The following is a 44,402-nucleotide window of genomic DNA, read 5'->3' on the forward strand; positions in this document are numbered from 1 at the left end:
CAGCCGAAGTCGAACTCGCCGCGCTTCACGCCGTCGGCGAAGATCGCCCATTCCTGCGCCGTGAAGCGCAAGGGGCCGGTGCCCGGCTCTTTCGAGTCCCGGACCAGATAGTCGTTCCCCACCCTGGCGACCTCCACGCAGGTGCTCGTCCCACAGCGGCCGGCCCTGCGCCAGACGATCGACTGCTCCGCCCTGTCTGCCATGTTTCGCTCCTCCGTATCAGCTCCCAAGGAACCACGGTAGGGGTCACGAGCACGGCGTCATATGAGAGCAACAGTGAGTGAACCCCTGCCGGAGGTTCAGTCACGGCTTATCTCCGCATATGTCGGCTACTTTGTCCGCCTCGCGCACGATTTGAGACAATAACCATGCGCAAGGCGGCTAACACAGGGTCAGAACTGGAACTCTCCGTCGCGGACGCCGTCCACGAACGCGACCCACTCCTCCTTGGTGAAGGACAGGGCGGGCGCCTCCGGCTGCTTCGAGTCACGGATCAGGTAGGTGTCCTCGCCGACGCGGGCCACCTCCACGCACGTGGCATTGCCGCACTTGCTGCTCTTCCGCCATGCGGGCATGCTGACGCTGTTCATCTTTTCGCCTTTCAGCCCGCGACCGAGGGTCACGGGCCCTCGGTTAAGGAAGATATGTGGGCCGTGGCCCCTGCGCTTCCAATTCATCGATACGCTTACGAACGAATTCGATCGTGTCAGCTTCGTTCAGTGCCTCGTGCCAGACCCGATCAAATCGAGCACGATGCCGTTCGGTCGTCGACTTGGTTTCGATCGCCTCGTCGGTGAGACCGTTCTCGTGATACAGCAACATGCCCTCGGAATCGTTTTCCCCGAGCGAGAGCAGGTCAAAGGTGGCGTTGTTGGTGACCGGGGCGTTCAGCGCGTACGGGATCATCCGCAGATTGATCCTGCCCTCGCTCGCCAAACGGTGCATCTCGCGCATCTGCTCGGTGAAGACCTCGGCCCCACCGATCGGGCGCATGAGCACCGACTCGTCCAACAGCACGAACAACTCAACGAGCCCGCCGCGATTCAGAAGTGCCTGCCGGCGTCGCTGTCGCGCGTCGAGCTTCAACCGGGCGAGCTCGTCCGGGAAATCGTCGCCGTACAGCTTCATGAGGGCATCGGCATAGCTGGGAATCTGGAGCGTGCCCGGGATGAAATAGATCGACCAATAGCGGATCCGGCTCGCCTCGGACTCGTATTCGATCAATTTGCGCAGCGACTCGCTGAGCACTTCCCGGAAGGCCGGGGTCTGCCACCAGACCTGGCGCTGCCGGGTGCGGGCGATCCGCGCGTCGATCAGCAACGCGCTCACCACGGACTTGTCCTTGACGCCCAGGTAGCCCAGCAGCGGCCGCAGATCGTTCGGCGCGATCGTGACCTCGCCGTTCTCAATCCGGATCACCTTGCTGAGCGACCACTCCATCTCGTCGGCGACCTGCTGCTGCGTGAGGCCGGCAGCCTCCCGCGCCTCACGCAGCGCCACTCGCACGCGTCTGCGCGCGACAGTGGGCGTGGCAGCCTCAGCCATCAGTCCTTCATCGTCGAAGTCAGGTGGGCGGTGCACCGGATGCGACCTCGCAATGTGCCATGAAGCACCCTGCGAGGTCGCGGGTCACTCTATACCCGACTAGTACCAGACCGGGAAGGCGCCTACCCATGGTTTCGGAAAAGATATCTGTTGTTTTGTAGTCACATGACGTGACGGTCACGCCGCCGCGAGCCCGTAGCCCTCACGGTCCGCGACCCGGTCCTCGAGGTTGCGGCGCACGGCCCGCTTGACCTGGTTGAACGCGGTGATGTCGGCACTCGAGTAGACGACGGTCCAGGTGCCGGCGTAGTCGGCTTCGAGACTCCACGTGCGCGCGGCCCGGCGACGCACTGTGGTCAGCACGAGAAGCCAGAAGAGGGCCGCCGCCGCGGTCGCGGCCAGGCCGATCGAGCGCCCCGCGTAGGCGTACGTGACGCCCGCGAGAGTGACAAGGCCGGCCGTCCCGGCGAGCAGAATGCCGATTGCCTGAGCCGCGGGCTCACCCCGGACCACGCGAACCTCCCGGACCGCATCGAAGTGGAAGACCTGAGTCGGAGCGGCAAGCCAGACGAAGTGGCGACCGGTGACGATCGCGTCGGGGCCTCGATAGTAGGTACGCACCGTACGAGCTCCTTCCGTGCAGGCCGGCGAGGAAGGTACGGGCCGCCGTTGCGACTCGGAGAGAATTCCCACCTCGCGTCGTTCGTGCCGTCGTGTCGAAGGGCCGGGGTGACAACGGCACCCGGTTGCCGCCGGGTGCCGTCCCTGCACTTCGAACTCCGCCCTGTGTTGCTGACTCAGGAGACCACGGCCACAAGTCTGATCGCCACTGTTCAGAGTGCCATATGGCAGATAGCGACAAGCAAGATTGAGGGGTACGCCGCTGACCTGCGCAGACATCGATGAACGCCCTTGCGCCGGTGTGCTGCGCGGGTAGCCCGTTCGGCGTAAAGGGCCAGCTGGCGCCGGGCTCCTCCCGCGTTGTCAGCCTCGCGCACGGCTCGGCTTCATGGGGCCCGGCCTCGCGCGGCATGCGCTCGCGACTTGACGATGCGCGTCGCCGAATCGATCCGTGCCTTCGGTTGGAGCGATGCGGGCGCACCGGCGGAATCTCGGACGTGGTGCCGGGACGAGGTGCGCGCGGGTCCGGCGCTCTCGCGGCCGGGCGCGGATGTGCACCCTCGGTCTTCCTTGCGAGCCGCGCTGGACCCGCACCTCCGGCGCCCTCGACTCAAACGCCGGCGGGATGAGCGAAGGCCCGGCGACTCTGGGAGTCTTCCCAGGTCACCGGGCCTTTGCCGGATGGAGCCGCCTGTCGGAATCGAACCGACGACCTACGCATTACGAGTGCGTCGCTCTAGCCGACTGAGCTAAGGCGGCAACGGTGACCAAGTGTACGGCATAGCCCGGCCCCACTCCCGCAGGAGGGGTGCACCCGCGAGAAAGATCGACAAGCCTCTCGTCGTACCCCCGGACTAGGGTGCTCCCGTGACCGATCATCAGCCGCCGCCGCGCCCCCGGGAGCCGTCCGCCGAGGGCGAGCCGTCGCGTGCCCGGCGACCGGAGAGCATGGACCCGCGGCAGCTCGGCTTCACGCCGCAGCGGCCGGTCGGGTGGCTCGCGCCGTTGCTGCTGCTCAACACGGGGCTGCGCACGCTGCTGGCGATCCTCTTCGGCGCGTTCCTCGACAAGCGCGAGCTGCAGAACGCCCTGTCCGCCGAGTCCTTCGAGGAGCCGGGCGACGACGGGGAGCTGTGGTTCGACTATGTGGCCGACCTCGGCGACGGCTTCGACGCGACCTATTCGGTGGCCTACCTGCTGGCGCAGCCCGAGCTGGCGGTCGGCGGCGAGCGGCTGCTTCGGGGCCGCATGCTGCTCATGGGCGGTGACCAGGTCTATCCGGTGGCCAGCGGCGACGGCTACGAGAATCGCACGAAGGGCCCCTACCGCGCCGCGCTCCCGGAGGCGCCGGCCGAGGCTGCCCAACCGACGCTGTACGCACTGCCCGGCAACCACGACTGGTATGACGGGCTCACGGCCTTCCTACGCCTGTTCGCGCGTCGCCGCGACGGGCACATCGGCGGCTGGCGCACCGGTCAGCGCCGCTCCTACTTCGCGGTGCGGCTCCCGTCGAACTGGTGGCTCTTCGCGATCGACGAGCAGTTCGGCGCCTACATCGACGATCCGCAGCTGCTCTATTTCGCCGAGGTCGCCCGGCAGCTGGGCCCGCAGGACCGCGTGATTCTCATGACCCCCTCCCCCACGTGGGTGAAGGCCGCGCAGAAGCCCGAGGCGTACGACGCCGTCGACTACTTCCTGCGCACGATCCTGGCGCCGACCGGGGCCGAGGTGCGCCTCCTGCTCTCCGGAGACCTGCACCATTACGCCCGCTACTCCGGCCCCGACCGGGAGCTGATCACGTGCGGGGGCGGCGGCGCCTACCTCGTGGCGACGCACAATCTGCCGCAGACCCTGACCGTGCCGCCGCGCGAGACGCTCACCCGCAGCGCCAGCCGCAGCCGCGACTACGAGCTGGCCGAGGCCTTCCCCAGCAAGGCCGAGTCACGCCGCCTCAGCTGGGGAGTCTTCCGCAACGTGCCGATCCGCAACCCCGGCTTCGCGACGATGCTCGGCATCCTCCACACCCTCACCATGCTCGCCATGGCGGGCGCCGCCGGCGAGGGCGACATCTTCCGGCGCCTCTTCAGCATCCCGCTACTGATCATGCTGGCCCTGATCATGACCGGCACGGTGCTCTTCGCCCAGCCCCCGGACGCGGCCGAGCCCCACCACGCCCGCCACTGGATCCTCGGCCTGCTGCACGGCTTCGCCCACATCGCCCTCGCCGCCGGCGGCACCTGGCTCTGGCTCCACCTACCGTTCCACGACTGGTCCTGGCCGGGCCCGTTCGTGGTCGCCGCGGTCCTCTACGGCCCGGTGATCGCCTTCGTGGCGACGCAGCTCCTCGCGTTCTACCTCCTGGTCGCCGGCCTGTTCTTCGACGTCAACACCAACGAGCTGTTCGCGGGGCAGAGCATCGAGGACGCCAAGAGCTTCCTGCGCCTGCACATCGCCCCGGACGGCACCCTCACGGTGTGGGCCATCGGCATCAACCGCATCTGCCGCAAGTGGACCGCCGCCCCGGAGGCCGAGCCGCACGACTCCTGGCTCCGACCCGCCGAGCCCCTCGTCCCCCACCTCATCGAGCCGCCGATCACGGTCGACGGCCCGACCACCCCGGAGCCGCCGATCGCCGTGCCGAGCGAGCCCGCCACGACCTAGCAACCCGCCCTGGTCTCGCCGCCCACGGACGTCACATCGGCGCTGGCGGCCCGGCGCCGGGCCCACCAACACTGAACCGACCGCCGCCGGACCGACCGACGCTGGGCCAACCGGCGCCGGGCCGACCAGCACTGGCCCAACTGGCGCTGGGCCGACCGGCACTGGGGCGGGCCGACCGGCGCTTATGCCTGCGCGGCTTCGCGATCGTGCCCGTCGCGGACCCCGTCTCGGACCCGGACGCGTCGGTCAGTCGAAGGTCTCGTCGCGGGCCGCGAGGCGCCGGTCCGCCAAGGTCTCGTCGCGTGCTGGGAGCCGCCGGTCCGCCAAGGTCTCGTCGCGTGCTGGGGGCGTGGGTCAGCCGGAGGTCTAGCCGGGGGGCTGGGGGCGTGGGTCAGCCGTAGGTCTCGTCGTGGGCCTGGCGGGGGGCGCAGACCGAGGCGCGGCTGCAGGAGCAGCGGGAGCCGTCGGCGTCCATGCGGACCACGACCGAGTCCTTCGGGACGCTGTGAGCCACGACACGGCCGTCGCCCTCGGGGGTTGAGACGCGGGAGCCGACGGCCGGGGCCGAGGCTTGGAACTTCTGGTAGAGCGGGTGCTCGTACTTGAGGCAGCACATGAGGCGGCCGCAGGCGCCGGAGATGCGGAGCGGGTTGAGGGGTAGGTCCTGGTCCTTGGCCATTCGGATGGTGACCGGCTCGAAGTCCGTGAGGAAGGTCGCACAGCACAGGTCGCGGCCGCAGGAGCCGATGCCGCCCTGGACGCGGGCGGAGTCGCGGGCCGAGAGCTGGCGGAGCTCGACGCGGCAGTGCAGGGTGGCGCCCAGGTCGCGGACCAGGGAGCGGAAGTCGACCCGGTGCGGCGCCGTGAAGTAGATCGTGGTGCGGGGGCCGCCCGAGACCGCCTGGTCGAGGACGTGGTCGACCGCGACGACCTTCATCGGCAGCTCGTGGGCCTTGATCAGCTTCTTGGCCGCGACCTTCGCCTCGGCCTTTCGTTTTCTGAGCAGGTCGTCGCGGCGCAGGTCCTGGTCGTCGGCGAGGCCGGCCACCTTAGAGAAGCCACCCGTGTCCTCGCTGACCCATTGCGCCGCCCAGACGCACTCCGCCACCTCGGGCCCGTCGTCGGTGGGGACCAGCACCCGGTCGCCCACCTGCGGCGAGAACTCGCCCGGATCGAGGTAGTAGAGGCGGCCGTACCGGTTGAAGCTGACCGCGCACAGCATGCCCATGCATCCACCCTACGGCGACGCACCGTGCGTGCGAAATGGTCCAGAACTACATAGATCCCCGCAACCCCCTGCATCGAACCTCGTTGGGCAGTCCCGTAGACGCCGCCCACGCGGCGGCTTTCCTTGGGGGAGGACATTTTCATGATGCCCGTCGGGCCCGCACGAAATGATCATGGTCGACCTGTCGGTGCGACCGGCCATCTGACAGAACGGGACGATCGGGTGCACCTTGCCCGTACGCCGGCAATCATCGCCTTCGCCCGCGGCCGGCGCCGGGCTCTCGCCACGCCGTCCGTTGCGTTGGCCGGCAGCCAGTCGCCGCGACGGCCGTCGACGCGGGTGCGCCGGGGCCTGGTGAGCGCGGGCGCCTTCGGGGCGATCAGCGCCCTGCTGCTGCCGTTGCCCGCCCATGCCGCGCCGGCGACGTGCGGGAACGCTCAGCGGTACTCGGCGCAGTCCGGCAGTCAGATCATGCGGATCACCGAGCTCGACCTCGACGGCAAGCGCACCGAGGAGAAGACCGGCCCGGCGGTGCATCTCGGCGACGCCAAGTCGGCGATGGTCGCGCAGGCGCCGGTGAGTTCGGCAGCCGTGGCGCGCATACTCGACGCCAAGGACGACGCCACGCCGGAGTCGGTGACGCAGCTGCTCACCCAGCAGGCGCCGCCGACCAACAAGACCGCGGCGAAGCTGCCGACCCGTTCGGCGGACATCGGACCGCTCAGCCTCGGCGACGGGAAGCTGAGCACTCACGCGCGCTGGGTGGACGGCATGGCCTGCGGCACCAGGTACGGCGAGGTGACTCGCGCCACGGCTCGGCTTCGTACGGCAGCCATCGCCGACGGGGACGAGCAGCTGGCGGCCGTACCAGCAAAGGCGGAAAGCGTGAGCACGACGGCGCTGGAGCGCAACGGCTCCGCGGCGACCACCGTGGCGGCCGCCACGTTGAACGGCGGGAACCTGGAGCTGCTCGACGGGGCGGTCCGCATCACCGTCAAGAAGGCGCCGCGTCTCGAAGCGCGGATGTCCACGAAGGACGGCGGGGAGGTGCGCTACGTCCCGGCCATTGTGGAGGTGTCCGGGGAGGGCGTGCGCCGCGCCCGCCTGGACGAGGCCGGCGACGAGGTGGAAGTCACCGTCAAGGGAGCGTCTTCCCCTGACGCCCGGGCCATGGATGAGGCCGACGCCGAGGACGGGACGGAGAAGGTCGAGGAGAGCACGAGGCAGCGCGCCGAGCAGCCCGCCGCCGAGGACTCCGGCGAGGAGAAGCCGGCCGGCGACTCGGACGGGTCGCGGCTGGGTCCGCTGGGGCGGTTGCCGATCATCGGCGGGCTGCTGAGCGGCGGGAAGAACACGCCGTTGCCCGAGATGCCGGATGTGCCCGAGGTCAGCGAGCCGGAGTCCGCGCCCGCTCGCGGATCGGACGCCGGCTCTGGCAGCGACGCGGACGAAGGTTCGGACGGCGACGCGGGCTCCAGCGATGAGGGCTCCGAATCGGGCGCCGAGACGAAGGTCACCGTGTCGCTCGGCGAGGTCCGGCAGGCCACCAACAACCACGCCATCGCGGCGCGGGCGGCGGCGCTTTCGGTGCGCATCGCCGAGGGTACGGCTGGCAAGCGCACCAAGCCCGGCTACGCCGAGGCCCGTACCGTCAGCTTCGACGTCGGCGTCCTCGAAGCAGCCGCCGTCTCCCCCGAGCCTGCGAACGCCGCCACCGGCACCGCGGCCGGCGGGGTCTCCGGCGGCACCGCGGGCATGGCGGGAGGCGCCGCGACCCTGCCCATCACCGGCCCGAAGGTGACCGTCGTCGCCTTCACCGGCGTGGGTCTGCTCCTCGCCGGCGTAGCGGCCGTCGTCGCGAGCACCCGAGGCCGCCGCCGTTCCCGCTCCTGACCGCCCGGCTGCGGCGCCGACCCAGTGAGCGGCGCCGCGGCCGATCACCCCTGCGACATGTGCCGCTATGGCAGCTGAGCCTGGTGAGCTTGTCATGGGCGTCAGAGGGTCAGCGGCCGCTTGAGCTTGGTCGTTTCGAACAGCAGGTCCTGGCCGGCGTCGTACGCATCCGCGACGGCTCGGAGCACCACCGTTGCCGCCGCCGCGGCTGCCAGCGTGTCGGGCAGGGACTCCGGATCGGGCTCCTCGCCGGAGAGCCTGACAGACTCGACCGAGGTCAGCACCTCGACGAGGGCTGCGGCGGTGGCGCTCCGGGCGGTGGACATCCACGCGGCCAGGCGCTCGGCGAGCGTGGCGGAGGCGGCGAGGCGCTCGTCGAGGCTCTGGTCGGTGCCGCTGAGGTGGTTGGCCAGGCGTTGCCTGGTGCGGTCGTACGCCTCGGCGGCCGGACCGGACCAGGAGCCGGAACCGGGCAGGGAGCCCGCGATGCCCGCATAGTCGCGGGACTCGCGCCGCAGCCGTTGGGCCGCCTCCTGCAGCTCGGCGGGGCGGAGCGCCGCGACCGCTTGCACCGCGTCGCCGGGCAGCAGCCGCACGCGACGAATCTGGCGCCACACCTCGTGTCCGGACGGCGCGCCGCCCCACTCAAGCATCGCGTCGACGCGGCGCAACAGGGCATCCGTCAGGGGCAGGAGGCGGTCGAGGCTGTCCATCAGAATCCCCGGCGGAAGCGATGCGCCACGGCCTCGTCGGTCGCCGCGTATTCCTCGTCGGTGACACGCACGTCCGTGGCCAGATTGCGCAGACGGGTCGCGGCGTCGGCCGCCTCGAACGATCGGGCGGCGAGAACGGCGGCGAAGTGCTCACGCATCTCCCGCGCCACTCGCCCCGGCAGGCCTTCGCCCGCCCCGAAGCGCGAGTCACCCGCGCCGAAGGATGCGCGCGTCATCTCGTACGCCGGAAGCTCCCGCTCGACGGCCGCCAGCTCGCCGACGACATGCTCCAGCTTGTCCAGGATCGACTCCAGCATCACTGCTCACCGAGCACCCGGAAGCCGTTGAACACCTCGTCGTGCAGCTTCCGCCGGGCCCACTCGGCCGCCTGTGCCGCGTTCGTGACCACTGCCTGCATCTCCCTCGCCACCTCCGGGCCGGTCCGGTTGTGCAACGAGCCCCGGATCCGCACCTCGGTGATGGTGCCCGTCGCACTGACCAGCAGCTCGATCGAGCCGTCCGGCGACTGCACCGACACGACGTGGGCGGCGACCGCCCGTTCGTACTCAGCCCGCAGGGCATCGAGCCGATGGTGCCGCTCGATCGCCTCTTCGATCCACGCCTCGTCGATCTCACGGGGCATGCGCAGGCTCCTTACCTAGCGTGTCGCAGTTGTTGCGTTACGCAGGGGACGCTACTCGGTCCGATCGCCTCGGCGCATCTCATGTGGACGGAAGCTGTGGATAACCCGCGCCTGTGGATAACTCGATTCGGCGGCTGCGGATCGGGCTAGGGTTTGCGCCACCTCGGCTTCCACAGCGAGGCGCCCGACGACTACGACAGCACGACGACACCGCTGCGAGCCGGGCGGCGACGGCTTCGACAAGCGGATCGTGCGGGACGAGCAAGCAGGCAGAGAGGGAGGTCGACTGTGGAATCAGCCGCGCCAGAGGCTCAGCATCATGGCCTCCACGGCGATCTTGGGTTTGACGTTCTGGTCGATGGCTTCGCGGCAGGCGAGCACGGCCTCGAGCCGGCGGAGCGTGCTTTCCGGGGTCCACTTCCCGGCGGCGGCCGAGCTCTGGGAGGCGGTGTCGGTGTGCACCACGCCGACCGGGGCGCGCATCGAGGTGACCAGCACGTCGCGGTAGAAGGCGGCCAGGTCGACGAGGGCCCTGTCGAGGGCGTCCCGCTGGGCACGCGTGAGCCGGGACTTCTGCCGCTTCTCCAGCTCCTTGAGCTGGCCGGCGGCGCCGCGCATGGCTCCGGCGGCGCCACGGCCGGTGCCGCCCGCGCCGAGGGCCTGCTCGAGGGCGGCGCGCTCGGAGGTGACGGTGTCGGCCGATGCGGCGGCGGCCTCGGCCTCGGCGGCCTCGATCAGCGCGGAGGCGGCGTCGAAGCAGGCGCCCACACCGGTGAGCCGGCGCGGGACGGTGAGGACCGCTTCGCGGCGGGCACGGGCGTCGGGGTCGTTGGCGAGCCGCTTGGCCCGGCCGACGTGGCCCTGCGCGGCCGCGGCGGCCCACGCGGCGAGGTCGGGCGCGATGCCGTCGCGGCGGACGAGCACTTCGGCGACGGCCTCGGCCGGAGGCTGCCGCAGGGCGACCACCCGGCAGCGCGAGCGGATGGTCACCGAGATGTCGTCGGGGTGCGTCGACGGGGTGCAGAGCAGGAAGACCGTGCGGGGCGGGGGCTCCTCGATCGCCTTGAGCAGGGCATTGCCCGCGGCCTCGGTGAGCCGGTCGGCGTCCTCGATCACGACGGCCTGCCAGCGGCCGCCGGACGGGGCGCTGGCCGCCCGCAGCACCAGGGCGCGCATCTCGCTGACGCTGATGGACAGGCCCTCGGGCACCACGAAGCGCACATCGGCGTGGGTGCCGCCCAGGGCCGTGCGGCAGCCGTGGCACTCGCCGCATCCCGCGCCGTCGCGCTCGCACTGCAGGGCGGCGGCGAAGGCCCGCGCCGCCACCGAGCGACCGGAGCCGGGCGGGCCCGTGAAGATCCACGCGTGGGTCATCGCCCCGCTGCCGGCGACGTCACCGGCCACGATGCGGGCGGCGGCCGCGGCGGCCCGGCTCAGCGTCGCGACGGCCTCGTCCTGCCCGACCAGCTCGGCGAAGACACTCATGCGGTCAATTCTCGCTCGCTCACCGGCGCTCGCCCACCGGGCCCTCGCCGGCGGACCCGTCGTCCCCATCGGCCCGGGCGCGGTTGCCGGTCAGGTCTTCGAGCACTTCGAGCGGCGCCTCCTCCTCGGCTGCCTTGCCCGGGTGCGCAGCCCGCTCCTTCGCCGCAGCCTGGTCCGGCTCGGCCGACGTGGCCGGGATCACCTGCGTGGCATCGGCGCGCGGCAACGCGACGGTCGCGTCGGCGGGCTCCGGCAGCCTCGTCGTGGCATCGACCGAGGAGCGCGCCAGCGAGCCCGTGGCATCAGCCGAGGGCGGCAAAGAGACCGTGGCATCAGCCGAAGGAGGCAACGACACCGTGGCATCAGCCGAGGGCGGCAACGCAACCGTGGCATCAACCGTCGGCGGCAACGCGATCGTGGCGTCAGGAGAGGAAGGCTGCGCGGACCGAGGGGGCCGTGTCCCGGCGGGCAGGATCACCGCAGTCTCATCGGGCGCACGACCGGCCCGCACCACCACGGTCTCATCGGGCGAAGCAGAACCCGGCGCGGCGGGCGACGTGAGGTCCGGCGCGGTCAGGTCGGGGCCGGGCGGCAGATCCGTCGAGGCCGGCGCCGGGTGGCTGTCGTCGCCCGCCGTCAGCAGGCCGTTGACCCGGGCGGCCACGACCTCGGCGATCTCGCCCATCGGCCGGGCCGCGTCCAGGACCAGGTACCGCTTGGGGTCGGCCGAGGCGAGGTCGAGGAAGGCGTACCGGACCCGCTCGTGGAACGACCGGGACTCGCTCTCCAGCCGGTCCTGCCCTTCGCCGCGGTCGTCGACGCGGCCCAGGCCCACGGTCGGGTCGACGTCGAGCAGCACGACGAGGTCGGGCTTGAGGCCGCCGGTCGCCCACGACGACAGCCAGGAGATCTCCTGGACCGGCAGGGTGCGGCCGGCGCCCTGGTACGCCAGCGAGGAGTCCACGTACCGGTCGCTGATGACGACGGCGCCGCGGGCGAGGGCCGGGCGGACGACGGTGGCGACGTGGTGAGCGCGGTCGGCGGCGTACAAGAGCGCTTCCGCCCGTGGGGAGGGGGCGCCGTCGGCGGAGTGGGAGAGGACGAGGCTGCGGATGCGGGCGCCGACGTCGGTGGCTCCGGGCTCGCGCGTGACGACGACGTCGTTGCCGGCGGCGATCAGGCTTTCGGAGAGGCGGGTGACCTGGGTCGACTTGCCGGCGCCCTCGCCTCCTTCGAAGACGACGAAGATGCCCGTACGGGTGAAGGGCTCGGCCGCCGACAGCGGGCGGCCGCGGACTGCTCCCCACAGGTCGGCGAGGACCGGGACGCCCTTTTTGTCGTCCATCTGGCGGAAGGCGGCGATGCCGGACCAGATGCCGACGGCACCGGCGACGAGCAGCAGGACGCGCGTAGACGAGAGGTCGAAGGAGAGGGCGCCGGAGCCGATGCGGCGGGAGCCGCCGAGGCCGGTCAGGACGCCGGCGATCGAGATGGCGGCGAGCAGGACGAGACGGGCGCCGATCTGGACGACGGCGAAGACCCGGCCGCGCACCTCGTCGTCGACCTGGCCGCCGAGCAGCGTGACGCCCGCGAGGAACGCCATGCCGGCGCCCATGCCGACGAAGACCGCGCCGAAGAGCGCCATCGAGAGGTGGAAGGCGACGGACAGGAAGGCGACGGCGCCGCTGGCCAGGACGAGGCTGATGCCGAACCAGCGCCGGCGCGACAGCTCCTTGACGATCGTGGGGCCGAGGCCGATGCCGATCGCGAGCCCGATGAAGAGGGTGCCGAAGAGCAGGTAGAAGGCCGCGTCGCCGGCGCCGAGCGAGCTGGTGAAGAAGCGCGCCGTGCCGATGACCACGCCGGCGCCGGCAAAGGCTCCGAAGATGCCGAGGACGAGGCCGCGGACGAACGGGGTGCGGCCGATGTACTGCCAACCCTCGCGGAACTGCCGCCAGATGCTCTGCTCGGCGTTGCGCTCCTTGCGCTCCCGGCTGCCCTCGCTGATCTCCTTGATGCCGAAGAAGACGACGGCTGCCGTGGCGGCACGGGAGAAGGCGTTGATCCACAGGGCCAGCTGGACGGGCTCGGCCCAGTCGGGCAGGCCCCCGATGGGGCCGCGGACCACGCCGTCGAGGGCGGCGAGCACGAGGGCCGCCAGGATAGGCGTGATGCCGTATGTCGAGATCAGGCTGAGCTGGTTGGACGCCTCGAGCCGGCCGCGCGGGATGAGGTTGGGCACCGCCGCTTCCTTGGCGGGGATCCACATCATGGTGATCGTCTCGCCGAGGAAGGTGGCGATGACCGCCCACGTGACGGTGAGGCCGCCGGAGTCGCTGATCAGGGCGACGAGCGGGATGGACCCGTACACCAGGAAGCGCAGGATGTCGCAGATGACCATGGTGTAGCGGCGGTCCCAGCGGTCCGCCATGACGCCGGCGACGGGGCCGAGGAGCAACCCCGGCAGCAGGCGGATGGCGATTGTGCTGCTGAACGCGCTGCCCTGCGCGACGCTGCCGCTGACCTGCTGCGACGCGAAGAGCGCGGTGGCCAGGGTGCCGATCCAGTCGCCGAACGACGCCGCGCTGAGCACCAGCCACAGCCGCCGGAAGGGCCGGATGCGCAGCACTGCCCGCAGGGCCGCGATCCCCGAAAGGTCCACCGGCCCGGCGTCCTGCCGCGCCGAGCTCGTCTCGGTGTCGATGACCGTACCTCCCGCTGCGCGAAGCGCGTTGTCGCTGCCCGAAGCACTCTAACGGGCCTGCGCAGCAAGCCGGGTCGCGCACGATCGGGTGGTGCCCAAGATGAAGGTGTTTCGTCTTTGTCGATATGCCGATAGGTTGCAGTCGTGATCGCCGAACGTATGGCACTGCGCCAGCGCCTCGACCGTGCCACCGAGAAGCTCGAGAGCCCGGTGGCAGTGGTCGACCTGACCGCGTTCGACGCCAATGCCGCCGCGCTGACGGCCCGGGCGGCCGGCAAGCCGATCCGGGTGGCCAGCAAGTCCGTCCGCGTCCGGGCCCTGCTGGAACGGGTGCTGCGCCGCGACGGCTGGTCCGGCGTCATGGCCTACACGCTGCCCGAGGCGATCTGGCTCGTCCGGCAAGGGGTGAGCGACGACGTCCTGGTCGGCTATCCGACCGCGGACCGCACCGCCCTCGCCGAGCTGGCCGCCGACCCGGCCCTGGCGGCCGCCGTGACGCTGATGGTGGACAGCGTCGACCATCTCGACTTCATCGACTCCGCCATCGCCCCCCAGCACCGCCCCGAGCTGCGCGTCTGCCTGGAGCTGGACGCGTCCTGGCGACCCGTGGGCCCGTTGCACGTGGGCGTGCGGCGCTCACCCGTCCACACCGCGCGGGAGGCCGGGGAGATCGCCCGGCAGCTGGTCGCGCGTCCGGGATTCACGCTCGCCGGGATGATGGCGTACGAGGCGCACATCGCCGGCGTCGGCGACCTGCCCCCGGGTCAGGCCCTGCGCGGCAGGGTGATCCGGCAGATGCAGCGCATGTCGTACCCGGAGCTGCTCGAACGCCGGGCAGCAGCGGTCCGCGCGGTGCGCGAGCACGCCGAGCTCGAGTTCGTGAACGGCGGCGGCACCGGCAGCGTCGCGGCCACGGCGGCCGACGGCTCCGTCACCGAGGTCGCCGCGGGATCCGGCCTGTTCGGGCCGACGCTGTTCGACGCCTACCGGGCGTGGCGGCCCACCCCGGCGGCGTTCTTCGGCCTGTCGGTGGTCCGGCGGCCCGCGCCCGGCATCGCCACGGTGCTCGGCGGCGGCTGGATCGCCTCCGGGCAGACCGGTCCGTCCCGGCAGCCGATGCCCTGGCTGCCCGAGGGCCTCAGGTTCAAGGCCGACGAGGGCGCCGGCGAGGTGCAGACGCCCCTCATCGGCCCGGCAGCCGAGCAACTGCGCCCCGGCGACCGGGTCTGGTTCCGTCACGCCAAGGCCGGCGAGCTGTGCGAGCACGTCAACGAGGTGCACCTCGTCGACGGCGACACAGCGGCGCCGACCCCGACCTACCGCGGAGAGGGGTATGCGTTCCTCGGCTAGAAGAGCGTCACGCCGGCACGTGCCGGTGCAGATACTCGCGGATCAGCGCCTTGGCCTCGGTGAGGACGGCCTCGTCGCCGGTGACGTCGCGGCGGAACGCGAGCTTGATCAGCGCGTCCGCCGACTCGACCGCGATCAGCAGCGCGAAGCGCAGCCGCTCCGGCTCCGCCAGCTGGAACTGCTCGACCAGCAGCTCGGCCAGCCGGTCGCCGATGACCGCGTTGTTGTCGCGCTCGGCGTCGAGCAGGTGCAGGTCGACGACGTCACCGAAGTGCAGCGTGCGGAAGCCCGGCACGCTGCGGTGCATGTGAATGTAGGCGTCGATCGCCGCGTCGACGCCGTCCCACCAGTGGGCGAAGGTCTCGTTGGCGAAGCGCGCGGACAGGCTCTGCAGATACGCATCCATGTTGCGCATCGCGAGGGCCTGGACGATGGCCCGCTTGTCCGGGAAGAACTGGTACACGGAGCCGATGGCTACCTCGGCCCGCTCGGCCAGCAGGGTGGTGGTCAGGCCCTCGTACCCGACCTCGTCCACCAGCTCGGCGCAGGCGTCGAGCATGCGCTGGACCCGGGCAACGCTTCTGCCCTGCACCGGAACCCGCCGCAGCGGACCGGTGGTGACGGTTGGTGTCGACACGCGTCGCCACTCCCTCTCAGCAGTGATAATCGGAACGTTACTCGGATCAACGAGCGAGAAGCATCGACGGGACGCCGTGGACGGCGAGCTTTCCCGGTTTTGTGCGACTGTGCGCTCCGCGGGAGGACAAGGCGGAAATGACCACTGACTTCGCACCCCCCGCCGCCGCGCGCCGCTGGCGCAACTGGGGACTCAACCAGGAGTCCCTGGCGATCGACGTTCTCACCCCTGGCACGGTGACCGAGGTGGCCGCCCAGGTCAAGGCGGCCGCGACGGCCGGACGCCGGGTCAAGGTGGTCGGAAGCGGACATTCGTTCACCGCCATCGCCGTCGCGGACGACCAGCGCATGCTCCTGCACCGGCTGGCCGGGCTGGTGTCCGTTGACGGCACGCTCGTCACCGTTCAGGCCGGAATGCCGATTCACCGGCTCAATCCGGTGCTCGCCGAGCACGGCCTGGCCATGCCCAATCTGGGCGATATCGACCAGCAGACCGTCGCCGGCGCCATCTCCACGGGTACCCACGGCTGCGGCGCGACGCACGCCACGCTGGCCTCCTGCGTCGAGGCGGTGACCATGGTCACGGCGTCGGGTGAGGTTCTGCACATTGACTCGTCCTCGGAGCTTTTCCCGGCCGCCCGCCTCGGCCTCGGCGCCCTCGGCATCCTCGTCGAGGTGACCCTGCGCTGCGTGCCGGCCTTCGTGCTGCTGGCCGACGAACGCCCGATGCCGCTCGCCGAGGTGCTCGCCGGCCTCGACGAGGGCATCGCCACCAACGACCACTTCGAGTTCTACTGGTACCCGTACACCGATCGGGCCCAGCTCAAGCGCAACAACAAGGTGGAGGTCTCCGACCGCCCGCTCGCCGCGTCGCGACGCTGGCTCGACGAGGAGTTCCTCTCCAACACGGTCTGGCAGGGCGCGTGCAGGATCGGTCAGAAGATCCCGGCCATGGTGCCGTCGATCAGTGCGGTCGCCGCCCGTGCCCTGACCGCCAGGACCTACACCGAGCGGTCGGACCGGGTTTTCTGCACGTCACGCCGGGTGCGCTTCACCGAGATGGAGTACGAGATCCCGCGCGAGCACGTCGCCGAAGCGCTCGCCGCCCTCCCCCGGATCATCGAGCGGCTCCCGTTCAAGGTGCAGTTCCCGGTCGAGGTGCGCTTCACCGGCCCCGACGACGTCTGGCTGTCCCACGGCTACGGGCGTGACTCGGCGTACATCGCGATCCACCAGTTCTCGGGCAGCCCGTACGAGCCGTACTTCCGCGCCTTTGAAGCGGTCTGCGAGCCGCTCGGCGGCCGGCCGCACTGGGGCAAGCTGCACTATCGCGACGCGGAGTCGCTGCGCCGGGCGTACCCGAAATTCGACGACTTCCTGGCCGTGCGCGACCGCCTGGACCCGGACCGGGTCTTTGCCAACCCCTACCTCGAGCAGGTGCTGGGCAGCTAGACCCGGTTGTCCACAGCGTTATCCACAGGCCGTCACTCGGCGGCGGCAGTGGCCTTCTTCGGGGCTGCCTTCTTCGCCGGCGCAGCCTTCTTCGCGGGAGTGGCCTTCTTCGCTGCGGTCTTCTTCGCTGCGGTCTTCTTCGCGGCGGGCTGGGCTCCGTCGGCTGCGGCCTTCTTGGCCGGGGCCTTCTTCGCCGCCGCCTTCTTCTTCGGCGCCGGGCCCTTCGCGCGCTTCTCCGCCAGCATCTCGGAGGCCTGCTCGACGGTCAGCTCCTCGGGCGTCTGCCCGCGCCGCAGGGACGCGTTGAACTCGCCGTCGGTCACGTAGGGCCCGAAGCGGCCCTCCTTGATGACCATGGGCTTCTCGGTCTTCGGGTCCGGGCCCATCTCGCGCAGCGGCGGCTTGGGCGCCCCGCGCTGACCCCGCTGCTTCGGGGCGTTGAGCAGGGCGAGCGCCTCGTCGAGCGTGACCGTGAAGAGCTGGTCCTCGGAGGCGAGCGAGCGGGAGTCCTTGTCGCGCTGCACGTACGGGCCGTACCGCCCGTTCTTCGCGACGATCTCGTTGCCCTCGGGGTCCTTGCCGACCACCCGCGGCAGCGTCAGCAGCTGGAGCGCCTGGTCGAGCGTGAGCGTCTCGGGCGACTGCGAGCGGAAGAGCGAGGCCGTCAGCTCGCCGCTCGACACGTACGGACCGTAGCGGCCGGACTTGAGCACGACGGGCTCGCCGCTGGCCGGGTGGTCACCGAGGGTCTTCTCCCCGCCGCCGCCGAGGAACAGCTCGGCGACCTTCTCCGGGGTCAGCTCGTCCGGGGCGATGCCCTCGGGGATGGAGACGCGGTCGCTCGCCGGCTCCTCGGTCTCCCCCGGCGGCTGCTTCTGCAGGTAGGGACCGTAGCGACCGACCCGGACGACGACGTGCTTGCCGTCCTCGTCGTCGAAGAGGGGGATCGAATTGATGGAGCGCGCGTCGATGGCACCGAGGTTCTCGGTGACCAGCTTGCGCAGACCGCCCGCCTTCGCGATGGCGTCGTCCGCCCCGGCCGTCTGGCTGCCGAAGTAGAACGACGTGAGGAAGTCCAGCGACGCATGGTCGCCCCCGGCGATGCCGTCGAGGTCGTTCTCCATGGCCGCGGTGAAGTTGTAGTCGACCAGGCGCGGGTAGTGCTGCTCCATGAGGTTGATCACCGCGAACGCGATGAACGTCGGGATCAGCGCCTGGCCGCGCTTCTCGACGTAGCCCCGGTCCTGGATCGTCTGCATGATCGACGCGTACGTGGAGGGGCGGCCGATGCCCAGCTCCTCCAGCGCCTTGACCAGCGACGCCTCGGTGTAGCGGGCGGGCGGGCTGGTGTGGTGCCCGGCCGCGGCCAGCTCCTCGGCGGTCAGCGGCTGGTCCTTGACCAGGTTGGGCAGGCGGCGCTCGGCGTCCTCGGCGTCGGCGTTCTCGTCGTCCGAGGACTCGACGTAGGCGCGCAGGAAGCCCGGCTCGGTGATCGTCTTGCCGGTCGCGCCGAAGTCGGCCTCCTCGTTCGCCGAGGACACCGCCCGGATGCGTACGGAGATCGAGTTGCCGACCGCGTCGATCATCTGCGAGGCGACCGTGCGCCGCCAGATCAGCTCGTAGAGCCGGAACTCGTCGCCCTGCAGCTCGTGCGCCAGCTCACCGGGCGCCCGGAAAGTGTCCCCGGCGGGCCGGATCGCCTCGTGCGCCTCCTGGGCGTTCTTGACCTTGCCGGAGTAGCGCCGGGGCTCGGACGGCACGTTGCGCTCGCCGTACAGCTCGACGATCTGGCGCCGCGCGGCCGCGATGGCGGTCTCGGAGAGGTTCACCGAGTCCGTACGCATGTAGGTGATGTAGCCGTTCTCGTACAGCCGCTGGGCCGTCCGCATCGTCTGCGCGGAGGACATGCGCAGCTTGCGCGCCGCCTCCTGCTGCAGCGTCGAGGTGATGAACGGCGCGTACGGCTTGCGGCGGTACGGCTTCTCCTCGACGCGCGTGACCTTGAACGGCTGCCCCTCGAGGCGTGCGGCGAGCCCGCGGGCGCCGGCCTCGTCGAGCTGCACGACGGCCGCGCCGGGCTTGAGCCGGCCGGTGGTGGCCTCGAAGTCCTTGCCCGTGGCGATGCGGTCGCCGTTGAGCGCGATCAGGGTGGCCCCGAAGCGCCGGGCGCCCTCGACCTTCTCCAGCACGGCGAGCTGGGCGTTGATGTCCCAGTACTCCGCGGAGCGGAACGCCATGCGCTGGCGCTCACGCTCGACGACGATGCGCGTGGCGACGGACTGGACGCGGCCGGCGGACAGGCGCGGCATGACCTTTTTCCACAGGACGGGGCTGACCTCGTACCCGTAGAGGCGGTCCAGGATGCGGCGGGCCTCCTGCGCGTCGACCAGGTTCTTGTCGATGTCGCGCGGGTTGGCGACCGCGGCCTGGATGGCCTTGCGGGTGATCTCGTGGAAGACCATCCGCTTGAACGGGACCTTGGGCTGGATCGTCTCGACCAGGTGCCAGGCGATGGCCTCGCCCTCGCGGTCCTCATCCGTGGCGAGGAAGATCTCGTCGACCTCGCGGGCGAGCTTCTTGAGCTTGGCGATCTGCTGCTTGCGGTCCGAGGAGATCACGTAGAGCGGGTGGAAGCCGTTGTCGACGTCGACGCCGAGGCGCGCCCACGATTCACCCTTGTACTTCTCGGGGACCTCGTCGGCGTTCTTCGGCAGGTCGCGGACATGGCCGATGGAAGCCTCGACGAAATAGTCGGGCCCCAGGTAGCCGGCGATCGTCTTGGCCTTCGACGGGGACTCGACGATGACCAGACGGGTCGTCCTGGCGTTGCTCGGCACGGCACTCCCAAACTTCGGCTTCACTCGGCGACCTGCCGCAGGCGGCAGGTTGTGCCCGGCGGTCGCCGCGAGCGGCTGGCGCACGGACGTTCAACGTAACGCGCCGGACGAGCTCCCATTCCCCGGGCAGGCAGAAGTCGGATGGTAACGGCCCGGCCACCGCACGCGTCCGACTGGCGACACCGTACACCGGGAACATGGCGTCGTGCCGCACACAATCACGGAAGATCATGCGGCTGCGCTGCCCGGCCACAGCCGCGCGGGCGCCGCCTCCGGCCGGTCCCCGACCAGCTCAGCGAGCCGCGCGAGGCGTCTGCGACCTGCGATCACGTACGCCGGACCGGCCTGGATCGTCCCGGCCAGGCCGACCTTGGTCAGCGCCGCATCGACCGCCTTGTCAAGCGAGCCGTCGGGATTCAGACCGAGGGCGTAGCCCTGCGGCCGGGGAGCCCCGGCCGCCGCGGCCCAGAGCCGCAGCCGCGGGCCGTTGAGGAAGAGCTTGCCGGGCGGCGGCGGCCAGGCGCGGGCCAGGCCGTTCAACCTGCTGCTGTACGCCGTCCGCACCTCGAACCCGACGACCGGCGCCGCCACCTCTTCTTCCCCGGGCTGCTCGGCCGGCGCCGACGTGACCGAGGACTCGTCGTCCTCGTGTTCCACCGGAACCGACGTGAGTTCCGCCACGCGCTCCTCTTCCGGGTGCTCGGCGACCGGCTGCCAGTTGACCACGAGACCGCGCCCGACCAGCTCCTCGACGAGGACGTGCACGCGCCAGGCGGCGTCGACGCGGACGGACACCCGGGCCGTACCCCCCATCGTGCCGAGGATCCCCGGGCCGGACAGCAGGCCGGCCAGGTCGGCCAGCGACGGGTCGATCGCCTCCACCCCGAAGACGGACAACTGCTTGCCGGCCGGGGTGCCGGCGCCCGGCGCCGCGCGGCGCCGGGGTGGCGTGGCGCGCTCGACCGGCGCGGGCAGCACCTCGCGCGGAATCAGCGGCCACCCGGGCTCGGTCATGGTCAGCGGCACTCCGGGGCTTCGTCGAACGCCTGCTTGAGCTCTACCGATGACAGTTTGCTGGTGTCCAGCTCACTGGCCTGGTACTCCGTGTTCAGCGTGTCGACGACGGAACCGACCTTGGTGTAGAAGTCCTTCGACTCGGCGGTCGAGAGCCCCTCCACCCCGGTGCGGGCCTTGCCGTAGGCGTCGCGCATCGCACTCAGCGATGTGGTGAAGCTCTCCGCGACCTGGGCGCCCTCGTCCACGTCGGGGACGCCCGCCTCCGCCACCCCGGCGCGCGCCTTCTCGCTCGCGGTCTCCGCACCGCCGAAGAGCCGCATCAGGTTCTCCTTGGCCTGGGCGGGCGTCGTCTCGGCAGTCATCTGCTGCTGCGTCCTGGTCGCGAGGTCGCCGATCTCGGTGCGCCACGGGGCGAGCACCTTGCAGACCGTGGCAGCCCAGGCCTGTGGGGTCGGGCTGCCCGAACAGGCACCCAGCGTCACGACGCACGAGATAACGAGGAGGAAAGACAGGGAGCGGGCCGAGCGCATGGATTGCAGCGTACGGGTAACGCACCGTGGAGGGCACCTGGCGAGCGCCGGGCGCCCTCCCCGACTCTGTCCGATCAGGCAACCACCCGCTCGGAGGAGGACGGTGTGGTGGGCGTCTCGTCACCCATGGAGATCGGCTTGCGCTTGCTCCAGACCACGGCCGACACAATGATCAGTACGGCCACCACGGCGATGCCGATCCGCAGGCCGGTGTTGGCGTCGTCGCCGATGCTCCAGGCGACCACCGCCGGGGCGATCAGCAGCGAGACCAGGTTCATGACCTTGATCAGCGGGTTGATCGCCGGGCCCGCCGTGTCCTTGAACGGGTCGCCGACCGTGTCGCCGATCACCGTCGCGGCGTGCGCGTCCGAGCCCTTGCCGCCGAAGGCGCCGTCCTCGACGAGCTTCTTGGCGTTGTCCCATGCGCCGCCCGAGTTGGCGAGGAAGACCGCCATCAGCGTGCCCGCCCCGATCGCCCCGGCCAGGTAGGACGCCAGCGCGCCGGCGCCCAGCCCGAAGCCGACCGCGATGGGCGCCAGGATCGCCAGCAGACCCGGGGTGAGCAGCTCACGCTGGGCGTCGCGGGTGCAGATGTCGACGACCCGGCCGTACTCGGGGCGCTGGGTGCGGTCCATGATGCCCGGGAAGTCGCGGAACTGGCGGCGCACCTCCATCACGACCGCGCCCGCCGAGCGGGAGACCGCGTTGATGGCCAGCCCGGAGAAGAGGAAGACGACGGCCGCGCCGATCAGCAGGCCCACCAGGTTGCGCGGGTTGGCGATGTTGAGCAGGCCCAGGATCTCGCCGCCGATCCGGTCGGCGGAGATGCCGGCGTCGGCCAGGGAGTCCGAGAGCGTGTTCGTGTACGACCCGAAGAGCGCCGTGGCGGCCAGCACCGCCGTGGCGATCGCGATGCCCTTGGTGATCGCCTTCGTGGTGTTGCCGACCGCGTCCAGCTCGGTGAGGATCTGCGCCCCGCGCTCGTCCACGTCGCCGGACATCTCCGCGATGCCCTGCGCGTTGTCGGAGATCGGGCCGAAGGTGTCCATCGCCACGATGACGCCGACCGTGGTGAGCAGGCCGGTGCCGGCGAGTGCGACCGCGAAGAGTGACAGCGTGATGGACGAGCCGCCGAGCAGGAACGCTCCGTACACGCCCGCGCCGATCAGCAGCGCCGAGTAGACGGCCGACTCGAGCCCAACGCTGATGCCCGCGAGCACCACCGTCGCCGGGCCGGTCTGCGACGACTTGCCGATGTCCTGGACCGGGCGCCGCTGCACCTCGGTGAAGTAGCCGGTCAGCGCCTGGATGGCGGCGGCGAGCACGATGCCGATCACGACCGCGCCGATCGCGACCCACTGCGGGTTGCGACCACTTTCGGCCACGCCGGCGGCCAGGTCCTCCCCGAAGCCCGCGAAGGAGCTGGGCAGGTACGTGAAGCTGACGATCGCCACGATGACCGCCGACAGCAGCGCCGAGATGTAGAACGCGCGGTTGATGGCGGTCAGGCCGTTGCGGTCCGAGGCGCGCAGCCGCGTGATGAAGACGCCGACGATGGCGATGACCACGCCGACCGTCGAGATGATCAACGGGAAGATCAGGCCGTCCGTGCCGAACGCCGCCTGGCCCAGGATGAGCGCGGCGACGAGCGTCACGGCGTACGACTCGAAGAGGTCAGCGGCCATGCCGGCGCAGTCACCGACGTTGTCGCCCACGTTGTCCGCGATCGTCGCCGCGTTGCGTGGGTCGTCCTCGGGGATGCCCTGCTCCACCTTGCCCACCAGGTCGGCGCCGACGTCGGCCGCCTTGGTGAAGATGCCGCCGCCGACCCGCATGAACATGGCGAGCAGCGCGGCACCGAAGCCGAAGCCCTCCAGCACGGTCGGCGCGTCCTCCCGGAAGATCCAGACGACCAGGGCGGCGCCGAGCAGGCCGAGGCCCACGGTCATGAAACCGACCACCCCGCCGGTCCGAAAGGCGATGCCCATGGCCTTCTCCCGGCCGCCGGACTCGCCCGCGGCCGCGGCGACGCGCAGGTTGGCCCGGGTCGCCAGCGCCATGCCCGCCCCGCCGATCACCGAGCTGAAGGCCGCGCCGACGACGAAGAAGAGCGATCGGCCGATCTTGACCCAGGTCTCGTTGCCGCCGGTGTCGTGCACCGGCAGCAGGAAGAGCAGCACGACCGCGATCACGACGAAGATCGCCAGGGTGCGGAACTGCCGCAACAGGTAGGCCGATGCGCCCTCCTGCACGGCGCCGGCGATCTCCTGCATGGACTGGGTGCCGCGGGCCGTCTTCAGCACCGACTGCACGAACATGGCGGCGAATCCGAGCGCGACCAGGGCGAACACCACGGCGACGACCACGAAGACGAGGTTGCTGCCGCCCAGGGAAATGGTGCCGCTCTCGGCCGCAAGGTAGGTAGTTGTGGAGGTTCCGGACATCAATGTCCTCCCGCTACACCGACTGACGCCGGACAGCGGACGAGTCTGCCGGCGCTTCCCCCGCACGAGGGGACGACGAAACCGGGTCCCGCGGGCGCGGAACCCCGGAGCAGTGACTGACTACCTGCGCACTGTAGCGGCTAACGTGTCGATGGTCACATCCGGACGGAGGCGCATTCCAGTGAGATCCATCGCTGTGTTAGCGCTTGGCACAGCGCGCCGGAAGGCCCTACTCTCCCGGCCGCGACCTGGGTTTTCCCGTCCTCTGCGCCGAGCGGTGTCCTCTTTGCGCCAAGCGGTAACGCCCTGCCACTTTCGGGCAGGGCGTTGCTCGTGCGTCGTGGTGTGCGGGTGCTGGGGTCTTCCCCGGATCCCGTCCCGTCGGGCGCTCTTACCTGCGGGCGACCGGCCAGACCATGCGGACCTCGGTGCCGATGCCCTCGTCCACGGGGCGCACCTGCAGGTCGTCGACGAAGCCGGCGAGCAGGGCGAAGCCCACGCCCGTCGTCAGCGCCTCGTCGGTCAGCGACTCGTCGGCCAGCTCGTCCGGCGGCAGCTTGGTCAGGCCGATGCTGGCCTCGATGGGTGCGCGGTCGATGACCCGCACCGTGTAGGAGTCCGAGTCGGACATCTCGACCATGACCAGGTCGGGAATGCCGTACTGATTGTGCAGGGCCACCGCCCGGGTGCAGGCCTCACCGATGGCGAGCCGCACCTCGTCGAGCAGGTCCTCGGCGACCCCCGCGCGCCGGGCCACCGCCACGCCGACCAGCCGCGCCGTGCGCACGTGCACGGGGGCGGGCGAGAACGACAGCCGTACTGTTGCCATCACGCCGTCGGAGGGTTGTCGGAGCGTTCTGAGGTAGCGGCCTCGACGGAGGGGTAGATCGGGAAGACCTGGTCCAGCGCGGTGATCCGGAAGATCTTCAACAGCGGCTCCTTGGCGCAGACCAGCCCGAACGTGCCACCGGCGGCGCGGAGGCGCTTGAGCGCACCGACCAGCACCCCGAGCCCCGTCGAGTCGAGGAAGTCGACCTTGGCCAGGTCCACCACCACATTGCGGGCACCACCGTCGACCAATTCGACGAGCCGCTCCCGCAGCCGTGGTGCGGTGTAGACGTCCACTTCACCGCCGACGTCGAGCACCGTGTGCTCGCCGACGGTACGGGTCGTCAGAGACAGCTCCATCGGTCCTCCTCCCTCCGGACAAGCCTGCAGGCAGCCGATCCCCCGAGCGAATCTAACCACCGTCCGTCTTCCCCGGCGCGTGGCACCCACCGTCGTACCCGTTTGGGGTTGGCGTCATACCGGTGTCAGAGTGCAGGACGTGACAACGACAGCCCGGGGTGTGCCCGCAGCCCGGCAGCCGCTGGGCGCGCTCGGCCCGGCCGAGTTGCTGCACCGGCTGCGCGCGGGCCGGACCAGCGCGGACGAGTCGCCGATCACCCATGTCGAGCACGTCGAGGCGCGCGTGGGACGCCCCGTGCCCTGGCCCTCGTGGGCTCCCGGAGAGCTGCGGGAGGCCTACGGCTTCGAGCCCTGGGCGCATCAGGCGGCCGCCGCGACCCTCGCCCACGAGGGCAAACATGTGGTGATTGCCACCGGCACGGCGTCGGGCAAGTCGCTCGCCTACCAATTGCCCGCGCTCAGCCGCCAGCTCGCCGACCCCCGGGCGACCGTCCTCTACATCTCCCCGACCAAGGCGCTCGCGGCGGACCAGTTGCGCTCGCTGCAACGCCTGGGCCTCGATGGCGTACGCCCGGCGACCTACGACGGCGATACCCCGCGCGAGGAGCGCGAGTGGATCCGGCAGCACTCCCGCTTCGTGCTGACGAACCCGGACATGGTGCACCACGGCATGCTGCCGAGTCACCAGAAGTGGGCCGTCTTCCTGCGTCACCTGGCCTACGTGGTGGTCGACGAGTGCCACGCCTACCGCGGCGTCTTCGGCTCCCACGTCGCGCACGTGCTGCGTCGCCTGCGCCGGATGGCGGCCCGTTACCACGGCAACCCCACCTTCGTCCTCGCCTCGGCCACCTCCGGCGACCCGGCCGGCGCCGCCTCCCGCCTGACCGGGCTGCCCGTGACCGCGGTGACCGACGACGCGTCGCCCCGGGGCGCGGTGACCTTCGCCCTGTGGGAGCCGCCTTTGCTGCCCGCGGAGGACCCCGAGCTGCCGCCGACCCGCCGCTCCGCCCTCAGCGAGACCGCCGACCTGCTGACCGACGCGGTGGTGGCCGGCACCCGCACGCTCGCCTTCGTCCGCTCCCGCCGCGGCGCCGAGGTCGTCGCCTCGATGACCCGCCACCAGCTGGACGAGGCGGTCCCGGGCCTGGGCAGCCGCGTCGCCGCCTACCGCGCGGGCTACCTCAAGGAGGACCGGCGGGCCATCGAGCGTGCCCTGCTCACCGGCGACCTGCTGGCCCTGGCCTCCACGAACGCCCTCGAGCTGGGCGTCGACCTGGCCGGCCTCGACGCGGTGCTCATCTGCGGCTATCCCGGCACCCGGGCCTCCCTGTGGCAGCAGGCGGGCCGGGCCGGGCGCGCCGGCGGCGAGGCGCTCGCCGTGCTGGTGGCCCGCGACGACCCGCTGGACACCTATCTCGTGCACCATCCCGAGGCGCTCTTCGGCCGGGGCGTCGAGGCGACGGTGCTGGACCCCGCCAACCCCTACGTCCTCGGGCCCCAGCTGTGCTGCGCAGCCGCCGAGGCCCCGCTCCGCCCCGCCGACCTCGAGCTCTTCGGCGGCGCCACGGCCCAGGCCGCGGTCGACGGGCTGGTCGCCTCGGGAGCCCTGCGCAAGCGCCCCACCGGCTGGTACTGGACGCACCAGGGCCGCCCCGACGTCGACCTGCGCGGCACGGGCGGCGCCCCGGTCGCCGTCGTCGAGTCCGCCACGGGCCGCCTGCTGGGCACGGTCGACCCCGGCTCCTCCCACGTCATGCTGCACACCGGCGCGGTCTACCTGCACCAGGGCGCCACCTATCTGGTGGACGACCTGGACCTCGAGGACGCGGTGGCGCTCGTCCACGCCGCGGACCCCGACTGGTCCACCCACGCCCGCGACGTCACGGACGTCTCCGTCGTCGCCGTCCGCGAGCGCCTCGACACCGGCCCGGTCAGCCTCTTCCTGGGCGACGTCGACGTCACCAGCCAGGTGGTCTCCTACCAGCGCCGGCGCCTGCGCACCGGCGAGGTGATCGACACCCACCAGCTCGACCTCCCGGCCCGCCAGCTCCGCACGGTCGCCGTCTGGTGGACCATCAGCCCCGGCGCCCTGCTGGCAGCCGGGGTCGAGCCCGCGGACGTCCCCGGCGCCCTGCATGCCGCCGAGCACGCCGCCATCGGCCTGCTGCCGCTCATGGCCACCTGTGACCGCTGGGACATCGGCGGCCTGTCCACAGCCGACCATCAGGACACCGACAGCCCGACGATCTTCGTCTACGACGGCCACCCCGGCGGGGCCGGCTTCGCCGAGCGGGCCCACGCCACGGCCCGCGCCTGGCTCGGCGCCACCCGTGAAGCCATCGCCACGTGCGTCTGCGACGCGGGCTGCCCGTCGTGCGTCCAGTCGCCGAAGTGCGGCAACGGCAACAACCCCCTGGACAAGGCCAAGGCGATCCACGTCCTGGACATCGTCCTCGCCCACCTCCCGCAGAGTCCCTGACCCGGCGCCGCCCTCCGCCACGGCGCCCGGAAACGTCACCGGACGGCCGGCAGCCGGCTGCGGCCCGGTACCCGGCGGAGTCACCGGGCCGGCTCGTGCCACCGCCCCGGCGCGACCGGTGTAGCCGGGCAGCTCGAGGTCCGTCTCGGCCGTGACCGTCAGCTCCCGGCCGTCGAGGGAGCAGCGCACCAGGCGGCCACCGTTCGCGGCGACCAGCTCGGCGGCGCGCGCACAGGCGGCGGGCTCGCCCTCGATCGCCCGGGCCGCCCCGGCGAGCGCTCCGAGGTCGGCCGCCGTGCGAGCCTCGTGCCGTGCCACCCGGGCGGCGCCGACGGCCGCTCCCGCCATGCCCGCGAACACCATGACCAGCCCCACCGCGAGCACCATGATCGTCGCCGACCCCCGGTCCCGGTCCCACGCTGCCTCCCGCCGTGCCGCCTCTTGCCACGCCACCTCCCGCCGCGCCGTCTCCCGGCCGGTCGGCCCCGACAGCGCCGGCTGCGGCTGCGGCTGCGGCTGGTCTTGTTCCGGGCTGGTCACGGCAGTGCTCCCGGCTCCCGGGCGGCCACGGCACGCCCCTCGACGGTGAGCTGCGGAAGCATGTCGCCGAGCAGCGGGACCGGAGCTCGCACGACAACGGCCACAGTGCCCTGCTCCACCGAGCTCGTCACCTCGATCCGCGCCCCGTCGGCAGCGATGCCGGCGGCGGCCTTGGCACCGGGGCCGCCGCGAGCCTCGATGAGGGCGCCTTCCCGGGCCGCGTCGGCGCAGCGGCCCTGGGCGACGACGGCGCAGACGGCGGTGAGCCCCGCGAGCAGGAGCAGCATGAGCGCCGGCAGCCCGGCGGCGAGCTCCACCGTGTAGGACCCCTGGTCGCCCGGCGCGGGCTGCCGGCGCGCGATCAATGCAGGGCCTCGCTGATCAGCTTGGTGAGCTGCGTGGCGATGGACGTGCTCTGGACGACTTTCAGCAGCACGGCAGCGAACGCGGCTGCCGCCATGGCGCCCACCGCGTATTCCACCGTGTGCGACCCGTCATCGGCCCCACGCGGGCCGACCAGCTGAGCGATCAATCGGTGCACGAAGAGTTGCTCCTCACTTCTCTCGCACGCCACCGCGAACGGCGACGTTTTTCGGGTGTCGCCTTTGGCCGGCGACGTTCTTTCGGGCGCCGCCGGGGACGGCGACACCTGGTGCTGGCTCACATCACGTCGCCGAGGACGGCGACCACGACCGGGACGAGCCCGGTGAGCAGAAAGGCGGGCAGGAAACACAGACCAAGCGGCAGCACGATGAGCACCCCGGCGCGCCGGGCGGACGCCTCCGCGGCGATCGCCCTGTCGGCGCGGAACTCGCCGGCCAGCCGCGTCAGCGCCCCGGCCAGCGCCGCCCCGCTGGCACTCGACCGCACCGCCGCCGCGATGAGCCGGTCGGCACCGCCCAGCGCGGCGAGGTGGGCCCACGCCTCCGGAGGATCGGCGCCGAGCCGCAGGGATCGGGCCACCCGGTCGAGCCGGTCGCTCAGCGGCCCGGACAGGGCCTCGGCCACGGCGGCCACCGCCCGCTCCACCGGGGCACCGGCCCGCAACGCGGCAGCCAGCAGCTCGGCCGCGAGCGGAAGGTCGGCCTCGGCCTGCTCGCGCGCCGCCCGCACGGCTGCGGGCTCCTGCCGGCGCAGGAAGCGCTCGGTCCCGTACGCCACCAGAGCGCCCAGCGCGATCCCCCACCACCGCCCCGAATACCAGGCGACGGCGGCCCCGCACAGCAGCGACACCACCAGCCGGTGCCTCATGCCGCCCGCCCCAGATCGTCGCGCGGCTGGGCGTGACCCGCGTCGGGCCGGCCAACGGTCCGTGCCAGCACGCACCCGGGAGGGACATCTCCCTCGTCGCCCCGCGCGAACAGCGCCGCCACACAGCACAGCCGGAACGGCACACGCACCGGTCCGCCGCCCGTGGCCGAGATCGCCACGGCCCCGCACGGATGCTCGATCATCGGGCCACCTCCCCGCCTGTGCCCCCGGCGAACCCGAGGCCTGTGGCATCAGCCAGCCGGAGGCCTGTGGAGTCGGCCAGCTGGAGGCCTGTGGAGTCGGCCGGCTGGAGGCCTGCGGCGCCGGCGAGCCGGAAGGCGCTCGTGGACGCCTCCCGCCCGTGGGCGATGTGGTTGGACCAGAGCAGACCGGTCACGTGCAGAGCCGCCGCGGTCAGCGCGCACGCCGCACCGACGGGCGTCCGCAGCAGAACGTGGACAGGGTCGGTCCCGAAGGCGCGACCGAGCCCCAGGCCGCCGAGGGGCATCACTCCGAGCAGCAGCGCCGTGACCCGCGCGCCGGCGGCCTCGGCCTGGGCCGCGGCCTGCGCCCGCCGGGCAGCCCGGGCGTCGGCCTCGACCCGGTCGAGCAGGTCGGCAGCCGGGGCCCCGGTGCGCTCGGCCAGGTGCTGCACGGCACCGAGAACGGCGCCGAGGCGGCTCGCGCCCACCACCCCGCCGGGGCTGGGCAGGGTGGCCCCGGCGCGCAGGTCGGCGGCGAGGGAGCTGAGTGCGTCGAGCTCGGCAAGCTGCTGCCGGGCCGCGCGGCGCCGCCGGAGGGCCAGGGTCGCGAAGTGCGCGCCCACCGCCGCATAGATCCCGGCCACGACGGCGGCCATCGGACCGCCCGTCGCCGCGGCCGGAGCCGCGGACGCCAGCGACGCGAGGACGGGGAAGCCCTTGGGCGCGCGCACGAGCAGCTGCTCGAGCTCCGGCCGCCGCCGGGGCGCCCGCGAGCGGGGACCGAGCCGACGCAGCCCGGACGGTGCCGGCCAGGCCACGACTCCCGCGGCGAGCAGCATCAGGACAGCGGCGAGGAGGGTCACGACCGGCCGCCCAGCACGGCCGGCACGGCGACGCCGCGCTCGGTGAGGAGCCGGACCAGCGTGGCGGATCCGGGCCCGGTGCCGCGGCCGCGCTGCCAGGCGGGCACGACGGTGACGAACCGCTCCTCGCCGGTTGCCAGCAGCACGCCGATCGAATCCAGATGGCGGCCCTGGTCGGTGCGGCGGAGCTGGAGGACGACCTGCAGCGCGGCGGCGACCTGCGCGTGGACGGCGGCCCGGGGCAGCCCGCCGAGCATGCCCAGCGCCTCCAGCCGGGCCGGGACGTCCGCCGGCGCATTGGCGTGGAGGGTGCCCGCACCGCCCTCGTGGCCGGTGTTGAGCGCGCCGAGCAGGTCGACGATCTCCGCGCCCCGGCACTCCCCGATCACCAGGCGGTCGGGGCGCATGCGGAGGGCCTGACGCACCAGGTCGGTGAGGCCGACCGCGCCGGCGCCCTCGACGTTCGCGGTGCGTGCCTGCAGGGTGATCGCGTGTGGGTGCACCGGCCGCAGCTCCGCAGCGTCCTCCACCAGCACGATGCGCTCGGTCGGCGGGACGAGGCCGAGCAGGGTGGCCAGCAGCGTCGTCTTGCCCGACCCGGTGCCCCCGGTGACCAGATAGGCCAGCCGCGCCGCGACCAGCGCCTCGAGCACCGGGGCGAGGGCGGGCGGCACCGTGCCCTGGGCGACCAGGTCGTCGAGGCCGAACGGCCGCTGCCGGAACGTCCGCAGCGACAGGTAGGGCCCCGCGGTGGCCACCGGAGGCAGGACGGCGTGCAGCCTGGTGCCGTCGGCCAGCCGCGCGTCCGCGAACGGCTGCCCCTCGTCGAGCCGCCGCCCGCACGCCGCGACCAGGCGCTGCGCCAGGCGGCGGACGTCGTCGGGAGCACCGATCCGCACGGCCGCGCGCTGCAGGCCGTGGCCCCGGTCGACCCACACCTGGTCGGCGTTGACCAGGACGTCGGTGACCTGGGGGTCGGCGAGCAGGGGCGCGAGCGGGCCGGCACCGACGAGCTGGTCCCGCACCCGGCCGGCGAGGCTGAGCACGGTAGTGTCGCCCAGCACCGCGGCGTCGGCCTCCTGCCGCACGGCGGTGACGAAGGCGGCCGGGGTCGCCTCCCCGTGCTCCTCGGCGATGTGGCGACGGACCCGCTCGGCCAGGGAGGGCATCCGCATGGTCACGGCGGCCGGGCCACCCTCGGCGCCGCCGTCGGACGAGTGCCGCGGCCGGGCAGTCGTCCGCCCACGCCGGCTCGGGGCGGTCATGCCACGGCCTCCGTCGCCCGGGAGGTGATCAGCGCCAGCAGCTCCCGGCAGCTGTCCGCGAACGGCCCGCGGCCGGTGGCGGCAGGCGGCTCCCGCCGCTCCACCGCGTCGCAGAGCGCCGGCTCGTGGCGCACCTGGGCGGCGAGCGGGAGTCTGAGCGTGCGGGCCACCTCGCGCGCAGTCACGGTGCTCGCCGCCGGATTGCCCCGCACCACGACCGACAGGGCGGCGCAGTGCAGGCGGACGGCAGCCGCGACGCGGCCCGCCGCGGCGACCGCCCGCAGGTCCGCCGGCACGATCAGGAAGGCCTCGTCGACGGACTGCAGGGCCAGGACGGCGGCGTCGTCGAGATGCCTCGGCAGGTCGACGACGGTGAGGTCACGCAGCCTGCGGGCGGCGGCGAGGGTCACCGCCATGACCTCACCGGGCACCCCCGGCAGGGCGTCGCGGGCGAAGGACAGCAGCACGAGGTCGCCGTCGGCGGGCAAGGAACCGAGCAGGGCGGACGGCTCGAACCCCGGACCGGCCTCGGCGAGAGCGGACCAGCGCAGACCGCTCATCCGCTCCCAGCCGAGGATCAGGTCGAGGCCGCCGCCGAGCGGGTCGGCGTCGAGCAGGAGCGTGCGCTGCCCCGACTTGACCGCCGTCACGGCCAGGCCCGCCGCGAGCGTGGAGGTGCCGGCCCCGCCACGGCCGCCGACGATCGCGACGGCGCGGCCCTGCGGTGCGGGGCCGGGCTGCTCGCCGAAGCGGTCCACGAGCCAGGGCTCCGCCTGGGGCAGCAGGGCGACGTGCTCGGCGCCGAGGGCCTGGGCCAGCTCCCACAGCGGCTCGAGCACCGCGCCGTAGCCCGCGACGATCAGCCTGTCGCGGCGGGGCAGACCGGCCCGGCCGCAGGCCGCCACCTGGTCGGCGCCGACGATCACCAGCGGCGCGGAGCGGTAGTGGGCGCGGGCGGCCGCCGGATCGGGGGCCACCTGGGCCTCGGCGCCACCGGCGGCGGCCAGGCGCAGCAGGTCGTCGAGCAGGTGCTGGTCACCGGTCACGAGCAGCGGCCGCCGGGTGGAGTGGGAGTGGGGGACGCGGTGCGCGTGGGCGGAGCGGTGCGTGGCAGGAACCGGGTCGGACGGGGACATCGGGCCTCCAGCGGAGCGGGGACGGCTGGTGAGGGCCCTACGGTGGCGGCACGCGGCGGTGGCGCTCAAGCCAAGATCGATAACCTGTGGACAGCGGCGCGGCCTGTGGACAACCGGCGCCCGGGGGCTTTGATCTGCTATGCGGAGCCGTGCAAATCCCCTCGGACCGGGCGTACGATGAGCGGTCCGGCGCTGGCAGGGGAAGACTGAACGGGCTCGGCGTTGGGTATGTTGGTGCCGACACGACCGATGGAGTTGGCATGGAGAACCCGATCCGCAGCACGTTCGAGGACGGCACCGCCTGCGTGTCCGTGCTGGGCGAGATCGACTACTCCAACGCCGACGAGGTCGCCCAGGGCATCCGCGACGCGCTGGGCAAGTGGTCGCCGGAGCGCGTCCAGATCGACCTCGGCGGCGCGACCTTCATCGACTCCACCGGGCTGGGCGCGCTGATCGAGGGCTACCGGGCCGCGACCGAGGCGGAGAGCCGCTTCGTGGTCGTCAACCCGAGCGACAGCTTCCGGCGCGTGCTTTCCGTGACCGGCCTCAGCGAGCTCTTCGGCATGCCCGACGACGATCACCCCGCCGGCCTGAGCCGGGCCACCGGCGCCTGATCCCGGTCAAGCGGGAAAGGCACGCCGGAGGGGCCGGAAATCCACGAAGTCCCCACGGTCCCGAGCCGAGCGGAAACAGGCCACGCAAAAGGCCGGACAGCTAAGGCGAAAAGCGCCGGCACCGCGCAAAACATGCCCGGGGAAGGAACGACCCCCGCCGGGGGCGACGGGGGTCGTCGAGATTCGGCTCCGGGGGGGTCGAGCCGAATCGCGCTCGGTGATCGCGGGGGGCGCAACCACCGAGAGACTGGCGCACGAACTGCGCGGCAAACGCGACCGCGACATCCCGCCACACCAGCAACATGAATCGCTGTCGCACCACAAGCATGCCTCAGCCGCGCGTCACCGTCGAGTACCCACCGTCACCGGATATGCGAGCACGGCACCATCGGGCGTGTTCCTCGCGCCGTACGGCTACACTTTCGGCCCGTGGGCCCCAGCGCCGCGTTCTTCGACCTCGACAAGACCGTCATCGCCAAGTCCAGCGCGCTGGCCTTCGGACGGCCGTTCTATCGCGATGGGCTGATCAGCCGCCGCGACGTGGTGAAGTCCGCCTATGCGCAGCTGATGTTCCGGCTGGGGGGCACCGACGAGCAGACCATGGCCCGCACCCGCGACTATCTCGCCGCGCTGTGCAAGGGCTGGCGGGTCGAGCAGGTCCAGCAGATCGTGGCGGAGACCCTCAACGAGCTCATCAACCCCTACGTGTACGCCGAGGCAGCCGCCCTGATCGCCGAGCACCAGGCGGCGGGGCGCGACGTGGTGCTGGTGTCGGCCTCCGGCGACGAAATGGTGCGCCCGATCGGCATGCTGCTCGGCGTCACCGACGTGATCGCCACCCGGATGCGAATAGTCGACGGGCGGTTCAGCGGCGAGGTCGAGTTCTATTCGGCCGGCCCCGCCAAGGTGGAGGGCGTCCGCAAGCTGGCGGCCGAGCGCGGATACGACCTGGACACCTGTTACGCCTATTCCGATTCGAGCAGCGACCTGCCGTTGCTGGAGGCGGTCGGGCACCCGAGCGCGGTCAATCCGGACCGGACCCTGCGGCGCGTGGCGATGGAGAAAGCGTGGCCCGTGCTGGAGTTCCGGCACCCGATTCCGGTGGGCCGCCGGCTGCGCGAGAAACCGGCCGTTCCGGTCGCCGCGGCGGCCCTCGGAGTCGGCGTCGGAGTGGCCATCGGCATCGCTGTCTACGGTCGGCACCGCAAGGCCAGAATGGCCGCCGCAAGCGTCTGACCATATGGTTTCCCCTGGCGGAGGCGCCGGGCGAGGCGTAGAAAGAAGGAGCGGAAGCCCCGAGCGGGCACCGTGCGCGGCCACCGGGAACCCACGCGCGATCAGCCACGGCAGGCACGTTGCGACGGGACCCTCCGGATGCCGGAAGGACTGCCGACAACGACTCAGGTGCACGCCTGATAACCCGGTCGGACGCGCTAGCGGCGGCGCCTCGAACGCGAGGCGCCGTCCTTACATTGGGCAGCGCCGCACGGAGTCGCCGCCGCGGGCGGGCAGCTCAGGAGGACGCCGCGGCCAGGTGCCGGTCGCGCAGCTCGTGATAGACCTCGCGGAAGACGTGCGGCCGCCGGTGGAAGTCGATCCCCTGCGCGAAGAGCTCGGTGTTGACGTACGACCCGTCGCGCCGCTCGATCAGCACGGTCAGCCCGCCCTCGATCTCGAAGCGGCCGATCTTGTTGGTGTGCCGGTGCAGCCGGACGTGCGCGATCTCGTCCCAGCGCAGCGTGCGTGAGCGCAGCAGCCCCCGGATCTGCAGCCCGGCCGGCCGCACGTAGACGCCCATCTCGAGGATCCGCCACCCGGCCACGACCCAGACCGCCGCCGTCACCATCGCCAGCACGTGCAGGCCGGCGCCGCTGATGCCGAAGAGGTCCACGCTGGCCCAGGCGAGCAGCCCGAACGCCACCGCCTCCCAGCCGATCACCAGCCAGCGGCCGGATCCGGGCGAGTAGGGCCGGTTCCAGTCGTCGTCCATCGACCAAAAATAGAACGCTCACCCGGCAGCCGGGGACAGAACCTCATCGCCGATCCGGACGATTTCGTCGGCACCTTCGGCCACCGCCGCCGCGTAGTGCTTCAGCCAGGACCGGACGCCGTCGGGGGTGCCCGTCGCGTACGCCCCGGCGGAGCCCACATATTCGGGCTCGCGGGCGAGGTGTCCCTCCTCCACGCCGACCAGGCCCCGGGCGTCGAAGCCGCGGGAGACGAGGGTGAGCCGGGCGGCCGCACGGGCGACGACTCCGGCCGGGCCGGCGAACGGGCGCAGGGTGAGCAGCTCGGCATGCACGATCGCGGCGAGCAGCAGCGGAGGCGTGCGCTCGTTGCCGGCGACGAGGCCGGCCAGCGCGTCGATCCGCTCCGCCCCGGAGGTGAGCCGGCCGAGGGCGGGCTCGGCCACGGAACCCCGGGCGGCGAGCATGTGCAGCCGCGCGAGCACCTGACGCGGCGCCCGGGGCCAGAGGTCGACGAGCCCGCCGAGCGCCTCGGAGACGCGGAGGGCACCTTGCACCACCGGGTCGGTGACGGTGCCCGCACGTACCTCGGAAAGGTCGTGCCGGTGCTCCTCCAGGGCCGCACTCGCGACGGCCGCCCGGAGCCCCACCTCGGCCGCGACCTGGCCGCCGTGGCGGCGCAGCGCCCGGTGCCGCAGGGCCGCGTCGACCCGGGCCCGGGCCTCGGCGAAGGCGTCGGCGACGCCGGGGAGATCGAGCAGCGGTGCCAGCGGATCGTTCGTCACGGGGACTACGGTAGCGGGAAAAAGTCCCGAAACATGTGCTGCGCAAAGTGGCGTGGAAGTGGCAAGATTCGCGCAGTACCGATCACGACAGGCCCGGTCGGCGCGCATGGTCCCCCACTCGGCGCGCCCTGGCTCGCAGGCCTCGCCGCCCTGCCGGGGCGCCACTAGTGTGCAGAAAAAAGAGCAGAGGAGCCGCCCTCATGAGCAAGTCGCTGGAGAACCTCTATTCGGAGACGCGGCAGTTCCCGCCGCCCGCCGATCTCGCCGCGAACGCCAACGTGAAGGCCGAGGCTTACGACCGGGCCGCCGGCGACCGTGAGGCGTTCTGGGCGCAGCAGGCGGACCGTCTGGCCTGGGCCAAGAAGTGGGACCAGGTGCTCGACTGGTCGAACCCGCCGTTCGCGAAGTGGTTCGTCGGCGGCGAGCTGAACATCGCCTACAACTGCGTGGACCGGCACGTCGAAGCCGGCCACGGCGACAAGGTGGCCATCCACTGGGAGGGCGAGCCCGGCGACACGCGGACCATCACCTACGCCGACCTGCTCACCAGCGTCAGCCAGGCGGCCAACACGCTGACCGAGCTCGGCGTCACGGCCGGCGACCGGGTCGCGATCTATCTGCCGATGATCCCGGAAGCCGCGGTCGCCATGCTGGCCTGCGCCCGGATCGGCGCCCTGCACAGCGTCGTCTTCGGCGGCTTCTCCGTGGACGCGCTCGCCACGCGCATCCAGGACGCGGACGCCAAGCTCGTCATCACGGCCGACGGGGGCTACCGCCGCGGCAAGCCCTCCGCGCTCAAGCCGACCGTCGACGAGGCCGTCGCCCAGTGCCCCAGCATCGAGCACGTGCTGGTCGTCCGGCGTACGGGGGAAGAGGTCGCCTGGGGCGAGAAGGACCTGTGGTGGCACGAGACGGTCGAGCAGGCGGAGCGTACGCACCAGCCGCGCGCCTTCGACGCCGAGCACCCGCTCTTCATCCTCTACACGTCGGGCACCACCGGTAAGCCGAAGGGCATCCTGCACACCACCGGCGGCTACCTGACCCAGACGTCGTACACCTACAACGCGGTCTTCGACCACAAGCCGGAGACCGACGTCTACTGGTGCACCGCCGACATCGGCTGGGTGACCGGGCACTCCTACATCGTCTACGGCCCGCTCTCCAACGGCGCCACCCAGGTCATGTACGAGGGCACGCCGGACACCCCGCACCGCGGCCGCTTCTGGGAGATCGTCGACAAGTACAAGGTGACGATCCTCTACACCGCCCCGACGCTCATCCGCACGATGATGAAGTGGGGCGACGACATCCCCGCGAAGTACGACCTGTCGTCGCTGCGCGTGCTCGGCAGCGTGGGCGAGCCGATCAACCCCGAGGCCTGGATCTGGTACCGCAAGAACGTCGGCCACGAGAACACCCCGGTCGTCGACACCTGGTGGCAGACCGAGACCGGCTCGATCATGATCTCGCCCCTGCCGGGCGTGACCAGCACGAAGCCCGGCTCGGCCATGACGCCGCTGCCCGGCATCGCCGCCGACGTCGTCGATGACGAGGCGACGTCCGTACCCAACGGGGGCGGGGGTTTCCTGGTCCTCAAGGAGCCGTGGCCGTCGATGCTGCGCACGATCTGGGGCGACGACAAGCGATTCATCGACACCTACTGGTCGCGCTTCGGCAAGGGGGCCGGCACCGGCGACGACTGGATCTACTTCGCGGGCGACGGCGCCAAGAAGGACGAGGACGGCGCGCTGTGGCTGCTCGGCCGGGTCGACGACGTCATGCTCGTGTCCGGCCACAACATCTCGACGACCGAGGTGGAGTCGGCGCTGGTGTCGCACCCGTCGGTCGCGGAGGCCGCGGTGGTCGGCGCCACGGACCCGACGACCGGTCAGGCGATTGTGGCGTTCACCATTCCGCGGGGCAATGTGGACACCGAGGGCGACGCGGGTGAGCAACTGATCCAGGATCTGCGCACCCATGTGGCGAAGAAGCTCGGGCCGATCGCGAAGCCGCGGCAGATCATGCTCGTCCCGGAACTGCCCAAGACCCGCTCCGGCAAGATCATGCGGCGCCTGCTCCGCGACGTGGCCGAGCGCCGCTCGCTGGGCGACGTGACGACCCTTCAGGACTCGACGGTCATGGACCTCATCTCCTCCGGGATGCAGTCGGCAAAGCCGGAGGACTGACGCAAAAAGGGACGTGGAGGGGTGTTGCCCAGAGACACCTCTCCATGTCGTTGCGCGCACATTAATTCACTCACACCACTTCCATGCATCTCCAATTTTGCATACGTTCACCTCTGGCCCCGAACACGGGACCAACGCACACCGGCCCGCTGCACCCAGCGATCCGGGAACGTCGACGGAGGTACGTACGTGCGCAAGGTAGTCGTGGGACTACTCGGCGCTGCCATGGTGACCAGTGTCGGAATCTCGCTTCCGACCGTGGCTCAGGCGGCGCCGCCGGTGGAGCCCACCACGGCAGCCAGCAAGGCCCCGAAGGTGGACGACAAGGTCAACCCGGTCGAGGCCAAGCGTCGTGAGCTGCGCGAAGAGGCCGTCCAGGGCGTACTCTCCGGCAAGTTCAAGACGGAGAAGCGCAACGGCAGCACCGTCACGAAGGTCGGCAAGACCCGAGGTGACGGTTACGGCAACCGCAAGAACAAGAATTCCGCGGGCAAGGACCAGTACGTCGAGCTCAGCAACGAGCGCACCGACAAGATCTTCGTGATCCTGGCCGAGTTCGGCAACGAGCGTCACCCGAACTATCCCGATGTGGACAGCGACCCGGACACTCCGGGGCCCGTCACCTTCGACGGTCCGCTGCACAACTCGATTCCCGCCCCGGATCGCACCAAGGACAACAGCACGATCTGGCAGGCGGACTACAGCAAGGAACACTACGAGCAGCTGTACTTCGGCGAGGGCAAGGGCGTCGAGTCGCTGAAGACCTACTACGAGACGCAGTCCTCGGGGCGCTACAGCGTCGAGGGTGAGGTCTCGGACTGGGTCAAGGTGCCCTACAACGAGGCCCGCTACGGCCGGGACTGCGACATCAACGGCGTCTGCAGCGACACCAACACGTGGGCGCTGATCACCGACGCGGTCAACCAGTGGGTGGCGGAGCGCAAGGCCGCCGGGCGTACGGACGCGCAGATCAAGTCCGAGATCGCCGAGTTCGACCAGTGGGACCGCAACGACTACGACGGCGACGGCGACTTCAACGAGCCCGACGGTTACATCGACCACTTCCAGATCGTCCACGCCGGCGGCGACCAGGCCGACGGTGACCCGTACCAGGGTGAGGACGCCATCTGGGCGCACCGCTGGAACGCGTACCTGAACGACGTCGGTGTCACCGGCCCGTCCTACAACCTGTACGGCGGCCAGCAGGTCGGCAACACGGGCATCTGGATCTCGGACTACACGATCCAGGCCGAGAACGGCGGCATGAGCGTCTTCGCCCACGAGTACGGGCACGACCTCGGCCTGCCGGACGACTACGACACCGCGGTCAGCGGCAACGCCAACCCCGAGTTCTGGACGCTCATGGCCCAGAACCGGCTCAGCGCGCTGAACGAGCCGATCGGCGTCCGCCCGGGTGACCTCGGTGCCTGGCAGAAGCTGCAGCTCGGCTGGCTGGACTACGAGATCGTCGTCGCGGGTCAGAAGAAGACCCTCGACCTCGGTCCCCAGGAGTACAACACCAAGAAGGCCCAGGCCGCCGTCGTCGTCCTGCCCGACAAGGAAGTGACGACGGAGCTCGGCGCGCCCTTCGCCGGAACCAAGCAGTACTTCTCCGGCAACGACGACGGGCTGAACACCACGCTGACCAAGACGGTCGACCTCGCCGGCAAGACCACGGCGGCGCTCGACCTCAAGGGCCGGTACGAGATCGAGGAGGGGTACGACTACCTCTACTTCGAGGCGTCGACGGACGGCACCACGTGGACCGCGCTCAACGGCACGGTCAACGGCCAGCCCCTCGGCACCGACGGTGGGCAGAACCCGCGGCCGGCCATCAGCGGCTCCAGCGGCGGCGCCTGGCAGGACATCCACATCCCGCTCGACGCGTACGCCGGGAAGAGCGTGCAGGTCCGCCTGCACTACCTGACCGACGGCGGCGTCTCCGCCGGTGGCTTCTTCGGCGACAACCTCACCATCACGGCGAACGGCACCGCGATCTCCACCGACGGCGCCGAGGCCACCCCGGCCTGGACCGCCGACGGGTTCAGCATCGTCGAGGCGTCGAGCACGGCGACGTACGACAACTTCTACATCGCGGGCAACCGCAGCTACGTGTCGTACGACAAGTACCTGAAGACCGGCCCGTACAACTTCGGCTGGCCGACCACCCGCCCCGACTGGGTCGAGAAGTTCCCGCTCCAGCAGGGCCTGCTCATCTCCTACTGGGACACCTCCCAGAAGGACAACAACGTCAACGTCCACCCGGGTCAGGGCCGCAACCTCATCATCGACGCGCACCCGGCGCCGATCTACAACATCGAGGGCACGCCCTGGCGGTCGCGCATCCAGACGTACGACGCGCCGTTCAGCCTCACCAAGGCCGACTCGTTCACGCTGCACGTCAACGGCAAGGCCAGCTACATCCGGGGCCAGGCCGCGCAGTCGACGTTCGACGACACCAAGAAGTACTGGTACTCCGAGATCCCGTGGGCCGGCGTCAAGCTGCCCGCCGTCGGGGTCAAGATCAAGGTTGCCGAGCAGAACGGCACCTCGATGAAGGTCAAGTTCTCCTGATCTTCGGGTTTTCGGCGCCCGGGAGCTTCGGCTCCCGGGCGTTTCCCTTTTCCGGGAACCCTTCCGCCTCGCGCACGGTCTCATCGGAGTGAAGTTCATCGGTGCTCTCTTGCTCATCGCCCTGACGGCGTGCGCGTCGCCCACCACCCCAGCGGCCCCGGCTCCCGCCTCGTCGGGCATTTCGGTCCCGCCACTGCCCTCCGGCATCGCGAAAACTCCCACGGACAAGATCGCCGACCCCGGCTGGACCGAGGGCTGGATCGTCCGGGGCGGCACAGGACCCTGCTACGGGCTGCTCGACCTGGACGGGAAGCCGTACGCCATGTACTCGGACGAGGGCCTGACCCTGGCGAAGGGCGATCACGTGCGGGTGCGCGTCATCCCGTCCCGCCTGCGCATCGACTGCGGGGAGGGCGAGCCCGTACGCCTCGAGGTGCTCGAGCACGTCTCGTAACCGTAATGTCCGAAGGTGCCGCATACCCGTACCCTGGGTCGCATGACTTCCCAGGTGGACGAGTCGTGCGTGCTGACCGAGGGCCCCTGGACCCATCGGTTCGTCGGCGCCAACGGCAGCCGGTTCCACGTCGTCGAGGCCGGCACCGGGCCGCTCGTGCTGCTGCTGCACGGCTTCCCCGAGTTCTGGTGGGCGTGGCACGATGTGCTGCCCCGCATCGCGGACGCCGGCTTCCGCGCCGTCGCGATCGACCTTCGCGGCTACGGCGCCAGTGACAAGCCGCCGCGCGGCTACGACGGCTACACGATGGCCGCCGACGTCACCGGCCTCATCCGCGCGCTCGGGGAGCGCTCCGCCATGATCGTCGGCGCCGGCGTGGGCGGCATGATCGGCTGGGCCGCCGCCGCCTTCCACCCCAAGATGGTGAACAGGCTCGTCGTCCTCGGCGCCGCCCACCCCCTGCGGCTGCGCGCCGCGCTCTTCGCCGACCCGCGCGGGCAGCTCGCCGCCAGCCGCGCCATCCTCAAGTTCCAGGTGCCGCGCTACGAGCACGTGCTCACGCGCGACGACGCGGCCGAGGTGGGTGCGCTGGTCGAGCACTGGGCCGGTCCCGCTTGGCGAGACACCGACGAGTACGCGGACTATGCCGCCCGATGCCGCGAGGCCATGCGGATTCCGCAGGCGGCGTTCTGCTCGCTGGAGGCGTACAGGTGGGTGTTCCGGTCGGCGCTGCGGCTCCAGGGATACCGTTTCGTCAAACTCATGCAGCAGCCGATCACCACGCCGACGCTGCAGATGCATGGGGCGCTGGACACCGCCGTGCTGCCCCGCACGGCGCAGGGGTCGGGGCGTTACGTCATCGCCCCGTACGAGTGGCGGCTGATCGACGACGTCGGCCACTTCCTGCACCAAGAGGCGACCGACGTGGTGACCGGGGAAATCCTGCGCTGGATCAAGTCCTGAGCCGCGGGCTCCGACCACCCTGTTCTCGCCGGCTACCGTGCGTCCTTCAGCCGGCTGTTCTCGCCGCTTACCGTGCATCCTTCGGCCGTCTGTTCTCGCCGGCTACCGTGCATCCTTCGGCCGTCTGTTCTCCCCGCGCTCAGCGGTCGTTCGCGGCTTCGTCGGGCGGTGCGTCAGGCGCGATGCTCGTGACGTTCGGCGACTGCGTCGGGCGGTGCGTCAGACGCGGTGTTCGTAGAGTTCGGTGACTTCGTTGGCGGGGGCCCAGCCCTGGTAGACGCCGAAGTCAAACTCCTCGAGGCCCAGCGCCCGCGCCACCGGGGCCCGGCCGCCCGTGTACTCGACGCGAAGCCAGGCGTCGACCTCGGCGAGCACGATGAAGGGCTGGCCGCGCCACGAGCAGGTCGTCCGCACGTACGTGAGATCGGCGAACTCGCCCGGGCGCAGCACCCGCACGAACCGGCCGGGGCGGACCTCCTCGAAGCCCTCGCCGCCCTCGGGCGCGTAGATCCGGACGTTGTCGCCGTCGGGCGCGGCATCGTATTCGCGCCCTTGCCACGTCACGACGTACCCGTCACGCATCCTGCTCTCCCACCTTGCGCCAGCCCGGGGCATCGCCGTCGAAGACCGCCACGAGACGCTCGCCGCCGTCGGCATCCATCCGCCACAGCTGGGTGTCGTGCGGCAGCCGGACGCTGTCCACCTTGAACTCGGCGATCACGTCCCGGCCCTCGCCCGGCGCGAACCCGTTGCCACGGAACGGCGCGCGCTCGATCACCCAGCCGTCCATGGCGCGCAGCGCCGGCTCGTTCTGGCCGCCGTACGGGATGCGGTAGAGGCTCGGCCGGTGCGCCGGCCAGCGGAGCACGAACGCCTCCTTGGCGTCGGCCTGGTACGGCGAGTCGTCGTGCACCAGCCCGAGCGCGGCGAACAGCTCCGCCGGCGTCTTCAGGTGCTCGACCTCGGCCGCTCGGTGGACAAATCCGGCAACCCGGTCGTAGCCGCGCTCCAGATAGAAGTCGACCTGCTCCGGCGGCACCGTCTTCTGCATGGTCGTCGGACGTGCTTCGATCTCGCCCGCCGGCGGAAGCGCCACGGCGGCGTCACCGAGCATCTCGTCGGTCTCGCCGCCCAGCCCGGCCTCGGTGGCCCAGCTGGCGAGGGCGATCACCTGCGGACCGGGGTACTTCGCGCCGACCGCGGTGCCCGGGTTGACCGCGAACGACCAGGCCGGGTCGGGCCAGTTGCGGATCAGCTCGACGAACCGCACCGCCACGGTGCGGGTGGGCTCGGCATAGTGGTCGCCCAGCCTGTCCCGGCTCGTGAAGACCACCAGGAACCGCTCGCCGTCCATCTCCTCGGTCTGGAACGCGAACCCCGCCTCACCGGGCGAGCTGCCGGGCCGCGAGTTGTGCGCCACGGGCACGAGCACCGTCGCGAGCAGCAGCGTCGACAGGAACGAGTCGGTGCTGTGCTCGATCGACGCCTGGTGCAGGTCGCGCTCCACCTCGTTGGCGGGCACGAAGTCGTCGGCCGGCGGCTGGACCGGCGCGGTGTAGCCGGTGCTCCAGCTGGATCCCGCGTTCGACTGCTGCGCGCCGCCGGAACCGGGGATGACCGGCGGGGCGATGGTCGGCTGCGCGGTCCGGAAGGCACCCGAGTTGCCCGCGAAGGCAGTCGTCGGGAAGGCGCCCGTCGCACCACCCGCCAGCCGAGGCGCGGACGTCTGCGTCGTGGGGCCCGGCAGCGTCAGCCGCGACGTGACCGCCGGGTCGGCCGCGGTGGGCGGTACGTCGATCGGGCCGTCGGCCTCCTGCCCGGCGGACGCGCCGGCCTCGCCCTTCGCGGCAAGTGCCTGCGCCGCCGCGGCCATGGACGGCGGCCGCTCCGACGGCGGCGTCACCTGCCGGCGCGGGAGCGGGCTGCCCGGGCCGCCCTGCTCGGCCGGCGGCTGGGCCAGAGGCTGCTGGGCCAGGGGCTGCTGCGCCGGCGACCGCTGAGCCAAGGGCTGCTCGGCCGGGGGCTGCTGCGCCGGGGACTGCTGGGGCTCCGGCCGGCGGATCTGCGCCAACGGGCGAGTCTGCCCCGCATCGGTGAACGCCGTGCTTGCGCCGGCGGCACCCAGCAGGCTGATTCACCGGCAGGGTGGGCGCCCGTGCCCACCCTGCCGCCTTT

General features: G+C 71.6%; 39 protein-coding genes, 1 tRNA gene and 1 pseudogene. 11 read left to right on the forward strand and 30 right to left on the reverse strand.

The features are described 5' to 3' along the window. From RBH18_RS21375 to RBH18_RS21395, 5 genes are all read right to left on the reverse strand, one after another. Positions 1 to 203 (reverse strand): DUF397 domain-containing protein (locus RBH18_RS21375; RefSeq protein WP_306210489.1); only part of this gene is annotated, 203 nt, incomplete at its 3' end. Between the two features lie 189 nt (positions 204 to 392). Beyond that, on the reverse strand, positions 393 to 590 hold the full coding sequence (locus tag RBH18_RS21380) for a DUF397 domain-containing protein (protein ID WP_306210490.1): 198 nt from the start codon (positions 588 to 590) through the stop codon (positions 393 to 395). Between the two features lie 43 nt (positions 591 to 633). Further along, the gene (locus RBH18_RS21385; protein WP_306210492.1) at positions 634 to 1,545 is read right to left on the reverse strand and encodes a helix-turn-helix domain-containing protein; all 912 of its coding nucleotides are present in this window, start codon (positions 1,543 to 1,545) and stop codon (positions 634 to 636) included. Positions 1,546 to 1,722: 177 nt separating this feature from the next. Continuing rightward, positions 1,723 to 2,166 (reverse strand): DUF6232 family protein, encoded by a 444-nt coding sequence (locus tag RBH18_RS21390; protein WP_306210494.1) that lies wholly within the window; start codon positions 2,164 to 2,166, stop codon positions 1,723 to 1,725. Positions 2,167 to 2,848: 682 nt separating this feature from the next. Then, positions 2,849 to 2,925: transfer RNA gene (locus RBH18_RS21395), tRNA-Thr, on the reverse strand. Between the two features lie 108 nt (positions 2,926 to 3,033). On the opposite strand from RBH18_RS21395, the gene RBH18_RS21400 reads away from it, so the two are divergent. Continuing rightward, the gene (locus tag RBH18_RS21400) at positions 3,034 to 4,827 is read left to right on the forward strand and encodes a metallophosphoesterase (RefSeq protein WP_372338955.1); all 1,794 of its coding nucleotides are present in this window, start codon (positions 3,034 to 3,036) and stop codon (positions 4,825 to 4,827) included. Between the two features lie 391 nt (positions 4,828 to 5,218). Here the strand turns inward: RBH18_RS21400 and RBH18_RS21405 are convergent, their stop codons facing one another. Then, positions 5,219 to 6,055, reverse strand: coding sequence for a PSP1 domain-containing protein (locus tag RBH18_RS21405; protein WP_306210496.1), 837 nt, complete (start codon positions 6,053 to 6,055; stop codon positions 5,219 to 5,221). Positions 6,056 to 6,277: 222 nt separating this feature from the next. Here RBH18_RS21405 and RBH18_RS21410 point away from each other — a divergent pair, with 222 nt between their 5' ends. Further along, positions 6,278 to 7,948 (forward strand): ICP22 family protein, encoded by a 1,671-nt coding sequence (locus tag RBH18_RS21410; protein ID WP_306210498.1) that lies wholly within the window; start codon positions 6,278 to 6,280, stop codon positions 7,946 to 7,948. Between the two features lie 101 nt (positions 7,949 to 8,049). Here the strand turns inward: RBH18_RS21410 and RBH18_RS21415 are convergent, their stop codons facing one another. The 5 genes from RBH18_RS21415 to tmk all read right to left on the reverse strand — a co-directional run bounded on the left by RBH18_RS21415 (position 8,050) and on the right by tmk (position 13,382). Continuing rightward, positions 8,050 to 8,661, reverse strand: coding sequence for a hypothetical protein (locus RBH18_RS21415; RefSeq protein WP_306210500.1), 612 nt, complete (start codon positions 8,659 to 8,661; stop codon positions 8,050 to 8,052). Continuing rightward, complete coding sequence (locus RBH18_RS21420; RefSeq protein WP_306210503.1) at positions 8,661 to 8,978, reverse strand: hypothetical protein; 318 nt, start codon at positions 8,976 to 8,978, stop codon at positions 8,661 to 8,663. The genes RBH18_RS21415 and RBH18_RS21420 overlap by 1 nt, the downstream gene beginning before the upstream one ends. Continuing rightward, positions 8,978 to 9,304, reverse strand: a complete 327-nt coding sequence (locus tag RBH18_RS21425; protein ID WP_306210505.1) for a YbaB/EbfC family DNA-binding protein — start codon at positions 9,302 to 9,304, stop codon at positions 8,978 to 8,980. Before RBH18_RS21425 ends, RBH18_RS21420 begins: the two co-directional genes overlap by 1 nt. Positions 9,305 to 9,598: 294 nt before the next feature. Then, positions 9,599 to 10,789 (reverse strand): DNA polymerase III subunit delta', encoded by a 1,191-nt coding sequence (locus RBH18_RS21430; protein ID WP_306210507.1) that lies wholly within the window; start codon positions 10,787 to 10,789, stop codon positions 9,599 to 9,601. 19 nt (positions 10,790 to 10,808) lie between these two features. Continuing rightward, a complete protein-coding gene (tmk, locus tag RBH18_RS21435) occupies positions 10,809 to 13,382 on the reverse strand; it encodes a dTMP kinase (RefSeq protein WP_372338959.1) in 2,574 nt (857 codons plus the stop codon). Positions 13,383 to 13,637: 255 nt separating this feature from the next. On the opposite strand from tmk, the gene RBH18_RS21440 reads away from it, so the two are divergent. Continuing rightward, complete coding sequence (locus tag RBH18_RS21440) at positions 13,638 to 14,843, forward strand: amino acid deaminase/aldolase (RefSeq protein WP_372338956.1); 1,206 nt, start codon at positions 13,638 to 13,640, stop codon at positions 14,841 to 14,843. Positions 14,844 to 14,850: 7 nt separating this feature from the next. On the opposite strand, the gene RBH18_RS21445 is transcribed toward RBH18_RS21440, so the two are convergent. Beyond that, on the reverse strand, positions 14,851 to 15,480 hold the full coding sequence (locus RBH18_RS21445; protein WP_306210508.1) for a TetR family transcriptional regulator: 630 nt from the start codon (positions 15,478 to 15,480) through the stop codon (positions 14,851 to 14,853). Positions 15,481 to 15,617: 137 nt separating this feature from the next. Between RBH18_RS21445 and RBH18_RS21450 the strand changes: the two genes are divergently transcribed. Next, a complete protein-coding gene (locus RBH18_RS21450) occupies positions 15,618 to 16,931 on the forward strand; it encodes a D-arabinono-1,4-lactone oxidase (protein ID WP_306210510.1) in 1,314 nt (437 codons plus the stop codon). A 32-nt stretch (positions 16,932 to 16,963) separates the two neighbouring features. On the opposite strand, the gene topA is transcribed toward RBH18_RS21450, so the two are convergent. The 6 genes from topA to RBH18_RS21480 all read right to left on the reverse strand — a co-directional run bounded on the left by topA (position 16,964) and on the right by RBH18_RS21480 (position 24,947). Next, a complete protein-coding gene (topA, locus tag RBH18_RS21455) occupies positions 16,964 to 19,768 on the reverse strand; it encodes a type I DNA topoisomerase (RefSeq protein ID WP_306210512.1) in 2,805 nt (934 codons plus the stop codon). Positions 19,769 to 19,996: 228 nt separating this feature from the next. Continuing rightward, positions 19,997 to 20,782 (reverse strand): hypothetical protein, encoded by a 786-nt coding sequence (locus RBH18_RS21460; RefSeq protein WP_306210514.1) that lies wholly within the window; start codon positions 20,780 to 20,782, stop codon positions 19,997 to 19,999. A gap of 2 nt (positions 20,783 to 20,784) precedes the next feature. Further along, a complete protein-coding gene (locus tag RBH18_RS21465; protein WP_306210516.1) occupies positions 20,785 to 21,315 on the reverse strand; it encodes a hypothetical protein in 531 nt (176 codons plus the stop codon). A gap of 74 nt (positions 21,316 to 21,389) precedes the next feature. After that, the gene (locus RBH18_RS21470) at positions 21,390 to 23,759 is read right to left on the reverse strand and encodes a sodium-translocating pyrophosphatase (RefSeq protein ID WP_306210517.1); all 2,370 of its coding nucleotides are present in this window, start codon (positions 23,757 to 23,759) and stop codon (positions 21,390 to 21,392) included. Between the two features lie 391 nt (positions 23,760 to 24,150). Beyond that, positions 24,151 to 24,591 carry an ATP-binding protein gene (locus tag RBH18_RS21475; protein ID WP_306210519.1) on the reverse strand — a complete coding sequence of 147 codons (441 nt, stop codon included), beginning with the start codon at positions 24,589 to 24,591 and terminating at the stop codon, positions 24,151 to 24,153. After that, positions 24,588 to 24,947 (reverse strand): STAS domain-containing protein, encoded by a 360-nt coding sequence (locus tag RBH18_RS21480; protein ID WP_305787710.1) that lies wholly within the window; start codon positions 24,945 to 24,947, stop codon positions 24,588 to 24,590. The genes RBH18_RS21475 and RBH18_RS21480 overlap by 4 nt, the downstream gene beginning before the upstream one ends. 130 nt (positions 24,948 to 25,077) lie before the next feature. On the opposite strand from RBH18_RS21480, the gene RBH18_RS21485 reads away from it, so the two are divergent. Continuing rightward, entirely contained in the window at positions 25,078 to 27,426 is a 2,349-nt protein-coding gene (locus RBH18_RS21485; protein ID WP_372338957.1) for a DEAD/DEAH box helicase, read from the forward strand. 81 nt (positions 27,427 to 27,507) lie between these two features. Here the strand turns inward: RBH18_RS21485 and RBH18_RS21490 are convergent. The 8 genes and pseudogenes from RBH18_RS21490 to ssd form a co-directional block, all read right to left on the reverse strand. After that, positions 27,508 to 27,813, reverse strand: a pseudogene (locus RBH18_RS21490) (Rv3654c family TadE-like protein); the annotation flags it as partial. Between the two features lie 149 nt (positions 27,814 to 27,962). Then, on the reverse strand, positions 27,963 to 28,331 hold the full coding sequence (locus RBH18_RS21495; RefSeq protein ID WP_306210525.1) for a TadE family type IV pilus minor pilin: 369 nt from the start codon (positions 28,329 to 28,331) through the stop codon (positions 27,963 to 27,965). After that, positions 28,328 to 28,630 carry a DUF4244 domain-containing protein gene (locus RBH18_RS44150; protein WP_372338958.1) on the reverse strand — a complete coding sequence of 101 codons (303 nt, stop codon included), beginning with the start codon at positions 28,628 to 28,630 and terminating at the stop codon, positions 28,328 to 28,330. The genes RBH18_RS21495 and RBH18_RS44150 overlap by 4 nt, the downstream gene beginning before the upstream one ends. Further along, positions 28,627 to 29,292, reverse strand: coding sequence for a type II secretion system F family protein (locus tag RBH18_RS21505; protein ID WP_306210527.1), 666 nt, complete (start codon positions 29,290 to 29,292; stop codon positions 28,627 to 28,629). Before RBH18_RS21505 ends, RBH18_RS44150 begins: the two co-directional genes overlap by 4 nt. Next, positions 29,214 to 29,420, reverse strand: coding sequence for a hypothetical protein (locus tag RBH18_RS21510; RefSeq protein ID WP_306210562.1), 207 nt, complete (start codon positions 29,418 to 29,420; stop codon positions 29,214 to 29,216). Before RBH18_RS21510 ends, RBH18_RS21505 begins: the two co-directional genes overlap by 79 nt. After that, on the reverse strand, positions 29,417 to 30,283 hold the full coding sequence (locus RBH18_RS21515; RefSeq protein WP_306210529.1) for a hypothetical protein: 867 nt from the start codon (positions 30,281 to 30,283) through the stop codon (positions 29,417 to 29,419). The genes RBH18_RS21510 and RBH18_RS21515 overlap by 4 nt, the downstream gene beginning before the upstream one ends. After that, a complete protein-coding gene (locus RBH18_RS21520) occupies positions 30,280 to 31,452 on the reverse strand; it encodes a TadA family conjugal transfer-associated ATPase (RefSeq protein ID WP_306210558.1) in 1,173 nt (390 codons plus the stop codon). Before RBH18_RS21520 ends, RBH18_RS21515 begins: the two co-directional genes overlap by 4 nt. A gap of 92 nt (positions 31,453 to 31,544) precedes the next feature. Next, positions 31,545 to 32,594, reverse strand: a complete 1,050-nt coding sequence (gene ssd, locus RBH18_RS21525; protein WP_306210560.1) for a septum site-determining protein Ssd — start codon at positions 32,592 to 32,594, stop codon at positions 31,545 to 31,547. 350 nt (positions 32,595 to 32,944) lie between these two features. Between ssd and RBH18_RS21530 the strand changes: the two genes are divergently transcribed. Then, complete coding sequence (locus RBH18_RS21530; protein ID WP_306210531.1) at positions 32,945 to 33,298, forward strand: STAS domain-containing protein; 354 nt, start codon at positions 32,945 to 32,947, stop codon at positions 33,296 to 33,298. 429 nt (positions 33,299 to 33,727) lie between these two features. Further along, the gene (locus RBH18_RS21535; RefSeq protein WP_306210533.1) at positions 33,728 to 34,534 is read left to right on the forward strand and encodes an HAD family hydrolase; all 807 of its coding nucleotides are present in this window, start codon (positions 33,728 to 33,730) and stop codon (positions 34,532 to 34,534) included. Between the two features lie 277 nt (positions 34,535 to 34,811). On the opposite strand, the gene RBH18_RS21540 is transcribed toward RBH18_RS21535, so the two are convergent. Together RBH18_RS21540 and RBH18_RS21545 are read right to left on the reverse strand one after the other, a co-directional pair. Further along, the gene (locus RBH18_RS21540) at positions 34,812 to 35,288 is read right to left on the reverse strand and encodes a PH domain-containing protein (RefSeq protein WP_306210535.1); all 477 of its coding nucleotides are present in this window, start codon (positions 35,286 to 35,288) and stop codon (positions 34,812 to 34,814) included. Positions 35,289 to 35,306: 18 nt separating this feature from the next. Then, the gene (locus tag RBH18_RS21545) at positions 35,307 to 36,050 is read right to left on the reverse strand and encodes a Fic family protein (protein ID WP_306210537.1); all 744 of its coding nucleotides are present in this window, start codon (positions 36,048 to 36,050) and stop codon (positions 35,307 to 35,309) included. 200 nt (positions 36,051 to 36,250) lie between these two features. On the opposite strand from RBH18_RS21545, the gene acs reads away from it, so the two are divergent. The 4 genes from acs (at position 36,251) to RBH18_RS21565 (ending at position 42,227) form a co-directional block, all read left to right on the forward strand. Then, a complete protein-coding gene (acs, locus tag RBH18_RS21550; protein WP_306210539.1) occupies positions 36,251 to 38,236 on the forward strand; it encodes an acetate--CoA ligase in 1,986 nt (661 codons plus the stop codon). Between the two features lie 204 nt (positions 38,237 to 38,440). Further along, complete coding sequence (locus RBH18_RS21555) at positions 38,441 to 40,810, forward strand: immune inhibitor A domain-containing protein (RefSeq protein WP_456237632.1); 2,370 nt, start codon at positions 38,441 to 38,443, stop codon at positions 40,808 to 40,810. A gap of 109 nt (positions 40,811 to 40,919) precedes the next feature. Continuing rightward, positions 40,920 to 41,264 (forward strand): hypothetical protein, encoded by a 345-nt coding sequence (locus RBH18_RS21560; RefSeq protein ID WP_306210543.1) that lies wholly within the window; start codon positions 40,920 to 40,922, stop codon positions 41,262 to 41,264. Positions 41,265 to 41,306: 42 nt separating this feature from the next. Next, on the forward strand, positions 41,307 to 42,227 hold the full coding sequence (locus RBH18_RS21565; protein ID WP_306210546.1) for an alpha/beta fold hydrolase: 921 nt from the start codon (positions 41,307 to 41,309) through the stop codon (positions 42,225 to 42,227). A 219-nt stretch (positions 42,228 to 42,446) separates the two neighbouring features. On the opposite strand, the gene RBH18_RS21570 is transcribed toward RBH18_RS21565, so the two are convergent. Further along, positions 42,447 to 42,809 (reverse strand): hypothetical protein, encoded by a 363-nt coding sequence (locus RBH18_RS21570; RefSeq protein ID WP_306210548.1) that lies wholly within the window; start codon positions 42,807 to 42,809, stop codon positions 42,447 to 42,449. Next, a complete protein-coding gene (locus RBH18_RS21575) occupies positions 42,802 to 44,298 on the reverse strand; it encodes an SseB family protein (RefSeq protein ID WP_306210550.1) in 1,497 nt (498 codons plus the stop codon). Before RBH18_RS21575 ends, RBH18_RS21570 begins: the two co-directional genes overlap by 8 nt. Between the last annotated feature and the right edge of the window lie 104 nt (positions 44,299 to 44,402).

Origin of the sequence: Actinoplanes oryzae, from assembly GCF_030757795.1 — a bacterium.
Taxonomy (GTDB): domain Bacteria; phylum Actinomycetota; class Actinomycetes; order Mycobacteriales; family Micromonosporaceae; genus Actinoplanes.

Coding starts and splice junctions, on each gene's coding strand:
- RBH18_RS21380 (WP_306210490.1), bottom strand. CDS start 590: ATGAACAGCGTCAGCATGCCCGCATGGCGGAAGAGCAGCAAGTGCGGC.
- RBH18_RS21385 (WP_306210492.1), bottom strand. CDS start 1,545: ATGGCTGAGGCTGCCACGCCCACTGTCGCGCGCAGACGCGTGCGAGTG.
- RBH18_RS21405 (WP_306210496.1), bottom strand. CDS start 6,055: ATGGGCATGCTGTGCGCGGTCAGCTTCAACCGGTACGGCCGCCTCTAC.
- RBH18_RS21415 (WP_306210500.1), bottom strand. CDS start 8,661: ATGGACAGCCTCGACCGCCTCCTGCCCCTGACGGATGCCCTGTTGCGC.
- RBH18_RS21420 (WP_306210503.1), bottom strand. CDS start 8,978: ATGCTGGAGTCGATCCTGGACAAGCTGGAGCATGTCGTCGGCGAGCTG.
- RBH18_RS21425 (WP_306210505.1), bottom strand. CDS start 9,304: ATGCCCCGTGAGATCGACGAGGCGTGGATCGAAGAGGCGATCGAGCGG.
- RBH18_RS21430 (WP_306210507.1), bottom strand. CDS start 10,789: ATGAGTGTCTTCGCCGAGCTGGTCGGGCAGGACGAGGCCGTCGCGACG.
- RBH18_RS21450 (WP_306210510.1), top strand. CDS start 15,618: ATGACCACTGACTTCGCACCCCCCGCCGCCGCGCGCCGCTGGCGCAAC.
- RBH18_RS21460 (WP_306210514.1), bottom strand. CDS start 20,782: ATGACCGAGCCCGGGTGGCCGCTGATTCCGCGCGAGGTGCTGCCCGCG.
- RBH18_RS21465 (WP_306210516.1), bottom strand. CDS start 21,315: ATGCGCTCGGCCCGCTCCCTGTCTTTCCTCCTCGTTATCTCGTGCGTC.
- RBH18_RS21470 (WP_306210517.1), bottom strand. CDS start 23,759: ATGTCCGGAACCTCCACAACTACCTACCTTGCGGCCGAGAGCGGCACC.
- RBH18_RS21480 (WP_305787710.1), bottom strand. CDS start 24,947: ATGGAGCTGTCTCTGACGACCCGTACCGTCGGCGAGCACACGGTGCTC.
- RBH18_RS21510 (WP_306210562.1), bottom strand. CDS start 29,420: ATGATCGAGCATCCGTGCGGGGCCGTGGCGATCTCGGCCACGGGCGGC.
- RBH18_RS21520 (WP_306210558.1), bottom strand. CDS start 31,452: ATGCCCTCCCTGGCCGAGCGGGTCCGTCGCCACATCGCCGAGGAGCAC.
- RBH18_RS21530 (WP_306210531.1), top strand. CDS start 32,945: ATGGAGAACCCGATCCGCAGCACGTTCGAGGACGGCACCGCCTGCGTG.
- RBH18_RS21540 (WP_306210535.1), bottom strand. CDS start 35,288: ATGGACGACGACTGGAACCGGCCCTACTCGCCCGGATCCGGCCGCTGG.
- acs (WP_306210539.1), top strand. CDS start 36,251: ATGAGCAAGTCGCTGGAGAACCTCTATTCGGAGACGCGGCAGTTCCCG.
- RBH18_RS21565 (WP_306210546.1), top strand. CDS start 41,307: ATGACTTCCCAGGTGGACGAGTCGTGCGTGCTGACCGAGGGCCCCTGG.
- RBH18_RS21570 (WP_306210548.1), bottom strand. CDS start 42,809: ATGCGTGACGGGTACGTCGTGACGTGGCAAGGGCGCGAATACGATGCC.